The organism is Promicromonospora sp. NPDC090134 (genome assembly GCF_044746965.1).
Classification (GTDB): Bacteria; Actinomycetota; Actinomycetes; order Actinomycetales; family Cellulomonadaceae; genus Promicromonospora.
On record NZ_JBIVCZ010000008.1, the window covers coordinates 169888 to 226521 of the forward strand.

Sequence of the window (56634 nt, forward strand, 5' to 3'; positions counted from 1 at the left end):
CCGTCCGAACGGCCGGAGCCGAGCGGCCCGATGCCGTCGGTCACCGTGATGCGCAGCCGGCCGGCGTCCGGCGAGGCGGCGAGGACCGCGTCCACGCCGTCGCGCACCGTGCGCAGGTCCAGGGGTCCCATGCCCATGCCGGAGGCCGACCGTTCCAGGCGCGCCAGGTGGCGCGTCAGCGCGAACGCGTGCCCGTTCAGCACGGCGCAGGTCTCGAAGACGCCGTCGCCGACCGTGATGCCGTGGTCCACCGCGCTGAGCGCGGCCTCGCCGGGCGCGACCATGCGCCCCTGTGTCCAGATGACCGTCATGCCGCCCAGTGTGTCACCGGCGCAGGGTCACGTGGGTCACCTCCGGTGTGTGCCGCACGCTCGTGGACGAGAACTCGATGGGCGGCACGCCGTCGAACACGCGGGTGCCTGAGCCGAGCGTGAACGGGACCACGTGCAGGCGCAGCTCGTCGACGTGCCCGGCGGCGAGGTACTCGTTGAGCGTGGTGGCCCCGCCGGTGATGGAGATGTCGCCGTCGCCGGCCGCCTCCCGGGCCTGGGCGAGCGCGCTCTCGATGCCGTCGGTGACGAAGTGGAACGTGGTGCCGCCCTCCATCTCCACCGACTCGCGCGGGTGGTGGGTCAGCACGTAGACCGGCCCGTGGTACGGCGGGTTGTCGCCCCACCAGCCCGTCCAGTCGAGGTCCCACGCGCCACGGCCGGCCGTGAACATGTTGCGGCCCATGATGTACGCGCTCGCGCCGACGATGGCGTCCACCTCGGCCTGGTGCGCGTCGCCGTACTCGAACATCCAGGTGTGCAGGCGCTCGCCCGCCAGCGGGCCGAACGGGTGCTCCAGGCTCTGGTCGTGGCCCGCGGAGTAGCCGTCGAGCGAGACTGCCAGGTCTGCTTTCACGATTCCCATGCCTGTCCGACGGCGGGGGCCGCCGGAACTCATCGGTGACTCGCCCGGCCGCTCAGCCCTCGCCGCGGTAGCTCCCGAAGCTCCACAGGTTGCCCTCCGGGTCGCGCACCACGCAGGACCGGCCGCCGTAGTCCTGGTCGGCGGGCTCGCGGAGGCTGGAGCCCCCGGCGGCCAGCGCCGCCGCGTAGGTGCCGTCCACGTCGTCGGTCACCGCGTACGCCGAGCCGGTCCCGGCCTGGTCCGGCCAGTTGGGGCGCGGCTGGTGCGTGCCGAGCATGACGCCGCCGCCCTCCGGCCAGGCCAGCTCGGCGTGCTGGACGACGGCGGGGTCGGCGTCGTCCCGGTAGACGGCGCGCTCCGTGAAGCCGACGGCCTTCAGCCAGGCCAGGCCCGCGTCGGCGTCGCGGTAGGACAGGGTGACCCACAGTCCGGTGCTCATCGTGATCCTCCTCGTTCGGGTACGTCCCACGATGCCCGAGGCGGGTCGGCGACGTCTTGAACGAACGGGAACTCCTCGCGCAGCCAGGTGGTCGGCGTGCAGCCGCCCAGGGCCACCCACTCGCGGGTCAGGTGGGCGTGGTCCGCGTACCCGGCTGACGCGGCGACGTCGGCCAGGCTTACCCGTCCCGACCGGGCGGCGATGACGAGCGCGCGGCGCGAGCGGGCGAGGCGGGCCACGCGCCGCAGGTCACGGGGCGTGAGCCCGCACTCGGCGCGGACGAGGTCCTGCAGGCGACGGCGGCTCCACCCCTGCTCGGCCGCGACGTCGCGGACCTGGCCGCCACGCGCGATGCCGGCCAGCGCCCGCCCGACGTCGGCTCGCGGTCCCGGCTCCCCGGCCCGCGCGAGGTGTTCGACCAGGACGCGCACGACGGCCGCGCCGTCCGGGGACACACCGTCGGAGGACGCGGCGAGCAGCTCGGGCAGGTGCGCGAGGTGGGGCGCGACCTCGGGCAGGCTCGTCAGCTCGCCGGCGAGCTCGCCCGCGGGCACACCGAGCAGCATCCGGGCGCCACGGAGCGTGAGGGACACGCTGACGCCGCGCTGCCGGCCGCCGTGGTGGATGGCAGCGGGCCGGGTGTGCAGCCCGGACACGCAGGACCAGGCCTGCCGCCGCGAGCCGTCGGACCCGGCCCACGCGACGTCGATCGGATCGTCGAGCGGCAGCTCGAACGTCACGCCGACGCCGGGCATGCCCCGGTGCACGCCCGGGGCTCCCAGGTCCAGGTCGTACGGGACGACGGCGGAGACGTAGGGAGCGAGGACCTCCGGGACCCCGGAGCCGGGAACGTGCGCCACGCCTCCACGGTAGTCCGGGCCTCCGACACCCGGCTGGGCGACGGCGGCCCGGACGCCGCCCGCGCCCGGGCCGTCAGGACGACGCCAGCGCGACCAGCCGCTCCGCCTTGAGCTCTGTCTCGTGCCACTCCGCCGTCGGGTCGGATCCCCAGGTGATCCCCGCGCCCGTGCCGAACCGGAGCACGCCGTCGGCCCACCAGAAGGTCCGGATGCCGACGGCGAGCGAGGCCCGGCCGCCGTCGACCCAGCCCACGGCCCCGCAGTACGGGCCACGCGGAGCGGTCTCCAGCTCGCGGATGATCCGCAGCGCGCTGGACTTCGGGGCGCCCGAGACCGACCCGGGCGGGAAGGTGCCGGCCAGCAGCCTGGGCCACAGCTCGCCGGGGCGGACGACGTCGTCGGAGAGCGTGCCGCGCACGCGTGAGACCAGGTGCACCAGACCCGGGTGCTCCTCGACAGCGAGCAGCGACGTGACCTCGACCGTGCCCGGGCGGCAGACGGTCTGCAGGTCGTTGCGCACCAGGTCGGTGATCATCACGTTCTCGGCCCGGTCCTTGTCGGTCAGGCCGTCGGGCGTGCGGGCCGTGCCCTTGATCGGGCCCGACTCCACGACGGGCCCGTCCGGCCCGTCGGCCAGCGACAGGTACAGCTCGGGCGACGCGCTCACCACCCACACCGGGTCCAGCCCGCTCGCGGCGGGGACGTGCACGGCGGCCGCGTGCGGGGCCGGGTTGCCCGCGGCGAGGCGGGCCGCGAGCGCCCGGGCGTCGGGCTCGGCGCTCGCTGTGCCGCCGACGCTGCCGGGCAGGGGAGCGGACAGCACCCGGCAGATGTTGGCCTGGTAGACCTCGCCCTCGCGCACGTACTCGCGCACCCGCTCGACGGCGGCCTCGTAGGTCACCTGGTCCATCGAGGTCGTCCACGTGTCGGACGCCGGTCCGTGCCAGGTGCCGGCGGGCCCGGTGCCGTCGGGTCCCGCTCCGGCGGGCTCCCTGGAGGCGTCACGCACCTGGTTGAAACGCCACGCGCGTGCCCGGCCCTCGAAGTCGGCGACGACGAACCAGGTGCCGGTCTCCAGGCGTTCCGGCTGCTCCAGCACGTCGACGCACTCGACGGCGTCGGTCGCGACGCGTCCGGCGAAGCTCGCCCAGCCGGTGGCGCCCGTCACGTCAGGTGGGGTCGCTGGGGCGCCGGGGCGGGACGGAACCGGTGGGATCGTGCGGTTTGCGGGCGGATGGGCCGGGCGGGGTGACACGGGACAACCGTACGGGCGGCGCGCGCGATTGGACGGTTCGCCCTCCGTTCGATTAATGTTCAGAACGCCGGAACACCGGGGGAAACCCCAGGATGCCCGGCTTCGCGGATGTAGCTCAGTGGTAGAGCATCACCTTGCCAAGGTGAGGGTCGCGGGTTCAAGTCCCGTCATCCGCTCTGAAAGTCGCTCTCGTGATTCTTCGGCTGAAGAGAGCAGCCGTCGGCTGCTGTCTGGCCGAGCGGTGGGTTGGCCGAGAGGCGAGGCAGCGGCCTGCAAAGCCGTACACACGGGTTCGAATCCCGTACCCACCTCGCAGCACGACGGGCGATTGGCGCAGCGGTAGCGCGCTTCCCTGACACGGAAGAGGTCACTGGTTCGATCCCAGTATCGCCCACGCGTAAAAAGAGGCCCCCGGGCCGGCGGAGACGCCGACCGGGGGCCTTCTGCATGTCTGGTGCTGGTGGACTGGTGTGGGCAGCAGGAGCCAGTTTGGGACACCTGCGGTCCCACAGCGGTCCCACAGGCCGGTGTTCGCAGAACACCTGACTGTGGGAGGTAGTGCCATGACAGAGAAGCGATGGTCGAGCGTCGCAAGAACGCCCGCACGGGCAAGACGACGGGGTTCCGTGCCCGGTACGTCGGGCCGGACACGGCAAAGCACTCGCTGCCCTTCGCTGCGAAGGTCGACGCCGAGGCGTGGCTGTCCCGGGAAGAGGGCCTGATCGCTCGCGGTGAGTGGACGCCGCCGGCATGGCGAACCGTGGCGGTGACGATCACCGTGGACGAGTACGCGGAGCAGAACCTCGCCCTGCGGCGCCTGTCGCCGCGCAGCCGGGAGGAGTACGACCGGTACCGGGAGCGGTTCATCACGGACAAGCCGATCGGACGGGTCGGGCTCCGGTCGGTGACCTCGCTGGACGTCGCGGCGTGGCTGACCGAGGTCCGGGCCTCCACGGGCCCGACGATGGCAGCCCGCGTCTACGGGTTCCTGTCGTCGTTCAACGCCGCTGTGCGGGATGGTCTGCTGGACCGCAGCCTGTGCACCATGCGCGGCGCGTCGAACGCGCCACGCGCATCTGCCAAGGCTGTGGCGTCGCCGGCCGAGGTCGCCGTGCTGCTGGAGTACCTGCCCCAGCGGTACCGGGTCATGGTGCTGGTCGCGGCCTGGAGCGGGCTGCGGTCCGGAGAACTGCGCAACCTGCGTCGCCGGGACGTGGATGTGGCGGGCGGCACGGTGAACGTGCACAGCCAGGTCCAGAACCTTCGCGGGCGGGGCAAGGTCGTCCGGGACGTGACGACGGCCGCTGCGCGCCGTGTGTGGTGCTGCCGCCCGCTGTGACGTCCGCCCTGGAGGAACAGCTCGACGACGGCGCGCAGCCCGGCCCCGACGGGCTCGTGTTCCCCTCCACCATGGGGACGCCGATCTCGCAGTCGACCTTCTGGGAGGCGTGGAACAAGGCACGCAAGGCGATCGGCCGACCAGGCCTGCAGCTGCATGACCTGCGCACGACCGCAGCCACGCTCGCGGCCGGTACCGGGGCGACCATCGCCGAGCTCATGGCCCGACTGGGGCACACGACACCGAACGCAGCGATGTGTTACCAGACGGCGGTACATGGCGCTTGATGCCCGCATTGCCGGGGCGCTCGACGGGCTCGTGGTGCTGCCCGCCGCAGCGGGCAGCACTGCCTCCGACCCCACCGACGACAAGATCGCGGTCCCACCGCAATCACGCGAAGTTGCTGCGTGACCGGCGGTAACGGCTGACATGCTCGGGCGGGGGTCCCACAGTGGACCGTCGTCTGACGCCGTCGTCCTGACCGCCATCATCGCCCGGCTGCGCAACTGAGCCGCAGTCGTCAGTAGAGCGCGACTTTCCAAGTTTCGAGTTCTGGTTCGCCCGGCGGCAGGCTCCCGGTGCAGTACTTGTAGAGCCATGCCGCTGCTCGTCGCTCGGCGTGCTTCTCGTTCACGGGCTCGCCGTAGTCGTCGAGTTCCAGGACGTTGGCGAAGATCGCGAAGAGGGTCTCCATCTGGCTCGGCGAGTCGCGCGGGCCGTCCCAGTAGTCGATCCCGTCGAGGAGTGGATGCCCGACCGACCCGCGGGCAACCCAACCTGCGAAACGCCGCAAGGCGCCGGATGCCCCGTGGGCCAACTTCGTGCTCACAACTCCCAGCCGTGTTCGGCGTAGGTCTTCTTGTCCCAGTCGGGGTAACTCGTCGTGTAGACGCCCCAGCCCTGATGCACGTAGTACAGCGTCATTGCCTCGAAGTGGCTGCTGGCTTCAACTGTCCATGTGAGGCGAGCAGCGGTGGAGAGACCTGCGCGGGCCTGTTCCCCATGTTTGCCGGCGAGGCAGAACATGTATGGACTCCCCTCGGGGTCCTCCCAGAGTTCATGCAGCACACGGTGAGTGTAGAGCGACCGCCCCGTCATATCCGCGCCCTGGTGTGCCGTCATGCCAAGAGGGCCGGGCTACTACTCAATGGGGAACTACGCATCTGGACCTGATGCCGGAACGACGAATGGAGAAGCCCCAGGGGCGACTGTGGTGATCTCCAGGCCAGAGAAGATGAGCGACAAGTTGTGCCCGTTGGTTTCGATCAGTGCCTCGTGGAACGGCCGGCCCATGTCGCCTGACCACTCCTGTGTCTCGCGTGACGCAGGTAGGAGCTGCATGCCCGGGTACAACACCTGCCACTTCACCCCCCACACGTACGCTTCGCGCTCGCCCGACCGAGTCCAAGCGTCGTAGTCGATCAGGTCGTCATCCTGCGAATAGAGCCAGACATCACGCCGAACGGCCGTGGTCACTGTCGCGCGAACACAATGGGTGAACCGGTACCGGAGGTGCTCGGGCTCGATACCCGTTCGTGGATCCGCTGTCGCGTAGATGTAGAGGTCGTAGTCACGCATGTAGTCGGTGAAGCCGTGGAAGACCAAGGCCTGGTCGAGCACCTCGTCAAACGCCTGCCGGATCTGCTGTTCGTCCACGTGGACACCCTGCACCAAGTGGCTCGTCAATACCTACAACGACGGCCGCGCTGTGTCGCTGACTGGGAGATCGGCCTGGTACTACAGCCGCAGATCAGGCCGGTGGGTTGCGACGGCGCTGCCCCCGCGCGGCGGCGCGGCCTCGGGCGTGCGGGACCGGCACTGCCGGTGTGGACGGCAGGAGCCCTTGGCGTGGACTCGCTCCGCGCCCGACCCGTGGCGCAACGATTCGAGGAGCGAAGAACTGGCCCCGCTCTGGCGCACCGCGGTGCTCATGGGCCAGTTGCGGCCGTCTAGCTGGGGTCGGCGAGCTGACGATGGGCCTGCGCCACCGCCCGAAGCATGGTGGCGACCACGTCCGAGGCGGTCAGCCGCCCGTCGGTCGCGAGCTGGTAGACCTCCCGGTCGGGGTGGATCGCGAATCGGATCTGTGGTTGCTCCCTGAGGAGCACCGTGACGAGGTCGTCGCCGTCGGGGTCGTCCTCGCCGTCGTCCAGCGCGCCGAAGTGGTCGTCGCTGATACCGACGTCCCACGTCTTCCCGTCCTTGGTCGCGAACTCGATGGAGCCGAGAAACTGCTCGCGGGGGACAGGAGGGGCTGACGGGTCGTAGAGGTCCACAAAATGCTCGGGTGCCTCGCCGATCGCGGTCCTCACGGGTGCGACGGCAGCGAACGCGGCGCCCTCGTAGTGGTACCACCCGTCGGGATCGCGCTCACCGGGGACACCTGGGTCCTCCCAGCGTGGGCTTCGTCCGAACACCTGTGCCTCCTGTGTGACGTGTATACGGGTCGCACAGCGGGTGGGTGCGGCGCCTCGGTGCGCCGCACCCACCCGCTGCGTCCTACGACTGCGGCATGTAGATCGTGAACGGGATGCCGTTGCGGCGCAGGCAGTCAAGGACGTCCTGCTCGATCCCGAGCGCGACACCTCCGTTCTGCCAATCGTTCCATGGCGCGAAGTGCCACTCGATCCCCAAGACGGTGTTGTTCGGGTCCCGCATGATCTCGGCGTCCTTCTCGCACTGTCGAGCGGATCCCTTGTACTTGGGCGTACCGGTCTTGACCTCGTGGAAGACCTGCCCGGCGTTGTTCGGCCGCTCCTCGACGACGTCGGGATAGCGGTACCCGTCCGAGGTCATCAGCTTCAGACGCGGTGGTGTGCGGTTCACGGTGACGCTCCTGCCGAGCGCCGTGAGGTCGTTCCCGACGAAGGCCTCGCCGGCCTTGCCGGACCGCAACGGTCGAGTCGTCGTGCCCGATGCCTTGCGCAGCGGGTCCGCGAGCACCTCGGCGAGGCGCTTGAGGTCGCTCTTCTGGCTCTTGGCCAGGCGGATGATCATCCCGTCCGGCAGCCCGTTGCGCACGAGCGTGTCGTAGTCGGCGCCGAAGACCTCCTTCAGGATCGACGACTTGGCGGCATCGCCGAGCCAGTCCTGCCTGGTCAGCCATCGGACGATGTCGTTCGTCCGGTGCGCGAACTTGCCGATGAAGCGGACGGTCTTGCCGATGATCGCCGCGGCGTCGCCGACGTAGGGCACGATGCTCGCCAGGCTGATGCCGAGCCCGACCCAGTCGGAGTTGATCGCGCCGGCGATCGCGTCCCGCAGGTCGGTGATGCCGCCGACGATCCACCCGACGACCGGGATGAAGCTGAGCGCCGTCGAGCAGATGTTGCCCGCGAACCATGCCATCGAGTCGCGCGTGTCGAACTCGCCCGCAACCAGGCCGACCATGAAGTCGGTGACGTAGTCCCACTCGCTCACCCGCTCGTCGAAGACGAGCGGGTCGATCCCCTCGTCGACGGCGTGCTGGATCTCGTAGGAGTCGGAGAGCCCGTCGCTGTCCGTGTCCGACGTCGTGGGATCGGTGAGTTCGGCGTCGACCTCTTGGAAGTCCGAGAGCCCGTCGCCGTCCGTGTCCGCGTCATGCGGGTCGGTGCCGTACTCGTCGGTCTCCTCGATGTCATCGAGTCCGTCGCCGTCCGTGTCCTGGTCCGTGGGCGTCGTCTCGATAGGCGGCAGGTCTGTGCCAGGAACAGGCTCTGGTTCGGGCTGGTCCGGGACCAAGGGGTCGCTACCGGCGGCGACCTCGTCGCCGTCTGTGGCACCGTCGCCGTCGGTGTCGGGGTTCGTCGGTGAGGTCCCGAGGTCCTGCTCCTGCAGGTTGGTCAGGCCGTCGCCGTCGATGTCCTCGTCGCCGTCGCCGACCCCGTCGCTGTCGCTGTCGGGATTGCCCGGCCAGGTCCAGCCGGCGAGCTCGGTGATCTCGAACTGATCGGTCAGCCCGTCGAAGTCGGAGTCCTCGAGCAGCGGGCTGGAGCCGAAGCGGAGCTCGACGACGTCGATGACGCCGTCGCCGTCGTGATCCCCCTCGTACGTGATCCCGAATGTCTCCAGAACCGCGAAGCCGTTGCCCCAAGCCCGTTCGCTGTTGATCGTGGCCGGCTCGATGTTGGCCTTGAGGAAGAATTCGTCAGACTTGGCCAGATCTGCCTCAGCGGCGGTGAGAAGGGCGAACGCCTCGTCCAGGCCCGCCGGGCGCTCGATGTCCTTAGGAGCGTCGCGGAACGGCCCGATCGTGACCTCGGCGTCCTGGATCGCCGCGTCGGACAGCAGCCGCACTCCTGTCATGGACTTGACCAGCGCGGTGACGTACCCGACCTCGGCATCCCCGTTCGGCGGCGACGCACCGGTCATGCGGGACTTGAGGAAGGACTCGAAGTGCGTCAAGTTGTCGAACGCGACCTCGGCTTCCGCGCGGCCCTCGAATCTCGCGCCGTCGAAGTACGCGTCGCCGACGTCCTGCAGCACCGGTTCCAACCGGCTCTCCGCCAGGGACTCGGCGTCGACCCATGGCCGCAGGGCCTCGGTGCCCTCGGTCATGTACGTCAGCGCGTCGTGGTCGTACTCCGTGGACGGGATCTTCGCGATCTCCGTCTGCCAGAGCGGTGGCTCGTTGGCCTGTGCCGCACCAGCGACGAGCGGGCCGAGCAACGCTGCGACGGCCGCTGTGGCCACTGACCGCCGGAACCATCTTTGGCTTCCCAGCATGAAATCTCCCCGGATGTAGGGAATAAAGGGGACAAAGCGTTTCATGCTGGGAAGATGCCGGCAACGGAATGAACGTCTCCTGGCTCAATATCACCCGGAGGGCGGTCAGCTGGCTTCCCCCTGACGATTGAAGCAACGCTGAGCCGCACCGGGGGCGGGCCATGCTCTCGGGGGCACGGCGCTCATCACGGAGCAACAGGCGCGCGACGTCCACCTGTACCAGCTGAGCCCGTCGCCGGACCGCGCCCGTTCCTCCGGGCGACGCTCCGCGCCTGCCCCTCGTGGATGTCACTCACCCACTCCCAGCCGGGCTCGGCCGACCCGCCGATGCGCGGGTCGTCGGGCGTGCGACCGTCCCGCAGGGCGTGCAGGTACGCGCGGTCCAGGTCGATCCGCGCGCGCACCCGGCCGGTCCCGGCGACGGCGGACCCGTGGCCGGGGACGAGCACCTCGACGTCGCTCGCGACGTCCTCCAGCGTCCGCAGCCCGGCGAGGTACTCCTCGACCGGGTCGCTCGTGTCGGTGAAGTCGCCGAGCATCGGCACGAAGACGTCGGAGAGCAGGTCGCCGGCGGCGAGGACGCCGCGGGTCTCGACGAGCAGCGCCGCGTGGCCCGGGGAGTGCGCCGGGTGCTCGATGATCCGGACCGCGGGGCCGTCCCACGGGATCCGTTCGGTCCCGGCAGGCAGCCCCGTGACGAGGCCGAAGAGGTCCAGCGGGACGTCGTCGGCGATCTCCGGCGGGAGCCCCTCGGCGACGCGCGCCCGCCAGTCCGCGGCCGACCGGAGCGCCTGCATGTCGGCGGCGCAGCGGGCGGTGCCGTAGCGCGGGGCCTCGCCGAGCTCGGCGTGCCAGAGCACGTGGTCCCAGTCGGGGTGCGTCGAGAAGCCCGCCACGACGGGCAGGCCCAGCTCGTTCAGGTCGTTCGCGAGGCAGGCCATCTCGGAGCCCGTGATCCCGGCGTCGACGACCAGCACGCCGTCCTGCCCCCGCACGACGACGGTGTTGTTCCGGAGCAGCTCGCTCCGGTGAACCAGAACGCCCTCCGCGACCTGCGTCAGCATGGCGTCTCCATCCGTCCGTCCGCGTCCGGCCTCAGCTGCCGGCCCCGGGCGGGCCGTCGAGCACGGTGGGCGTGTACTCCAGCAGCTGCAGGCGCCCGTCGAACGTGCGGCTCTCCACCAGGTCCAGGGCGACGTCGGGATACGCGTCGAAGATGCGCTCCCGGCCGGTGGCGCCCGTGATGACCGGGAACACCACCACGCGGAAGCTGTCCACCAGGCCGGCCTCGAGCAGCGACCGGCTCAGGCTGAGGCTGCCGAGCGTGCGCAGCGGGCGGGCCGAGGTCTCCTTGAGCTCCCGCACGGCCTTCACGGCGTCGCCGGCGACCAGCTCGGTGTTGGCCCACGACAGCGGCGTCTCAAGAGTGGAGGAGAACACCACCTTGGGCATGTCGGCCATCGGGTCCTCGGGGGCCTGGGCCATCATCCCGTGCATCAGCCGGTACGTGGCGGCGCCCATGAGGGTCGTGTGCTGGTTCTCGCCGTCCTCCCCGAGGAAGGCGAGGTACTCCGGCCCCTCCAGGCCCCAGAACCCGGGCCAGCCCTCGGCGGCCGCGTAGCCGTCCAGCGAGATGATGAAGTCCACCATGAGCTTCTGCATCGGTCTCTCCTCGGTGTTCGGTGTGTGCTCGTGGTGACCGGCCGTGCGGGAGAAACTCATCGGTGGACGGCGGGCCGCGGCACGGCCCGCCGTCCGGGACACGACTACTGCGTCGTGTAGTGCTCGATGCTCATCACCAGGATCACGCGGTCCGCGCTGTCGGCGGGCGGCTGCTGCTCGGCGTTGCCGTACCGCTTGCCCAGGTGCACGTAGAAGTCGCCCGTCGGGTCCGGGACCACCTCGACGAGCTTGCCGCGCACCTCGATGTAGTTGAACGCGTTCTCGTCGTTCAGGATCGCGAGGCTCATCGACGGGTTGTGCTGCAGGTTGCGGTACTTGGCCCGGTAGGTGGTGTGCGTGAAGCGCAGCGTCTCGCCGTCGAAGTCGAACCACATCGGGTTCACCTGGACCGTGTCGTCGGGACGGATGGTGCCGAGGAACGCGTAGTTCGGCTTCTCGAGCAGGTGGATGAGCTGGGCGGGGATGACGTCGGAAGCACTCATGCCGCCGAACATAGCCCCTCTGGCCCCTCCCCGGGGTTATGGGATGAAAACGAGCTGTGAGGTCTTGTTTAACCCGGTCGATCCATGAAAACGCAGGGTGAAAGGCGTTCGAGAGCCCCGATTTCATTTCCGGCCGGTTACAACTGCTTTGGGCTCTTGTGGGGTGAATTGTGGACGGGTAATACTCGCCGCCAGCGAGACGGCAGGTGACGGCGTCCCGTTCCTGCCGAGCAGGGCACGCCGCCAGCGTGCCCACAACCCAGGAGGATGTGCCATGAGGTTCACTCGCACCACGATCCGCCCCGGTTCGGCCAGCACGGCCCGTCTCATCGCGCTCGCGGCAGGGCTCGGCCTCGCGACGTCCACGCTCGCGGGGCCGGCGGCCGTCGCCGCGCCCGACCGGCCCACCGTGGCCGAGCTCGCCACCGTGCACGCCGCGGTGGGCGAGGCCGACGTCGACGGCGTCGCCTGGTACACCGACACGGCCACCGGCAAGGTGGTCGTCACCGCCGACTCGACCGTCTCCGCCGCGGAGCTCGCCGAGGTCCGCGCAGCCGCCGGCGCCGACAAGGGCGCGCTGACCGTCAAGCGCGCCGCCGGCGTCTTCAAGCCCCTGCTGGCGTCGGGTGACGCCATCTACGGCTCGGGCTACCGCTGCTCGGTCGGGTTCAACGTCCGCAGCGGCAGCCAGTACTACCTCCTCACGGCCGGGCACTGCGGCGACGTCGCGCCCACCTGGTACACCAACTCGGCGCAGACCACGCTCGTCGGCGCGACGGTCGGCTCCAGCTTCCCGGGCAACGACTACGCCCTGGTCCGGTACGACAACACATCGCTGAGCCACCCCGGCGGCTACACCGCCGGCAACGCCTACGTGGGCCAGAGCGTCACCCGGGACGGCTCCACCACCGGCGTGCACACCGGCACCGTCACCGCCCTGAACGTGAGCGTCAACTACCAGGGCAGCGGCACCGTGCGGGGCATGATCCAGACGAACGTCTGTGCCGAGCCCGGTGACTCCGGCGGCGCGCTGTACAGCGGGTCGACCGCTCTGGGCATCACCTCCGGCGGCAGCGGCAACTGCTCCACCGGCGGGACCACGTTCTACCAGCCCGTGACCGAGGCGCTCAGCGTGTACGGCGTCTCGATCTACTGAGCGACCCTGTCCTGACCTGCACGGGCGGCGTCGCCGGGCATTCCTGGCGGCCCCGCCCGCGTCGTGCGGAGGCCCGGAGGCGCGGCTGCAGGTGGCGCGGCGATTTCGATTGGACCGGCACGCCGTTTGTGAACTACTCTTCCGGAGCGTCACCACGCCGGGACCGAAGGGTCCAGGATGGTCATAGCGCGGATGTAGCTCAGTGGTAGAGCATCACCTTGCCAAGGTGAGGGTCGCGGGTTCAAGTCCCGTCATCCGCTCGATACCCGCTTTGGTGGGGAGCACGGTGGGTTGGCCGAGAGGCGAGGCAGCGGCCTGCAAAGCCGTACACACGGGTTCGAATCCCGTACCCACCTCGGGCGATTGGCGCAGCGGTAGCGCGCTTCCCTGACACGGAAGAGGTCACTGGTTCGATCCCAGTATCGCCCACCAGCACGGCAAGACCCTCTGACCAGCGAATTCGCAGGTCAGAGGGTCTTTTGCATGTCTGGTGCCGGTGGATCAGTGTGAGGTGACCACTCCCATACATCGGATCTCTGGGTACGAGGCTTGGCTGAATCGTCCCGTCTGCTCCCTATCTCGGGCGAGCCGGGCAAGGAAACATCAGGTGTTTGGTTGACACTGCTCCGGGCGCGTTGCTTGAATGCTCGCGAGCACCGCCCGGCGTCCACGGTGGCGCGGGAGACGACGACGACGTCGATGTTCCGGAGGCCGAGGATGACCTGCCGCTCGATCCCACCACTGATGCGCCGACCCCCTCGACGAGCGATCGCGGCCGCGCTGGCGCTGCTGCTCGCCGCGCCGATATCCGCTGCGGCGGTGGTTCCCGCCGCGGCCGCACCGGACGCCGCCGCCCCGAGGGACACGACCGCCCCGAAGGACACGACAGCACCGGAGGACACGACCGTGCGGGACGACCGCCCGCGCCTCGAGGGGGCGCCCGACACGATCTGGTTCGACGAGCCGCTGTCGACCGCCGGCGACCACCAGCGCAACTGGGAGCAGCGCGCGCTCCCGATCGGCAACGGTGCCCTGGGCGCCGTCGTCTACGGGGGCGTCACCGACGAGAAGCTCCAGCTCAACGAGAAGAGCCTCTGGACCGGAGGACCCGGCGCGCAGGGCGGCTACGACTACGGCAACTGGACCGACGGCCGCAGGCCCCGGACGATCGAGGAGGCCCGGCAGCTCATCGCCCGGTCGCCGACCGGAGGCGTCGCACCCGAGACGATGGCGGACCTGTTGGGCAAGCCGAAGCTCAACTTCGGGTCGTACCAGACCTTCGGCGACCTCGACCTCACCATGACGGGCATCGGGGAGGCGAGCGACTACCGCAGGCAGCTCGACATCGGCGACTCGGTGGTGACCACATCGTTCACCGCCGACGGCGTCGGCTACATCCGCGAGTACTTCGCCTCCGCGGCCGACGACGTCGTCGTCGTACGTCTGACGGCCGACAAGCGCGGCCGTATCGGGTTCGACGCACGGATCGACCTCCCGGCCGGGCGCACGGAGGTGACCCGGACGGCCGAGGGCGGGCGGCTCACGACGGCGGGGCGGCTGGCGAACAACGGGCTGCGCTTCGAGTCGCAGCTGCAGGTGCTCAACAGCGGCGGGTCGGTGACCGATGGCGACGGCACCATCGGCGTCCGGGGCGCGAGCTCCGTCACGCTCGTGCTCAGCGCCGCCACCGACTTCGCGATGGACCACGCGGCGGGCTACCGCACCGGCGTCGACCCCCACGAGCAGGTCACCCAGGCGGTCGATGCGGCGTCCGACCGTGGGTTCACGTCCCTCCTGAAGCGCCACCAGAGCGACTACCGGGGCCTCTTCGACCGTGTGGAGCTCGACCTCGGCGCCCGGCTCCCTGACATCCCCACCGACGAGCTGCTGGCGGAGTACCGGTCGACGATCGACCCCGAGAGCGCCCGGGCGCTCGAGGAGCTGTACTTCCAGTACGGCCGCTACCTGCTGGTCTCGTCCTCGCGCGGCGGCTCGCTCCCGGCGAACCTGCAGGGCGTCTGGAACCGGGTGAACAACCCACCGTGGGACGCCGACTACCACGTGAACATCAACCTGCAGATGAACTACTGGCCGGCCGAGACCACCAACCTCGCCGAGACCACGCAGCCGTTCTTCGACTACGTGGACTCGATGGTCGCCCCCGGAAAGGTGACGGCGAGCCAGATGTACGGGGCGCGCGGCTGGGTCGTGGGGAACGAGACGAACCCCTACGGTTTCACCGGCTTCCACCAGTATCCGCAGTCGTTCTGGCAGCCGGACGCCGCGGCGTGGCTGGCCCAGCACTACTGGCAGCACTACCTCTTCACCGGGGACGAGCAGTTCCTGCGGGAGCGCGCCTACCCGATGCTCAAGGCGGTCTCGGAGTTCTGGATCGACTTCCTCGTGCGCGACACGGACGGCACCTACGTGGTCACGCCGAGCTACTCGCCCGAGCAGGGCGACTTCACGGTCGGGGCGTCGATCTCGCAGCAGATCGTCACCGAGCTGCTGACCTCGGCCGCGGCCGCCGCCGAGCTCACCGGCGAGGACGACGCCGTCTACCTCTCCGACCTCGACGAGAAACTGCGGGGCATCTACCCGGGCCTCGCCGTCGGGTCGTGGGGCCAGCTCAAGGAGTGGAAGGTCGAGCAGGCGCTCGACAACCCGTCGAACCAGCACCGGCACGTCTCCCACCTCTACGCGCTCTTCCCCGGGACGGCCGTCTCACCCGCCGCGACACCGGAGCTCGCCGAGGCCGCCCGCACCACGCTGGAGGGGCGCGGCGACGGCGGGACCGGGTGGTCGAAGGCGTGGAAGATCAACTTCTGGGCGCGCCTGCTCGACGGCGACCGCGCACACAAGCTGCTCTCCGAGCAGCTCAAGGGCTCGACGCTCGACAACCTGTGGGACGACCACCCGCCGTTCCAGATCGACGGCAACTTCGGCGCGACGTCCGGCGTCGCGGAGATGCTGCTGCAGAGCCAGGCCGGACGGATCGACGTGCTGCCCGCGCTGCCGACGGCCTGGCCGGACGGCTCGTACTCGGGCCTGAAGGCTCGAGGTGACGTCGAGGTCGACGCGACGTGGGCGGACGGATCGGTCCGGCGGATCGAGATCCGGCCCGCGAACGACGGCGAGCTGCGGATCGGGAACCAGATCTTCCAGCCGGGCCTGTTCACGCTGACCGACCACAGGGGCCGGCCCGTCGAGTCGACGGTCGAGGACGGCGTCGTGGTCTTCGAGGGGCAGGCCGGGAAGCGGTACGTGGCCAAGGCCACGGCGGCGCTGTCGATCACGGCGCCCGCGACGGCGACGTCGGGCGACGAGATCCCGGTCACCGTGCGCGCGTCCGCGATCGGATCGGAGCCGGTCGAGGACGCGGCAGTGCGGGTCTCGGTCCCGGACGACACTGCGCCGGGCTACCCGGACTGGACCGCCGAGCCTTCCGAGTTCACGTTCGGCACCATCCCGCCCGGCGAGAGCGTCGAGCGGACCGTGACCGTCACCGTCGGCGCGGGCAACGCCACGTGGCAGTCGCCGATCACGGCGACGCTGACCGCGGGCGACGTCACGCTCAGCCGCACGGCGGTGGTGGACGTGAGACCGCCGACGCCGTGCCCGGTACCCGACCCCGACGGCACGCTCGTCGCGTGGAACCTCGGGGGTGACGCCGACGGCGACCAGTCCGGAAACGGCCACGACTGGCGGGTCGAGGGCACGCTCGGCGTGCTCGCCGACGGGCCGACGGGTGCGGCCCAGCAGCTCGCGACGACGGGCTACGTCACGAGCGGCGAGCCCTTCGCGCTCGGGTACCTCGAGGAGTCGACGTTCGCCGGCGAGTTCCGGATCGATCCCGGTCAGTCGGACTACCGCCGCCTCTTCGACCACCGGTCCGCGAGCAGCGACTCCGACGGCATCATGATCGACACCACGCCGTCGAACAACATCCGCGTCATCACGGCGGGCACCGGGACGACGACGAGCGCCGTCGTCCCGACCGACCGCTGGTTCGAGCTGGTCGTGACCCTCTCGACCGCCGGCGTGATCACGGTGTACGTCGACGGAACGCAGGCCGCCACCGCCACGATCGGTGGCTACGAGGCGGCGAACGCGTGCACGTCGCGCACCCTGCACATCGGCGCGAACCGCGACGGCGGCGAGCGGCAGTCCGGCGGCGCCGACCGGCTGGCGATCTTCGGCCGTGCGCTGACGGCGGACGAGGCGGGCCGGTGGCAGGAGCTGGCCTTCCCCGGGAGCTAGGCCCGCTCAGCCGACCAGCCGGGCGCGCAGGGCCCGCACGTGCCCCGGCGTGAGCCCGCCGTGGGCCAGGTACGCCTCGACGCCGCCGTGCCGCGTGCGCAGGTGCTCCAGGGCCCCGAGGATGACGTGCCGGGCGGGCGGCACCCGGCGCTCGGCGGGCCGGTCGTAGCCGGGCTCGGCCTCCCGCTCGACGTACCGGGGCGCGAGCCGCTCGTTGGTGACCTCGTAGTCGTCGGCGAGGGCGTCGACGTCGGCCCCGGCGAGCGTGAGCGCGAGCGCGACGACCAGGCCCGTGCGGTCCTTGCCGGCGGCGCAGTGCACCAGCACGGGACCCTCGGGCGCGTCCGCGATGGCCCCCACGGCGCGCGCGAACAGCTCCGGGCGCCGGTCCAGCATCCCCTGGTAGAGGTGCACCCAGGGCCCCTCCTCGGGGTCGCCGGGACCCTGCACGGGCAGGTGCAGGGTGGTCCCGCCGGCCAGCCGGCTCGGCCACTCGTCGAGCTCCTCCGGCCGGCGCAGGTCGATGATCCGCGCCAGCCCGTAGGACGTGGCGGCGGCGACGCCGACGTCGGTCAGGTAGCTGGGGCACTCGGAGCGCACCAGCACGCGCTCACGGATCGTGCCCCCGCCAGTGAGCGGGAGTCCGCCCAGGTCACGGGCGTTCAGGCAGCCCGGCCAGTCGAGGTGGAGCGGTGTGTAGTCCGTCACGACCGGAGGCTAGCGCTCCGGGTCCTCCTCACGCAGCGAAAACTTGCCCTTGCGCATCTCGACGGCGATCTGCTCGGCGTCCAGCAGGTCCAGGGCGGTGCCGAGCTGGGCCGAGTCGAAGGTCCCGGCCGATCGCGCGGCGAGCAGCTCCTCGCGCTGGGCGGCGATCGTCGCGAGCCGCAGCTCCCGGTACTGGATGAAGCGCTCCTTGGTGAGCACCGCGTCCTCGTCCTGGGACTCGTGCTCCCGGAAGGTGTCCTTGCGCACGCGGGCGACCACGCCGGCGTCGTACGGCGTGCCGTCCGGGCGGTGCGGCTCGGCGAGGAAGGCGCGGGCCGCCCGCTCCTGCTCGCGCCGCAGGGCGGGCAGGTCGCCCGCCGTGTCCTGTCCGATCAGGCCGAGCCGACGCGTCAGCCAGGGCAGGGTGCTGCCCTGGACCAGGAGTGTGCCGAACGCGACGCCGAACGCGACCAGGATGAGGAACGACCGGTGCGGCGTCCCGTCGGGTCCGCCCGGCAGCGTCTGTGCCGCCGCGAGGGTGACCACGCCGCGCATGCCCGCCCACACCAGCAGCGTGCCCTCGCGCCAGCCGAGCGGCCGGGCGAGGTCGTAGTCGATGTCGGCGGTCCGGCGCCGCAGCGTGCCCTGGATGCGCTCCAGGCGTTCGGCGGTCGAGCGGCGGCCCTTGCGCCGTCCCGTGGCCTGGTCCGGCTCGGCGGTCGCGGGCGGGGTCGCGGCGGCGCGCTGATCGATCCGGTCCTGGAACGCGGTGAGGGTCTCGCGCACGGCCTCGCCCCGCCGCGCGCGGCGGGCCTGGATGCCGATGAGCGGCGTCACGAACGCGGCGCGCACCACGAGGATCGCCACGCCGGCGATCGCGGCGACCAGGAAGGCCTGCCAGACGGACCCGGTGCCGGACTCCACGTCCTCGATCAGCGCGAACAGCTCGATGCCCATGATGAGGAACACGGCGCCCTCGAGCAGCAGCTCGACGGTGTGCCAGTTGGAGCGTTCGGCGATCCGGTCCTGCGGGCGCAGGTAGCGCGGCGAGCCGTTGCCGGTCACGAGGCCCGCCGCCACGACGGCGACCAGGCCGGACGCGCCGAGCTCCTCGGCCGGGAGGTAGGCCACGAACGGGACCACGAACGACACGGCGGTGCTCAGCGCGGCGTGGCCCAGCCGGCGGCGCACCCGCAGGCCCAGCCAGCCGACGGGCACGCCGATCGCCACGGCCACCAGGGCGGCGTAGGCGAAGTCGCCCACGACCTCCCACAGGCTGACCGAGGCGGCGGTGGCCGCGATGGCGGACCGCAGCAGCACCAGGGCGGACGCGTCATTGAGCAGCGACTCGCCCTCCAGCATCGTGACGCTGCGCGGGGACGCCCCGAGCCGTTTCACGATCGAGGTCGCCACGGCGTCGGTGGGGCTCACGATGGCGCCCAGCGCGATGGCCGTGGCGAGGTCGATCCCGGGGATCAGCCACCGGAAGAGCAGCCCGAGCAGCACCGAGCTGATCACCACGAGCGTCACCGACAGGCCGCCGATGGCCGTGAAGTCCCGCCGGAAGTCCATCGACGGCAGCCCGACGGCGGCGGAGTAGAGCAGCGGGGGCAGCACGCCGCCGAGGATCACCTCGGGGGGTATCTCGACCGCCGGTACCCACGGCAGCAGGCTGACGCCCGCGCCGAGCACCACCAGGACCAGCGGGGCCGCGACGCCTGCCTTGGGCGCGAGCGAGGTGACGGCGATGATCAGGATGGCGGCGACGACTGCGACGATCAGGTACTCCACAGGCTGACGTTACGAGACGGTGGAGTCGCCCGCCGACTTTTTCAGCCCTGCGAGATACCTGGTCGGGCAGTGTTGCCGCGCGCGCGGTGGCGTGTGCACGTAGGTTCGGGGGGCCGGCGGGACCCCGTCGTGCGCAGGGGGCGCACCTGGTGTGCCTGTGTCGAAGAGGAGTCGAACCATGGGGCTTTTTGACAAGGCCAAGGAGTTCGTGACCGACCCGGACAACGTCGCGAAGGCGAAGGAGCAGCTCACCGACGAGAACGTCGACGCCGCTACCGACAAGCTCAAGGAGTTCGCGCCGGACAAGGCCGACGGCGCGATCGACTCGCTGGGTGAGAAGGCCAAGGACTTCCGCGACAGCTGATCCGCCGGTCCGCCCGCGGTGCGACCGCGAGCACGGGACCGGCACTGTATCGGTACGATCGAGGGGCACCGTCCGCGCGGACGGTGCCCCTCGATCCATTTCGTCTTCCGTTCCCCAAGGAGCACTCCTGTGTCCGACGTCGCATCGCCGCCCAGCCCCACCGACCTCGCCGGTGGCGAGACCCCGGCTGAGAACACCACGCAGGCGACGACGACCACGGCGACGACCACCGGCGTCGAGCTGTACGGCGACCGCCGTGACGTGGTCGTCGTGCGCGTGGACGGCGAGCTGTGGGACCTCGACCGCGAGATCCCGGCCGGCCACAAGGTCGAGCCGGTGACCATCGGCGAGCCCGACGGCCTCGCCGTGCTGCGGCACAGCGCCGCGCACGTGCTGGCGCAGGCCGTGCAGCAGGTCAACCCGGACGCGAAGCTGGGCATCGGCCCGCCCGTCACGGACGGCTTCTACTACGACTTCGACGTCGAGACCCCGTTCACGCCCGAGGACCTCAAGGCCCTCGACAAGACGATGGGCCGCATCATCAAGGAGGGCCAGACCTTCCGCCGCCGCGTCGTCACCGAGGACGAGGCGCGCGCCGAGCTGGCGAACGAGCCGTACAAGCTGGAGCTGATCGGGCTCAAGGGCGGCGCGGCGGACGGCGACAGCGGCGAGAACGTGGAGGTCGGCGGCGGCGAGCTGACCATCTATGACAACGTGCGCGGCGCCGGCCGCGAGAGCGAGACCGTGGTCTGGAAGGACCTGTGCCGCGGCCCGCACCTGCCGAACACCCGCCTGATCGGCAACGGCGTGCAGCTCATGCGCAACGCCGCCGCCTACTGGCGCGGCAGCGAGAAGAACCCGATGCTGCAGCGCGTCTACGGCACGGCGTGGCCGTCCAAGGACGAGCTGAAGGCGTACCTGGAGCGACTGGCCGAGGCCGAGCGCCGCGACCACCGCCGCATCGGCGCCGAGATGGACCTGTTCAGCTTCTCCGACGAGGTGGGCTCGGGCCTGCCGCTGTTCCACCCCAAGGGCGGTGTGATCAAGCGGGTCATGGAGGACTACGTCCGCCAGCGCCACATCGAGGAGGGCTTCTCCTACGTCGGCACCCCGCACATCACCAAGGACGGGCTGTTCCACACCTCGGGCCACCTGCCGTACTACGCGGACACGATGTTCCCGGAGATGGACCTCGAGGGGTCCAAGTACCGGCTCAAGGCCATGAACTGCCCCATGCACAACCTGATCTTCGCCTCGCGCGGGCGCTCCTACCGTGAGCTGCCGCTGCGCCTGTTCGAGTTCGGGTCGGTGTACCGGTACGAGAAGTCCGGCGTCGTGCAGGGCCTGACACGCGTGCGCGGCCTGACGCAGGACGACTCGCACTCCTACGTGACCCCGGAGCAGGCCCCGGCCGAGGTCAAGCACCTGCTCGACTTCATGCTCAGCGTGCTGCGCGACTTCGGCCTGGACGACTTCTACCTGGAGCTGTCCACGCGCGACGACTCCAAGCCGGACAAGTTCGTGGGCTCGAACGAGGACTGGGTCGCCGCCACGGAGATCCTGGAGCGGGTCGGGCGCGAGACCGGCCTGGAGCTCGTGGCCGACCCGGGCGGCGCCGCGTTCTACGGCCCCAAGATCTCTGTGCAGGCGAAGGACGCCATCGGCCGCACCTGGCAGATGGGCACCGTGCAGTACGACTTCAACCAGCCCAAGGGCTTCGGGCTGGAGTACACCGCCGCGGACGGCACCCGCCAGCAGCCGGTCATGATCCACTCGGCCAAGTTCGGCTCCATCGAGCGGTTCATGGGCGTGCTCATCGAGCACTACGCCGGCCAGTTCCCGGCCTGGCTCGCGCCCGTCCAGGTGCTCGCCGTGCCCGTGGCCGACGCCTTCGACGACTACCTCAAGGACGTCGTCGCCCAGCTCCGCGCCCAGGGCATCCGCGCCGAGCTCGACCTGTCCGACGACCGGTTCGGCAAGAAGATCCGCAACGCGTCCAAGGAGAAGGTCCCGTTCGTGCTCATCGCGGGCGGGGAGGATGTCGAGGCGGGCGCCGTGTCGTTCCGCTTCCGCGACGGCACCCAGGAGAACGGGGTGCCGGTCGCCGAGGCGATCGAGCGGATCGTGAAGGCGGTCAGCGACCGCGTGCAGGTCTGACCGGCCCGAAGGGCGTCCTCGGATGAACAGCGAGCCCACCCCCGAGTCGCCGACGGCGTTCGGTCCCTCCGACGACGGCCTGCAGCGGCTCTGGACGCCGCACCGCATGGTCTACATCGGCGGGCAGGACAAGCCGGCCGACGGGACCACCCAGCAGTGCCCGTTCTGCCGCATCCCGGCGGGCGACGACGAGCAGGGCCTCGTCGTCGCCCGCGGGGAGCGGTGCTACGTCGTGCTGAACCTGTACCCGTACAACTCAGGGCACATGATGGTGCTCCCGTACCGGCACGTCTCGGACTACACGGACCTCGACGCCGCCGAGACGGTCGAGCTGGCACGGATGACTCAGCAGGCCATGCGCGTGTCGCGCGCCGTCCACGCGCCCGCAGGCTTCAATCTTGGTATCAACCAGGGCGAGGTGGCGGGCGCGGGCATCGCGGCACACCTGCACCAGCACGTGGTGCCGCGCTGGCTGGGTGACGCGAACTTCCTGCCCGTGGTGGGCCAGACCAAGGCGTTGCCCGAGCTGCTGGCGGACACCCGTCGTCGGCTCGCGGAGGCCTGGGAGACCGCGGGGGGCGGAGAGGAGAACTGATGTTACGGGGCCTGCGCTCCTTCATGACCACGCTGTTCACCCCGTTGGCGCGCCTGCTGCTGGCCCTGCGGGTCTCGCCGGACGCGGTGACGATCGCCGGCACCGTCGTGGTCACCGCGGTGGCCCTGACGCTGCTCCCCATGGGGCACACGCTCGTGGGCGGCCTCCTCATCGGCTTCTTCGTCCTCTTCGACTCGCTCGACGGGGTCATGGCGCGCCTGGCCGGGCGCTCGGGTCCGTGGGGCGCGTTCCTCGACTCCACGCTCGACCGCGTGTCCGACGGCGCGGTGTTCGCCGGCATCACGCTCTGGTTCGTGCTCCACCCCGACGAGCACCACGGCCTGTGGGGCACGTGCGCCGCGCTCGCCTGCCTGGTGCTCGGGAGCGTCGTCCCCTATGCGCGGGCCCGCGCCGAGAGCGTCGGGGCCACCGCGCAGGTGGGCATCGCCGAACGCGCCGACCGGCTCCTCCTCGCGCTGGTCCCGTTCACCTTCATGCAGGTGGGCCTGCCGGTGGTGGTGGCCGAGGTCATGCTCACGCTGCTGGCGCTCGCGAGCCTGGTGACCGTGTTCCAGCGCATCGCCACGGTGCGGGCGCAGCTCGCCCGCCGTGGCCTGGAGCAGCACGACGGCCCGCTGGCCGGGCAGGGCGCCTGATGGACGTCGCGGCGGCCTACACGTTCGCGTGGCGCAACGCCACGAAGATCCCCGAGCCCGTGCTCCGGGCCGTGTTCACCGCGGTGGCCGACATCACCTGGCTGCGGCGCGGCAAGGGTGTGCGGCGCATGGAGAGCAACTACGCGCGGGTGCGGCCCGACCTGGACGAGAAGGCGGTCCGCCGGCTGTCCCGCGTGGGCATGCGCAGCTACATGCGCTACTTCCGCGAGGCGTTCACCCTCCAGGGCGTCACCTCCGAGAAGCTCCGGGCGCGCGTGCGCGTGGAGGGTTACGACGAGCACGTGCGTCCCGTGATCGCCGACGGCGGCGCCGCCTCGCTCGCGCTGGGCCACCTCGGCAACTGGGACCTGGCCGGCGCGTACGGCTCCCAGTACCTCGCGAGCGTGCTCACCGTCGCCGAACGGCTCAAGCCCGACGAGCTGTTCCAGGAGTTCGTGCGGTTCCGCGGCTCGCTCGGCATCGAGGTCCTGGCCCTGGGCAACGGCGACGTGCTGGGCTCCCTGGTCCGCGGCGCCAAGGAGGGCAGCAAGCTCATCCCGCTGCTCAGCGACCGCGACCTCACCTCGACCGGCATCGAGGTGGACCTCGCCGGGCACCGCGCCCGGGTGGCCGCCGGGCCGGCCCTGCTGGGCCTGGAGGCAGGCGTCCCCGTCAGCGCGGTCGGCATCACCTACGAACGGCTGCGCGGCGACCGGCGCCGGGCGGCCGGCACGCCGTGGGGCATCGTCATCCACTTCTACCCGCCCGTGCCCGTGCCCGACGCCGCGCTGCCGCGCGCCGAGCAGGCCCGGATCCTCACCCAGGGCTGGGTCGACCAGCTCGCGGGGACGATCGTGGAGCACACCCACGACTGGCACATGCTGCAGCGCGTGTTCGTCGCCGACCTCGGCCCGGCCCGGCAGCGGGCGGCGCAGCGGTCCGCGACCCCGCCCGACCTGGCCCCCGCGCGCGACGAGCCCGAGCCCGACCCGGCCCCCGCGCGGGAGAACGGATGAGAAGCGCGCGGCGGCGCGGCCACCGCGCGCTGCGTGTCGGCATCGTCTGCCCGTACTCGTTCGACGCCCCCGGCGGCGTCCAGTTCCACGTGCGCGACCTCGCCGAGGCGCTGCAGGCCGCGGGGCACCAGGTCTCGGTGCTGGCTCCGTCCAGCGACGACACCGAGCTGCCCGACGTCGTCACCGCCGCCGGCCGGGCCGTGCCCGTGCCCTACAACGGGTCGGTCGCGCGGCTCACCTTCGGGCCGCTGACCGCCACCCGGGTGCGCCGCTGGCTGGAGGGCGGCATCGGCGGCAGCCCGTTCGACATCGTCCACCTGCACGAGCCGATGGTCCCGTCCCTGTCGATGCTCGCCCTGTGGCAGGCCACCGAGCCCGTGGTCGCCACCTTCCACACCTCGCAGGTGCGCTCGCGGGCGCTGCAGGTCGCCTACCCGCTGGTGCGGCAGTCGCTGGAGAAGATCGCCGCCCGGATCGCCGTCTCCGAGGACGCGCGCCGCACCCTCGTGGACCACCTGGGCGGCGACGCCGTCGTGATCCCGAACGGGGTGTACACGCAGGTGTTCGCGAGCAGCGGCCGGCGGCCGGAGTGGACGGGCACGCCCGACGCGCCGACCGTCGCCTTCCTCGGCCGCCTGGACGAGCCGCGCAAGGGGCTGAGCGTGCTGGTGCAGGCGATCCCCGCGATCCTGGACCGGGTGCCCGGCACGCGGTTCCTCGTGGCCGGGCGGGGCAACGGCATCGTTGCCGAGACGCGGGAGGCGCTGGGGGAGCGGGCGTCGTCCGTCGAGTTCCTGGGCGCGGTGTCCGACGCCGACAAGGCGGCGCTGCTGGCGTCCGCCGACCTGTACGTGGCCCCGCAGACCGGCGGCGAGAGCTTCGGCATCGTGCTCGTGGAGGCGATGAGCGCCGGCTCGGTCGTGGTGGCCAGCGACCTGGGCGCCTTCCAGCGCGTCCTGGACGACGGCGCCGCGGGCGCGTTGTTCCGCACCGGTGACCCCGCCGACCTCGCCTCGACCGTGCTGGACCTGATCGCCGACCCCGCGCGACGGGACGCCTACCGCGCGCACGCGGGGCGGTGGGTCCAGCGGTTCGACTGGTCCGGCGTGACGGAGCAGGTCCTGGCCGTCTACGAGATGACGCTCGACGCCGACCACGCCATCGCCGGCGACGTCGTGGGCCGCTTCATGGGGCTGTTCCCGCGCCGGGTCGGGGGTGACGCATGACCTGGTCGGAGATGGCGCTCGTCGCGCTCGCCGTGGTCATGGTCGGGCTGGTGTTCGCCTGGCAGGGCGCCTCCCGGCTCGACCGGCTGCACCGCAAGGTCGCGGCGTCGCGCATCGCCCTGGACGCGCAGCTCGTGCGGCGGGCCTCGGTGGCGGTGGAGCTGGCGGCGTCGGGCGCGCTGGACCCCGCGAGCTCGGTGCTGGTGGCCGACGCCGCGTACACGGCGTCGGACGCCGGCGCGGTCACCTCGCCCGCCGCCGCGCTGAAGATGGACGGGCTGGGCGCGGCCCGGGAGCGGGCCGAGTCGGGGCTCACGGCGACGCTCCGGGAGGCGCTGGGCTCGCCCGAGGCGGTGCGGGACCTGCGGGTGGGCCCGGCCGGCGAGGTGGTGGAGGGTCTGGCGTCCGCCTGGTACCGGGTGACCCTGGCCCGTCGCTTCCACAACGAGGCCGTGGCGCAGGCCCGGCGGGTGCGCAGGCTCTGGTACGTGCGGTTGTTCCACCTGGCGGGCCGGGCCCCGATGCCGCGCACCGTCGAGCTCGACGACGCCCTGCCGCACGGGCTGGAGCCCGCCGCCGGGTGACCGCGGCGTCCAGCAGATGACCGTTCTGCGGGCGGCGGCGGGGACGCCGCAGGCCGGGCGATAAGATCGAGGCAGGGCGCCGACCGCGCCCGGAACGACCGGCGTCGATCCCACCGGCGAGAACTATGCGAGGTAACCGTGACTGAATCCGTGACCGGCGAGAACACCGTGGGCACGGTCGGCACCGCGCGCGTCAAGCGCGGCATGGCCGAGATGCTCAAGGGCGGCGTCATCATGGACGTCGTCACGCCCGACCAGGCGAAGATCGCCGAGGACGCGGGCGCGGTGGCCGTCATGGCGCTCGAGCGGGTGCCCGCGGACATCCGTGCGCAGGGCGGCGTGTCGCGCATGAGCGACCCCGACATGATCGACGGCATCATCGAGGCCGTCTCGATCCCCGTGATGGCGAAGGCGCGCATCGGGCACTTCGTCGAGGCCCAGGTGCTGCAGTCCCTCGGTGTCGACTACATCGACGAGTCCGAGGTGCTGACGCCGGCGGACTACACGAACCACATCGAGAAGTGGAACTTCACCGTGCCGTTCGTGTGCGGTGCGACCAACCTGGGCGAGGCGCTGCGCCGCATCACCGAGGGCGCCGCGATGATCCGCTCGAAGGGCGAGGCCGGCACCGGCGACGTCTCGAACGCGACCACGCACATGCGCCAGATCCGCCAGCAGATCCGCCGCCTCACGTCGCTGCCCGAGGACGAGCTGTACGTGGCCGCCAAGGAGCTGCAGGCGCCGTACGAGCTGGTCAAGGAGATCGCGGCCACCGGCAAGCTGCCGGTCGTGCTGTTCACCGCGGGCGGCATCGCCACCCCGGCGGACGCCGCGATGATGATGCAGCTCGGCGCCGAGGGCGTCTTCGTCGGCTCGGGCATCTTCAAGTCCGGCAACCCGGCGCAGCGCGCCGAGGCCATCGTCAAGGCGACCACGTTCTTCGACGACGCTGACGTGATCGCCAAGGTCTCCCGCGGCCTGGGCGAGGCCATGGTCGGCATCAACGTGGACGAGATCCCGGAGCCGCACCGGCTGGCCGAGCGCGGCTGGTGAGCTGAACCGTCGGAGGGGCCCCGCGGACCTGGTGTCCGTGGGGCCCTTCGTCTGACTGGCCGCGCTTGCAGCGCGAAATCAGCGACCTCGGTGCTGCAGAACAGCGACTTGCTTTGTGCAGAACAGCGGGTTTGCGCTTGCAGAACAGCGACTTGCAGGATGTCATGGTGCTGTGAACGCGAACGACATCCTCTCCCGCCATGCTCTCCCATGGGCGAAGGAGCTCGTCGGCTCCTTCCCCGCTGTTGTCATCGAGGGTGCGCGACAGGTGGGCAAGAGCACGCTCGCCACAATGCTGGTCGAGGGCTCGGAACGCCCCGCGCGCTACCTCACCCTGGACGACGACGTCATGCGCGCCGCCGCGCAGAACGACCCGCAGGCTTTCGTGAACCAGGTCCCTGACGGGATGCTTGTCATCGACGAGATCCAGCGTGCCCCGGAGCTGCTGCTGCCGATCAAGGCATCCATCGACCGACACCGCGCCCCGGGCAGGTTCCTTCTGACTGGATCGGCCGACCTGCTAAGGCTCGAACGGACGCCTGATTCCCTCGCGGGTCGAGCTGTCACCTTGCCGCTGCGGACCCTGAGCCAGGGCGAGATCAACGGCCGCCTCGACGACTTCGTGACCCGCTTCATTGCCGGGGTGGATCCGTTCGACGTCCGCTCGACGGTCTCGCGTGAGGACTACGCGAACCTGCTCGCGGCAGGTGGATATCCCGAGGTCTTCCGGCGGTCGCCGCGACTGCGTGCGGCCTGGTTCGACGGATACGTGGACCGCATCGTCCAGCGCGATGCTCGCGATGTCCGACGCCTGGTAGATGGCAACCGCCTGGCGACCGTCCTGCGTCTGGTCGCGGCGAACCAGGCCGGCGAGGTGGTTCGCGCACGCCTTTCCCGGGACGCGGATGTCCCCGAGACGACCATGTCGGCATACCTTGACCTCGTCGAGACGCTGTATCTCGTCGAGAGGATTCGACCGTGGACAGGCAACCTCACGACCCGCCAGACGGGCAAGGCCAAGGGGCTCGTTACCGACTCCGCGCTCGCGATGCACCTCTCGGGCGTCACCGCGGCACGTGCTGCCGCACTTCTCGGCGGTGGTGAGCTGCTGGGTCCGTTGCTGGAGGGCCTTGTAGTCTCCGAGCTGCGCAAGCAGCAGACCTGGAGCGACACCAGGTTCTCGGTCTTCCACTATCGCGAGACGTCGGGTGTCGAGGTGGACGTTTTACTAGAGCTCGACGACGGTCGGATCCTCGGTCTCGAGGTGAAGGCGAAGCAGACCTACAAGCCTGAGCATTTCCGTGGTTTGCAGCGGCTTGCCGAGCGACTGGGCGACAGGTTTCTAGGTGGGGTCGTGCTCGGCACGGCGGACCAGGGCGTGCGATTCAGCGAGAACTTAGTCGGGTTGCCTATTGCCTCCCTGTGGGAGCTCTGACGGGATTGCCTGGCGACCTCAGGTCTGCTCGGACACACGTCAATCTTGGACCACGGCATCAACGTCGACGAGATCCCGGAGCCGCACCGGCTGGCCGAGCGGGGCTGGTAGTCGCCCGCGGACCGATGCGGTCGGTCGAGACGCCGAGGACCTGCGGGGTCCTCGGCGCCTCCGTCATCTTGGGCGCGCCGCTACCCTGGCGTGCATGTCCGACGACTACGCGTTCGATGCGCAGGTCCTGAACGGCCTGGTGCGCTCGGCGTCGGTCATCCGCGTGTACGACCGCGGTGCGTCCGGGAGCCGACCGCGCGACGTCGAGCCCGTGCTGACGATCAGCGATCGTACTGAGCTCGACGAGCTGGCCCGGTTGCTGGAGGACTCCCGATCCACGGGCATGGAGTGCATGTGCCTCGGCGACTCCGCGTTCGAGCTGCTCGACCACGAGGGCACCGCGATCGATGTCCTCGGCTGGCACCACGGGTCGACGCTTCGCTGGCAAGGCTCGCCTGACGGCGATGTCGAGCTGGCGCACGGTCCGGAGCTCATCACCTGGATGGCTGCTCACGGTTATACGCACCCTGCTGAACGGGTCGACCGTCGTGAACAGCAGCGACGAGACCAGGCGCGGGCTGTCGAGTCCTGGTCGGTGGCCGCACCCGAGGCTGTTCGTGCAGAGATTCCCCGGATCCTCGCGGAGGCCGCTTGGGGGCTTCCCGAGCGGCTGGCCGACGACCTCGCCCGCAGCCTTGCTGAGGCGTACCCGGGCGAGCTCGACCAAGCGCTGGCGCTCCTGCGCTGGCGGTCAGGCGGCACCGGCCGCTACTCCGGCTACCCGGTGCATGAGGGGGCGGCGACAACCCTGCTCGAGCGGTTGCCCCTGCAGGCCGTCTTCACGGCCCTGGCCGGTGTACGCGCCACCGACCCTGCATGGTCCGGCGCCGTCCGCTACCTGTTGGCCTGGCGTCCCAAGGACATCGTCCTGCTGCGCCGCATCCCGGAGAGCGTCTGGAGTGTGCTTGCCCAGGTGGTACACGACGAGGCCGACAGCACGTGGGCCGACCGCTACGCGACCTGCTACCGCCAGGTCGAGCACGCCCGCGCCCGGAGGCAGCGGGCCCGCAGGCGCTTCCGTAGTGGCTGAGGTCGCCGGCATTGACCGGTGACTTGAGCCCTGCCTACGGTGTGGCGTCTGAACGGGGGGAACGGCGCACGGTGCTGCCCTGGACTCTTGCGTCGTGTGGGGAAGGCCGTGGATGTTTGCTCGCGAGGCTCACGCTTGGTCGGTTCAAGGGGTCGTGATGGTGGTGATCACGGCGATCACCGTGGTCATGACTGGTTGCACAAGAGCCACGGACGCCCCGCCACCGACGTCGACGGACGGCGCGAGCACGTCCGTGGTGGATGCCGGCGCTGAGCTGGGGAAGCTGCCGGATGTCGAACGGTTCCTCGAGCAGGCGATCGCTCAGGTACGGCAGAAGTATCCGGATCAGGTTCCCGACGACCTCACGACCGCCGCTGTCATGGGCGAGCTGCACGCGATCGACAGCCATGTGGGCGCCGACGGTGTGCTCGACTACGCGACCGCGAAGAGTGACCCCGCGATCACCACTGACACGCTTGACCCGTATGCGCGAACCTACCGGACGCTGGGCGGCGAGCTGACCGGTACCGGCACCACGGACGCCGACGCGACGGGTGTGGATGACGCCGACGCGGCATCGACGACGCTGCCGCACGCCTCGGTCGTCCGACTCGATGCTGCCGAAGGTCAGGACGGGAGCAAGGAGGACGACCCCCGCGTCGGATACTCGGGGCCTCGGCAGTTCGTCTCCGACAGGCCTGAATGGGTCGACGAATACAAGCCCGTCGGAAACGAGATCCTCCAGGGCAAGGTTCTCTACTTCGAGTCGGAATACAGCCTGGCGCGCCTCCGCTTCACGTCAGAGCTCGACGGCTACCTGCAGGAACGCATCGGCGATGACCAGACCGTCATCACCTGGGGCGGGATCATGGACGGCCCTTTCGGGGCATGCATCGTCGACACCGAGGTCTACCACGAGCTGGTGTTCGAACAGGGCGCCGAGGACTCGGAGGCGTGCCTCACGCGGACGGCCGGAGGGTCTACCGTGCCGGATCCGCTGCTCCCGCTCGATTCGCCCGTGCCGGAGTCCGCTGTTGCCGTCGAGGCAGATGTCGAGCAGCTCATCATTCAGGAGCTCTGGCCGATCGTGAAGGACTTCATCGGGCTGGCCGACCTGGAGAAGTGCTTCACCGAGGCGGACATCCTCGCGTGCGTGATGACCCTGCTCAATGTGCTGCCGGTCGGGAAGGCGATCAAGGCGCTCAAGGCGATACCGGCGGTCGTCAGGGCCGTCGAGAAGATCGTCACCTTCGTCGCGACGAAGGGAAAGAAGCTGCCGGTCGCGGTACCGGCGGGGTGTTTTGCATCCTTCGCCGGATCGACACCCGTGCTGATGGCCGACGGCACGCACAAGCCCATCCGGGACGTCCGACCCGGTGACGACGTTCATGCGACGGATCCGGTGTCCGGCGTGAGTGGCCCGCGTCGAGTGCTCGACACGTTCGTCCATCGAGACGCGCTCGTGGAGCTCAGGCTTGCCAGCGGTGACAAGATCACCACCACCGCTGACCATCCGTTCTGGTCGTCGAGTGACCACACCTTCGAGGACGCGAAAGACCTCGCTCCTGGCGAGAAGGTGCTGTCGGCCGACGGCACCGAGCTGGCCGTCGGGGGGATCGACGCTGGAGCGATACGTGAAGGAGCGGCCTACAACCTCGCGGTTCTCGATCTGCACACCTACCACGTGGGCGATGCCGAAGTCCTGGTTCACAATTCCGGCTGCCTCGCGGTGCTCAAGAACTGGAAGCCGAAGTCATTCAGGTACGGTGACACCACGCTGGTCCTGCAGCGTGGCGGGATGCAGCACATTCTCGAAAGGCATCACCCGACGTACTTCGACCCGGAGCAGGCGAGGCAGAAGAACGACTTCTTCAGAGAGTCCAGGACGGTTGATGACATTGTTGGCCTCATTGACCAGGTTGTTCGCCAGAGAACCGACGAACTGGCGGCCATTGCGCGAAGGTCAAACCCCGAGCAGCAGCGTGGCGAGGTGGAGGCTACGATTGACGGCGTGACATATCTGCTTGCCGTGAGACAAGGTGGGATCCGGTCGTTCTACCCAGTGGGTGGTGAATAGGCTGTGAGTGATATTGCTATTCAGTCATACCTGTACGACCGCCACGGGTCGCCGAACTTCGAGCCGGTTCAAGATATGGCGTCATTCACCCAGAAGAGGTCTGGGTATGTGGAAGGGTTTATCAGCTTGACCGTTGACGGGGCCGAAATGTTCGGCCCTGATCTCTGGGATGATATGGGAATGCTGTGGCCGGGGTTGACCGTAATGCTCGACGACTGCCGTGAAAATAGTGCGGGAAAGACGAGCCTCGCGGAGCGCGCGATTCCAATACGCCTGGAATGCGTTCGGGGCCGGCCAGGGTTTCTCCTGCTGACGGTCGGGCGGCCCGAAGGCGATCACTACGGGGTGAAGGCTCGTCGCGCATCGGTTGAAGCAGCTGATTTGTATCCTGCCGTCGCACGCGCCTACCTCGATACGTTCGAACACTTCAGACGCATCGATGCCCCTGAGGGCATCGGGACGGTGAGTGAAGCGATGGACAGGCACCTACGATCCTGGATCGAGACCCCCCGAGACTTCTGGCTCAAGATCTTCCCTGGATGATCTCGACAGAGAGCACGCCCGACCTTGATCGAGGGCGCCGGTACAGTCGCCGCGTGAGCATCCTCGGCTGGTGGGTGATCGGTCCGATCCCGCGGTCCGTGGCGGCGTCCGCCGATCCCGCCGACAGCGAAGGGCTGCACGATCTGCTCGATCACCTCGTCGAGGGCCCTGGCCTCTTTGTCACCGCCGCACGGAAATGTCTGCCGTACGAGATCTTCGTGGAGACCGTCGCACCGGTTGGCGTCGCCCGCGCCCTCACCGGCAACGTCCTGTGGTCTCCAGCCCAGGCGGCCGAGGCGCTTTCCGAGCTCGCCACGATCATAGAGTCGGGTCCGGTTACCCGAGCCGAACTGGTCCGCCGGGCCGCCGATGCTGTCGACACCCAGGGCGACGAGGCGGACTTTGACGCCGAGGAACTGATCGCAGGGCCTCTGCGTGCCCTCCGCCACGCCGTCGGGCACGACCTCGACGTCCTCGCCGTCGCAGCGATCAACTGAGGGTCCCTACCAGGGCGACGGCTCGTAGTCCTTGAGGAAGCAGCCGTACAGGTCGGTCCCGGCCTCGCCCTGGACGATCGGGTCGTAGACGCGGGCTGCGCCGTCGACCAGGTCGAGGGGCGCGTGCCAGCCCTCGGCGGCGATCCGCAGCTTCTCCTGGTGCGGGCGCTCGTCCGTGATCCACCCGGTGTCCACGGCGGTCATCAGGACCCGGTCCTTCTCGAACATCTCCCCCGCGGAGGTCCGGGTCAGCATGTTCAGGGCGGCCTTGGCCATGTTGGTGTGCGGGTGTCCCGCGCCCTTGTACCGGCGGGAGAACTGCCCCTCCATCGCCGAGACGTTGACGACGTACCCGCGCCGCGACGTGGACGTCGCCGCCCGCATCGCCGGGCGCAGCCGGGAGATGAGCAGGAACGGCGCGATCGCGTTGCAGAGCTGGACCTCCAGGAGCTCCAGCGGGTCGACCTCGTCCACGACCTGGGTCCAGGAGTTGTTCTTCTGCACGTCGGGGAGCAGCCCGCCGGCGTCGACCGCCGTGCCGGCCAGGTGGGCGTCCAGGGAGGCCGAGCCCGCCCTCAGGGCCAGCGCCGTCAGGGACGCCGCGGTGTGCGTCGCGACGGCGTCGTCCTGCGACTGCCCCTCGTGGTGGGCGACCGACAGGGCGGCCAGGGCGCCCGCGATCGCCGCGGGGTGCGCCTCCGAGACGTGGTCGAACGTGACCATCTCCGGCGGCTGGAGGCCGAGGGGGAGCGGGGCGACCGGCGCCGACTCGCCCGTGACGAGCTGCGAGTAGGCCCCGGGGGACCGGCGGACCGTCTGGCAGGCGTTGTTGATCAGGATGTCGAGCGGGCCCGCCGCGGCGACGTCGTCGGCCAGGGCGATCACCTGGGTGGGGTCGCGCAGGTCGATCCCGACGATCTTGAGCCGGTGCAGCCAGTCGGCGGCGTCGGGCATCGCCGAGAAGCGGCGCACCGCGTCCTTCGGGAAGCGGGTGGTGATCGTGAGGTGGGCGCCGTCGCGCAGCAGGCGCAGCGCGATGTACATGCCGATCTTCGCGCGGCCCCCGGTGAGCAGGGCGCGGCGGCCGGTCAGGTCCGTGCGCTGGTCGCGCCGTGCGTGGCTCTTCGCGGCGCAGTCCGGGCACAGCCAGTGGTAGAACGAGTCGACCAGCACGTAGTCCGTCTTGCAGATGTAGCAGCCGCGGGCGGTGCGCAGCTCACCGGCGAACGCCCCCGGCACGGAGGAGACCAGCGGGATGCCCGCGGTCTCGTCGTCGATCCGCGCCGCCGAACCGGTCGCCGTCCGCTCGATGATGCTCCGGTCGTGCGCCTGGAGCTCCTCGCGGACCGCGGCCTTGCGGGACTTCTTGAGCAGCTTCCACATGTAGCCGGTCGCCCGTTTGACCGTCTGGACGTCGGGATGGTCGGGCTCGAGGTCATGGAGCTGGCCCAGCACCCGGAGGGTGGTCGCGAGCTCGTCCGGGTCGATCCCCGCTTTCGTTGGCACCGCCGAAGGATATCTGGCGGCCTGCGCCGCACGACCACCCGTTGCTAGGGTGCACGGGACGTTTGCGACAAATCGGCACCCCCGATGTGACGAAGATCCACCAGCTCGACCCCCTGCCGCAGTCCTGCGCTGCCCTTCGAGAGGAACTCGCCGTGAACCTGAGCCGCAAAGAGATGCTGAGACTGATCGGGACGGGCGCCGGGGCGGTGGCGCTCGGGTCCGCGGCGGCGAGCCCCGCTGCCGGCGCGGAAGCGCGCGGCGGAGGCGACATCGTGCGCGACGTCGCCGTGATCGGTGGCGGTGCGGCCGGGACGTACGCGGCGATCCGCCTGAGGGAGCTGGGGCAGAGCGTCGTCGTGGTCGAGCGCAACGGGCGGCTCGGCGGGCACACGCAGACGTACACCGACCCCGCCACGGGCGGCACGCTCGACATCGGCGTCGTCGTCTGGCACGACCAGCCCCTGGTGCGGCAGTGGTTCGAGCGCTTCGACATCCCGCTGCAGAAGGCGTCGTTCAGCGCCGGGCAGACCCTCTACGCCGACTACCGCACGGGCCGCGAGGTCCCGGGCTACACGCCGCCTAACCCCGGTGCGGCGCTGGCCCTGTACGGCGAACAGCTCGCCAGGTTCCCGTACCTGGAGTACGGCTTCGAGCTGCCCGACCCGGTGCCGGCGGACCTGCTCCTGCCGTTCGGCGACTTCGTGCGCAAGCACGGCCTCGACGAGGTGGTGCCGACGGTCGTCCAGTTCGGCCAGGGCCTCGGCGACCTGCTGCGCCAGCCGACCCTGTACGTGATGAAGAACTTCGGCTCGGACATCCTGCGCAACCTCCAGACCGGGTTCCTCAGCACCTCGCGCCGGAACAACAGCGAGCTCTACGAGAAGGCGCTCACCGAGCTGGGCGACGACGTGCTGCTGAACAGCCGCGTCGTCTCCACCGACCGGGACGGCGGGAGGGACGCCGCCGTCCGCGTCGACACGCCCGCCGGACCGCGGACGATCCGCGCCCGGAAGGTCCTGGTGACGATCCCGCCCCTGCTCGGCAACCTGGACGGGTTCGACCTCGACGGCCTGGAGCGCAACCTCTTCGGCCAGTTTCGCAACAGCGCCTACTACACCGGTGTGCTGCGCAACTCCGGGCTTCCCGACAACCTGTCGGTGCGCAACGTCGGCCTGGACACCCCGTTCAACACGCCCCAGCTCCCGGGCGTCTACGTCATCTCCCCGACCGGCCTCCCCGGCCTGCACAACGTCAAGTTCGGCAGCCCCGTCGCGCTGTCGGACCGGGCGGTGCAGAACGAGATCCGGGCGAGCGTCCTCCGCCTGGGTGAGGCCGGCACCGTACCGACCATGAGCCCCGACTTCGCCACCTTCGCCAGCCACACCCCGTTCGAGCTGACGGTGCCGGCTGCCGCCGTCCGCGCAGGCTTCTACCGCCGGCTCGGCACGCTCCAGGGCCGCAACCGCACCTACTACTCGGGGGCGGCCTTCCACACGCACGACTCGTCCCTGATCTGGCAGTTCACGGAGACGCTGCTGCCGCGGGTCGCCGCCTCCTGACGGGAATCCTGGGAGGTCCGGGGCCTGATCAGCGCGGCGGGACGATCCCGGACCGCCCCTCCCACGTGCCGTGCTCCGCGAGCGGGCGGAACCGGAACGTCGCGAACTCGTGGTGGAAGTCGCGGCGCCGCCGCTCGACCATGGCGTCCGCGTGCCGCCGGTCCGCGGGTTCCGCGCGGCCGTGCACCATCTCCTCCATCTCGCGCACGGTGCGCCACACGGAGAACGTGGAGATGGTGCCCGGCGGCCGGAAGGCGGCCAGGGCGAGCGTGGTGCCGGGGTGGTCGCGCACCTGGCGTTCGACCGGCTTGCCCCACCGCAGGAACCGGGGCACCTCGGGCAGGCGCATCCGCGCGACCGTCACCGCGACCACGGGCTCGTCCTGGTCCCAGTCGCCGGTCCGGGCGGGCAGACCGGGCAGCGCCGCCAGCCGGGACCAGCGGCGCAGGTACTCCAGCCGCACGTGCCAGCCTGCCGCCAGGTGACGACCGAGCGCGTCGTCGTTCAGGAAGCGGTCCAGGGCGTCCTCGTCGCGCCACTGCGCGAAGACCGCGATCCGCCGCAGCTGCAGCCGGTCCGGGGAGACGGTGGGCGCCCCCAGGCGCATGAGGGCCAGGCACTCGGCGTGGTCCAGCCCGGGCGTCGTGGTGCCCGACGGCGGTCGCAGCAGCGCGCGTGCCGTCACGGCGGCCGGTAGCTCGGCGAGGTGGAAGGTGTGCATCATCGGGCGCGCCCCATCTTCTCGCGGTCCATCTTGTAGTGCAGGCGCATCATCCAGGTGCGCCACATCCGCAGCTCGTGGTCGGTGCGGAGCACACCGTACGGGTCGGTGTACAGGCGGAAGGTCTCGTGGAGCGGGACGCGCGCGGCGAAGTCCCGTCCGCCGTCGTGCACGACGACGTACGCGCCGTCCTGCCCGAACCGTCCCGGGGGCGACTCGAGGACGAGCCCGCCCTCGTCGCTGACGGCAGGGCGCAGGAACACCTGCACGTTGCCGGACTCGAGCGGGAACGCGACGTGGACGCTCGGCCGCGCGTTGCCGGGGAGGCAACGCGTCGAGTAGCACCCGCTGAAGACGTAGCGGCCCGAAGGACGGAGCGTCCGCAGCCACGCGGCGCCCACCTGCTCGCCGTCCCGGTCGCGGATCACGCGGACGCGGCTGTCCATCCCGTGCGCGACGTCGAGCGGGCGCATCGGGAGGGAGAGCTGTTCGACCCGCCGCGCGAACAGCCGCGCGATCACCTCGCCGGCCGGCCAGAACAGCGGCGACCACCCGCTCCACACCTCCATGTGCCAGGCGGCGGTGTGCTCGTAGAAGTCGCGGATCCGTGGATCCAGCCGGGAGGCGTCGAACCCGGGACCGTCGAGCACCGTCATCGCCGGGAGCAGGCCGGGTGCCGGGCCGGCCGGGGTATCGGTGGTCGCCGCGTCGTCGTCGACCGTGCCGCCGTGGTGCGCGGCCTCGGCGGCGAGCCAGCCGTCCCCGACCGTGGAGGAGCGGCTCACCGGGGCGCGCAACCAGGAGTGGTCGCCGGCGAGGTCGACGGGCCTGCCGACCAGTCGCCAGAACTTCCGGGACCCGAGGTCCAGCAGCTGGTTCACGAGAACGCATTGTTGCAGGGTGTCCGTCGGTTACGGTCGGTGCGTGCTGCTGCCTGATCTGTCGACGCCCGGGGCGGACCTGCCCGTCCGGGCCGTCCTGCCCGCCACGGTCGACGCCGTGCGGTCGAGCGGCACCGCGGTGCTGGTCGCGCCGCCCGGGTCGGGGAAGACCTCGCTGCTGCCGCTCGCGCTGGGCGACGCGCTCGGGGGCACGGTCATCGTTGCCGAGCCACGCAGGATGGCGACCCGTGCGGCAGCGGCCCGGCTGGCGACGCTCGTCGGCGAACCGCTCGGGCAGCGGATCGGCTACGCGATGCGGGGTGAGCGCAGCGGCGGCGCGGGGCTCCGCGTCGAGGTGGTGACGACGGGGCTCCTCGTGCGGCGTCTGCAGCGGGACCCGGAGCTGCCGGGTGTCTCCGCGATCGTGATCGACGAGTGCCACGAGCGGCACCTCGACGCCGACCTGCTGCTCGCGCTCGCCGTCGACGTCCGCGCGAACCTGCGCGAAGACCTGGCGATCGTCGCGACCTCGGCCACGGCGGACACGGTCCGGCTGAGCCGCGCGCTGGGCACGGACGTGCCGGCGCCCGTGGTCACCGCGTCCGCCGCGCTGTTCGACGTCGCGGTCGAGTGGGCACCGCCGCCGGTCGCCACGCCGCTGCTCCCCGGTGGGCGGGTCGACCCGCGCCTGCTGGACCACGTCGCGGCCGTCGTCCGGCGCGCGCTGGCCGAGAACGACGGCGACGTGCTCGTGTTCGTGCCCGGCGAGGCCGAGATCAACGGTGTGACCCGCCGGCTGGCCGGTGAGAACGTGCTGCCGTTGTTCGGCCGCCAGTCCCGGGCCGAGCAGGACCGCGCGCTGGCGCCGTCCGCCACACGCCGGATCGTGGTCACGACGTCGGTCGCGGAAAGCTCGCTGACCGTGCCCGGCGTCCGGGTGGTGGTCGACTCCGGCCTCGCCCGGGAGCCGCGGACCGACCAGTCCCGCGGGCTCGGCTCGCTGGTCACCTGCCGGGTCTCGCGGTCGTCGGCCGACCAGCGGGCGGGGCGTGCCGGGCGGGAGGCGCCCGGCCGGGTCTACCGGTGCTGGTCCGCCACCGACCACGGCCGGCTCGACGACCATCCGGCGCCGGAGATCGCGATCGCCGACCTGGCGTCCTTCGCCCTGGATCTCGCGGCGTGGGGCGCGCCGGGTGGTGCCGGCCTGACGCTGCTCGACGCGCCGCCGGCGCCGGCGATGACCGCGGCCGCCGAGCTGCTGGGCCGGGTCGGCGCCGTGGACGACGCCGGCCGGATCACCGACCGGGGCCGGCGGATGGCGGCGGTCGGGGCGCATCCCCGGCTGGCTCGTGCGTTGCTGGACGGGACGCCGCGGGTCGGCGCCGACCGGGCGCGCGAGGTCGTCGCGCTGCTCTCGGACGACTCCGGCCGCGGCCCCGGCGACGACCTGCCGGCCCGCTGGCGGGCCCTGCGCCGTGGCGACGACCGCGGGGCGACGGCTCGCTGGCGGGAGGAGGCGAAGCGCCTGGGCCGGGGCACGACGACGGGCGGCGCGTCGGACGGCCCAGCGGCGCGCGGGGTACCGGACGATCTCGCGATGGGGATCGTGGTGGGGCTGGCGTACCCCGAGCGGATCGCGCGGGTGCGAGGGGCCGGCTCGGCGACCTACCAGATGTCCGGTGGTACGGGCGCCGCGCTGGATCCGCAGTCGCCGCTGCGGTCCACGACCTGGCTGGCGGTCGCGGTCGCCGACCGGGCCCCAGGCCGTGCCGACGCGAGGATCCGGTCCGCGGTGCCGATCGACGAGGCCACCGCGCGGGACGTCGCGGGCGACCTCGTCTCGACCACCGACCAGATCCGCTGGGACGACGGCCGGGTCGTGACGCGACGCGTCGAGACGCTCGGCGCGATCGTGCTGGGCGACGTCCCGCTGGCGAAGCCCGACCCGCTTCTGGTCCAGGCGGCCGTCCGCGACGGCATCCGGCACGACGGCCTGTCCGTGCTGCGCTGGTCGGAGGCCGCGCTGGCCCTGCGGGAGCGGCTCGCGTTCTGCCATGCCCACCTCGGCGCCCCGTGGCCCGCGGTCGACGACGACGCGCTGCTGGCCGGGCTCGACGGGTGGCTCGGTACCGAGCTTGCCGCGGTGCGCGGCGCGCGCGACCTCGCCCGCATCGACGTCGCCTCTGCGCTCCGGCGGCTGCTGCCCTGGCCCGCGGCGGCCCGGTTCGACGAGCTCGCCCCGGAGCGGCTCAGGGTCCCGTCGGGCTCGCAGGTCCGGCTCGCGTATGACGGCGTCGAGCCGCCGGTCCTCGCGGTGAAGCTGCAGGAGGTGTTCGGCTGGACCACCACCCCGGCCGTCGCGGACGGTCGGGTCCCGGTTGTCCTGCACCTGCTGTCGCCCGCGGGCCGCCCGGCCGCGATCACGAGCGATCTCGCCTCGTTCTGGAAGCAGGGCTACCCCCAGGTCCGGGCCGACCTGCGGGCCCGGTACCCGCGGCATCCGTGGCCGGAGGACCCGCTGACCGCGGCGCCGACCGGGCGGGCGAAGCCTCGCCGGTGAGTCGGGCTGCTGCCTGCCGGGCCGGTCGCGGGCGGTACGTTGTGGGCACCGGATCGTCCGCCGCGGACGTCCGGCCCGGGACGCCCAGCCGGTTGAACCGCCAGCACTCAGAACGACCAGCACGAGGAGCACACCGCATGACGGGTCATCCGCAGGGGACCGCCGACCAGCACCGGCCCGTCGTGCCGTCGGAGGTCGGCCCCGGCACCACGTCCCTCGGGGACGACTGGGTGCCCGGGCCGGACGGCGTCCGCGAGCGCTCGGCGGCGCGCGTCCTGCTCATGGATGACGCCGGCCGGGTGCTCGTGATGCGCGGGCACGACGTCAACCAGCCGGAACGGTCCTGGTGGTTCACGGTGGGCGGGGGCATCGACGCGGGGGAGACGCCGGAACAGGCGGCGCTGCGCGAGACCCGCGAGGAGGTGGGCATCGACCTGCCCGCCGGGACCCTGGTGGGTCCCGTGCTCACGCGGACGGGCATCTTCGACTTCTACGCCGAGACGTGCCGGCAGTACGAGGTCTTCTACCTCGCGCGCATCCCGGACGCCGTCGAGGTGACCGCCGAGGGCTGGACCGACGCCGAGCGCGAGCTGCTCGACGAGATGGCCTGGCTGACGGCGGCGGAGCTGCGCGCGCAGCCCCTGGAGGTGTTCCCGCCGGAGCTGCCGGAGGTCATCGAGCACCTGGTGGCCGGCTGGGACGGCGAAGTGCGGCACCTGGGCGAGCAGTTCGACGACTGACGGCATCACCGCTGCGGTAGAGGCAGCCGGCGCAGCAGATGTAGACGTGCGTCTACACCGCGGCTAGGATCGGATCATGAAGACCGTCGGGGCGCGCGAGCTGAAACAGAATCCACACACGGTGATCCAGCACGTCCTGGAGACCGGGGACGAGTACGAGATCACCAGCTACGGCCGCCCGACCGGCGTCCGAATCGTCCCGGACAACCGGTCTCCCCGCCGCTGGGTGCCGGGTAGTGATCTCGCTGACGTCCCGCCGATGAGCCCGCGCAACGCCGCGGCATGGCGCGCGGACATCGAGAGCGTCATGGACGACGAGGTCAGCGACCCCTGGGAGCGGGCGTGATCCTGCTCGACACGAACATCCTCATCGATCTCGACCTGTACGAGTTCGACCCGCACGAGGAGTACGGGGCCAGCATTCTTTCCAGGGCTGAGCTCGAGTTCGGCATCCACGCGGCCAAGAACCCGCATGACGGTGCCGAGCGGACCCGTCGGATCAACGCTCTCGACCAGCGGTTCGCCTGGGTCGAGCTGGACATCGAGTCGACCCGTTCGTACGGCATCGTCGCCGCGGGCGCGCGAGCGACGGGCGCGAAGGTCCGCAGCAAGGACGCCCTGATCGCGGCCCAGGCCCACCGACATGGTGCCGCGGTGATGACGGCGAACACCGACGACTTCAAGCCCTTCGACCACCTCGTCGAGGTAGTGGCCCCGGTTCGCCGAAAGACCTGAGGTCCGACCGCCGTAAGATGGACGGTTGTGAGCAACCCGACCATCGGCGTCCTGGCCCTGCAGGGTGACGTCCGTGAGCACCTGGCCGCCCTCGAGACCGTCGGCGCGCACGGCGTGACCGTGCGCCGTCCGGGGGAGCTGGCCGCGGTCGACGGGCTGGTGCTGCCCGGCGGCGAGTCGACGACGATCGACAAGCTGCTGCGCATCTTCGAGCTCCGCGACCTCCTGCAGGCCCGCATCAAGGATGGGCTGCCGGTGTACGGCTCGTGCGCGGGGATGATCCTGCTCGCCGACCGGATCCTGGACGGGACCGCCGACCAGCAGACCGTCGGCGGCATGGACGTCGTCGTCCGGCGCAACGCGTTCGGGCGGCAGGTCGACTCGTTCGAGACCGACCTCGACTTCGCTGGCATCTCCGACGTCGGTGACGGCGGCGCGGTGCGCACCGCGTTCATCCGCGCCCCGTGGATCGAGGAGGCCGGGCCCGAGGTCGAGGTGCTGTCCCGCATCCCGGCTGTGGATACGCAGGGCCGTCCTGTGGCGGCCGCCGGTAGGATTGTCGCAGCACGGCAGGGGTCGCTGCTCGCCACCGCCTTCCACCCCGAGATCACGGGGGACGCGCGCGTGCACGGGCTGTTCGTCAGCATGGTCGCGGGCGGCTGAGCGGGTTCCCCTCGCCGTTCGTCAGCCATTGATAAGAGCCATCGAAATGCAAGGAGTCAGGTAGAGGCATGTCAGGTCACTCCAAGTGGGCCACGACCAAGCACAAGAAGGCCGCGATCGACGCCAAGCGCGGCAAGCTCTTCGCGAAGCTGATCAAGAACATCGAGGTCGCGGCGCGGACGGGCGGCGGCGACCTCGCCGGTAACCCGACGCTGTTCGACGCGGTCCAGAAGGCGAAGAAGTCGTCGGTCCCGAACGACAACATCGACCGCGCGCTGAAGCGCGGTTCGGGCGAGGGCGCCGACGCCGTCGACTACCAGACGATCATGTACGAGGGCTACGGCACCAACGGCATCGCCGTCCTGGTCGAGTGCCTCACCGACAACAAGAACCGGGCGGCCTCCGAGGTGCGGCTGGCGTTCTCCCGCAACGGCGGCAACCTCGCCGACCCGGGTTCGGTGTCGTACCTGTTCTCCCGCAAGGGCCTGATCGTGGTGCCGAAGGCCGACGGCGTGGGCGAGGACGAGGTCATGCTCGCCGCGCTCGACGCCGGCGCCGAGGACGTCACGGACCAGGGCGAGGTCATCGAGGTCCTCACCGAGGCGACCGACCTGGTGCCCGTGCGTACGGCCATCCAGGAGGCCGGCATCGAGTACGACTCGGCCGACGTGATCTTCCACCCGTCCATGCAGGTCGAGGTGGACGTCGAGGGTGCCCGCAAGATCATGCGCCTCATCGACGCGCTCGAGGACAGCGACGACGTGCAGAACGTCTACGCCAACTTCGACGCGAGTGACGAGGTCATGGCGGCGCTCGACGAGGAGGAGTAAGCAGGTCCCCGGCCACGTCCGCCCGGGTCACGGAACCGCACGTGAGAGGGTTTCTCCGTGCGCGTTCTCGGTGTTGATCCCGGTCTGACCAGGTGCGGCGTCGGCGTCGTCGACTCCCTGCCCGGGCGGCGGGCCCGGATGGTCGCCGTCGGCGTCATCCGGTCGGACGTGGACCTGTCCACGGACCTGCGCCTGCTGCGGATCGCGGAGGGCCTGGACCGCTGGCTCGACGAGCACGTGCCCGACGTGGTGGCGGTCGAGCGCGTGTTCGCGCAGCACAACGTCGGCACGGTGATGGGGACCGCCCAGGCGGCGGGCCTGGCCATGGTGGCCGCGGCCCGCCGCGGCGTGCCCGTCGCGCTGCACACCCCGTCGGAGGTCAAGGCGGCCGTGACCGGTTCGGGGCGCGCCGACAAGGCGCAGGTGACGACGATGATCACCCGCATCCTCGACCTCGACGAGGCGCCGCGGCCCGCCGACGCCGCCGACGCGCTCGCGCTCGCCGTCTGCCACCTGTGGCGCCCCGCCGGGGCCCTGCAGGGCGGCGACCGGCACGAGCTCACACCCGCGCAGCGCGCCTGGGCCGCGGCCGAGCAGGCCGCCAAGCAGCGCCCCCGCCGCTGACGGCGTGCCTCCCCGGAGGGCACCTCGCGCTTGTTAGGCTCCTCGCACGAACGTTCGATACCGGAGCATCCGGCAAGGGAACATCCAGCAAGGAGGGGGAGCCCGTGATCGCCTCGCTGACGGGGACCGTGGCCCATGTGAGCCTGGACCGCGCGGTGGTCGACGTCGGCGGCGTCGGGTACCTGGTGCACGCCACGCCCACCACTCTGGCCGGCCTGCGGGTCGGCGAGACCGCAGGCGTCGCCACGAGCATGGTGGTCCGCGAGGACTCGATGACCCTGTACGGGTTCGGCGACCCCGACGAGCGGGACGTGTTCGAGGTGGTGCAGACCGTCTCCGGCGTCGGGCCGCGCCTGGCGCTCGCGATGCTCGCGGTGCACACCCCGGACGCCCTGCGCCGCGCCGTCGCCGGCGAGGACCTCGCCGCGCTGACCCGCGTGCCGGGCATCGGCCGCAAGGGCGCCCAGCGCATCGTGCTGGAGCTCGGCGACCGGCTCGGGCCGCCGTCCGGCACCGGCGTGGCGCAGCCCGCGCCCAGCGCCGCGGCGGGCGCCACCGACCACTCGGAGCGGGTCGTGGAGGCCCTCGCGGGCCTGGGCTGGCCTGCCAAGCAGGCCGACGACGCCGTGGCGAAGGTGCTCGCCGAGGCGGGCGCCGACGCCGTGGCGGCCGACGAGGTCGCCTCGACACTGCGCGCGGCCCTGCGCGTGCTGGGAGGCCACCGTGGCTGAGGTCTCGACCGAGACGGAGGGCGGCGGCCGGATCGTCGCCCCGAGCGCAGACGAGATCGAGCGGGCGGCCGAGGCCGCGCTGCGCCCCAAGCGGCTCGACGACTTCGTGGGCCAGCGCGTGGTGCGCGACCAGCTCTCCCTGGTGCTGCAGGCCGCGATGGCACGCGGCAACCCGCCCGACCACGTGCTCCTGTCGGGCCCGCCCGGGCTCGGCAAGACGACGCTGGCCATGATCATCGCCGGCGAGCTCGAGTCGCACCTGCGCCTGACCAGCGGACCCGCCATCCAGCACGCGGGCGACCTCGCCGCCGTCCTGTCCTCCCTGGAGGAGGGCGACGTGCTGTTCATCGACGAGATCCACCGCCTGGCCCGCCCCGCCGAGGAGCTGCTCTACGTCGCCATGGAGGACTTCCGGGTCGACGTCGTGGTCGGGAAGGGCGCGGGCGCGTCCGCGATCCCGCTCGCGCTGCCGCGGTTCACCGTGGTCGGCGCCACCACGCGCTCCGGCCTGCTGCCCGCCCCGCTGCGCGACCGCTTCGGCTTCACCGGGCACATGGACTACTACTCGCCCCAGGAGCTGGAGCGGGTCATCCTCCGCTCCGCCGGCCTGCTCGGCGTGCACCTCGACCACGCCGCCGCGCACGAGATCGCCGGCCGCTCCCGCGGCACGCCCCGCATCGCGAACCGGCTGCTGCGCCGCGTGCGCGACTGGGCACAGGTGCGCGGCGACGGCCGGCTCGACCTGAACGCCGCCCGGGCGGCCCTGGAGGTCTACGAGGTCGACCTCATCGGCCTCGACCGCCTCGACCGCGCGGTGCTCACCGCCCTGTGCACCCGGTTCGGCGGCGGGCCCGTCGGCCTGTCCACGCTCGCCATGACCGTGGGGGAGGAGGCCGAGACCGTCGAGACCGTCGCCGAGCCCTACCTCGTCCGCGAGGGGCTCGTCGGGCGCACCCCGCGCGGCCGCGTCGCGACCCTCGCCGCCTGGGAGCACCTCGGCCTCACACCGCCCGCGCAGGCGGCCGGCGGCACGAACGGAACCACGACCGGCGCCACCGGCTCGGGAACTTTGCTCGACCCCTGACGTTGTCCTTGTGGCGCTCCTACCGCGGGCAGCCCGGGGATCCGCGCCCGAGCACTACACTGGTTGGGATCCTCGTCGTGCGCCACGAACGTGCGCAGCACATCCGACACAGCAATCGAACAGGGACCTCACCGTGGAAATGCTCATTCTCGTCGCGATCCTCCTCGTGGCGATGTTCTTCATGTCCTCCCGCACCCGCAAGCAGCAGCGTGCGGCAGCGGAGTTCCGGAACAACCTCACGGTCGGGGCCAAGGTCATGACCGCCTCCGGGATGATCGGGACCGTCGTCGAGGTGGACGACGCGAACGACCAGGTGACCATCGAGTCCGTCCCCGGCAGCCAGACCACCTGGCTCCGCGCCGCCATCTCCAAGCAGGTCGAGGAGCCCGTCGCCGACGACGCGGACACCGACAACACGGCAGATGAGGTCGACGTCACAGCAAAGAGCGAAACGGGAAGTACGATCAGCCCCGACGCGACCGACGTCCCCGACGATCTGTCTGGCCTCGACACCGCCCAGCGCGAGTACCGGGAGCAGCAGCGACGGGACGCCGACGCAGACGGCAAGTGACGGCCGCGCCGTCCGGTGACCCCGGACGGCGCCGAACCCGCGCCGGACGTACCCCGGCGCGCACACGAGAAGAGACAGACGTTGGCGACTGACACCCGGCGCTCGCGGCCGGTTCGCACGATCGTGCTCCTGACGATCTTGACGATCCTGCTGCCCTTCGGCGCCCTCTTGGCAGGTTGGCAGCTCGACGGAAAGTCGAGCGACAATCCGGACGGCGCGAGCCTGGCACCCGGTCTGGCCCTCGACCTCCAGGGCGGCACCCAGGTCATCCTGAAGGCCGTCACCTCGGACGGCTCCGAGATCACCCCGGAGGCGATGGAAGAGGCCATCGGCGTGATCCGGCAGCGGGTGGACGCCAACGGCGTGTCCGAGGCCGAGATCGCCAGCCAGGGCGACAACCAGATCGTGGTCGAGATCCCAGGCGAGGTGGACGACGAGACCGTCGCGCTGATCTCCAAGGCCGCGCAGATGAAGTTCCGCCCGGTCCTGGCCATCGGCAACCCGGTCCCGACGACGCAGCCGTCGGCGAGCCCGTCGGCGTCCGCGGACGGCACGGGCGAGGACGCCCAGACCGACGGCGACGCGGCCGCGTCGGACGAGCCGACCAAGGAGGAGCTCGCCGAGCAGGACGAGGCGATCAAGGCGGCCACCGACCCGTCCGACCTGGCGCAGATCACGCCGTCGGTCCAGGCCGAGTACGACGCGCTGGACTGCACCGACCCCAAGAACCTCGAGGGCGGCGGTGGTGACGACCCGGACCGGCTGCTCGTCACGTGCGACCAGACCGGCACGGCCAAGTACATCCTGGGCCCCGTCGAGGTGGACGGCACCAACCTGACCAGCGCGTCGTCGGGCCTCATGCCGGGCGCGAACGGGACGGTCACCAACGAGTGGGGCGTCAACCTCAACTTCAACTCCCAGGGCACCACGGAGTTCCGTGAGACCACGGAGCGCCTGGTGAACCTGGAGCAGCCGCGCAACCAGTTCGCCATCGTGCTGGACGGCCTGGTCGTCTCGGCGCCGAGCACGAACGTCGCGATCACCAACGGCCAGGCGCAGATCTCCGGCTCCTTCACGCAGGAGTCGGCCGCCACGCTGGCCAACCAGCTCAGCTTCGGCTCGCTGCCGCTGACCTTCCAGGTCGACGGGCAGAACACGATCTCCGCCACGCTCGGCTCCGAGCAGCTCCAGCGCGGCCTGTTCGCGGGTCTGATCGGCCTCGCGCTCGTCGTCGTGTACTCGCTGTTCCAGTACCGCGCGCTCGGCCTGCTGACTGTCGCCTCGCTGGTCGTCGCGGCCGCCATGACCTACGTGGTGATCGCGCTCCTGAGCTGGGGCATCGGCTACCGCCTGTCCCTGCCGGGTGTCGCCGGTCTGATCGTCGCCATCGGCTTCACCGCGGACTCGTTCATCGTGTACTTCGAACGCATCCGGGACGAGCTACGTGACGGCAGGTCGCTGCGGCTCGCGGTCCAGCGCGGCTGGGTCCGTGCGCGCCGCACGATCTACGCCGCGAAGGCCGTGAACCTGCTGTCCGCCGTCATCCTGTACTTCATGACCGTGGGCGGCGTGCGCGGCTTCGCGTTCACCCTGGGCCTGACCACGATCATCGACGTCATGGTGGTCATCTGGTTCACGCACCCGATGATGGAGCTGCTCGCCAAGGTGCCGTTCTTCCGCGACGGCCACAAGTGGTCGGGTCTGTCGGCCGACCGGATCGAGGTCACGCCGCGGTACCGGGGCGCCGGCCAGCTCTCCGGCGGGAAGCCGGACACGACGACGGACGCACCCGACTTCGGCACAGCCGAGCCTGACCGGGAGCTGGTCACGGCGCAGTCCGTGACCCCGGCGCCGCGCACCGCCGAGGACGGCCGCAGGATGACGATCGCGGAGCGGCGTGCCGCCGAGCGCAAGGCTGCCGCAGGGTCCGCAGAGACGACCCAGCCGGCTCAGAACGAGGAGAACAGCTGATGGCGCGGGGTGGCTTTGCTCAGTGGGGTAACGACCTCTACACCGGTCGTAGGTCGTACCCGATCGTCCAGCGGCGGCGGCTCTGGTACTCGATCGTCGCGCTCTTCTCGGCGGCGTCGGTCCTCGTGCTGGTCTTCCAGGGCCTGAACCTCGGTATCGACTTCCGTGGCGGCTCGGAGTTCACCGTCTCCGGTGTCTCCACCACGGACGAGGACGTCGCGATCGACGCGGTCGCCACCGTCGCCCCCGGCGAGGAGCCGCACGTCAGCCAGGTCGGCGCGAACGCCGTCCGCGTGCAGGTCTCGGAGCTCGACAGCGAGCAGACCGACCAGGTCGGCGAGGCGCTGGCCAGCGCCTTCGGCGTGAGCGTCGACGAGGTCACGTCGAGCTTCATCGGCCCCACGTGGGGCCAGTCCGTGAGCCTGCGGGCCCTGTGGGGCACCGTGGCGTTCGTGCTCGCGGCGGCGGTCTTCATGGCGGTGTACTTCCGCGCCTGGCGCATGTCGGTCGCGGCCATCGTCGCGATGCTTGCCGACGTGCTGGTCTCGGCCGGCGTGTACGCGGTGATCGGCTGGGAGGTCACGCCGTCCACGATCATCGGCTTCCTGACCATCCTGGGCTTCTCGCTGTACGACAAGATGGTCGTCTTCGACAAGGTGCGTGAGAACACGCTCAACGTGACCGAGCAGACGCGCAGCACCTACGCCGAGCGGGCCAACCTCGCGGTGAACCAGACCCTGGTCCGGTCCATCAACACCTCCGTGGTGGCGCTGCTGCCGGTCGCGGGCATCCTCTTCGTGGGTGGCTTCCTGCTGGGCGCCGGCACGCTGAAGGACATCTCGCTGTCGCTGTTCGTCGGTATCGCCGCGGGCGCGCTGTCGTCGCTCTTCTTCGCGACGCCGCTCGACGTGACGCTGCGGGAGCGGGAGCCCAAGATCGCGGCCCACACCAAGAAGGTCATGGACCTGCGTGCGGGCCTCGTGGCGGAGGGCGCGGACGAGGGCATGCTGGCCGCCGCCGCGTCCGGTTCGGCCCAGCTCGTCCCGGGTCACCACCAGGGACAGGCCGCTCAGCCGAGGCGTCGCCGGTAGGCTCCGCCTCGTGGCAGACGACATGACCGACGTCGCCCTCTCCGGCCTGCTGCCGGAGAGGGCGACGCGCGTTCGCGACCTGATCGCGGACGTCCCGAACTTTCCCTCTCCCGGCGTGCTGTTCAAGGACATCACGCCCCTGCTGGCCGACGCCGAGGGCCTGGCCGACGTCGTGGAGGCGTTCACGCGCCTCGCGCTGGCCGACGGCGTGGACGTGGTCGCCGGCATGGAGGCCCGCGGCTTCCTGCTCGGCGCGCCCGTGGCCCACGCGCTCGGCCTGGGCTTCCTGCCCCTGCGCAAGGCGGGCAAGCTCCCGCCGCCCACGCACAGCGTGTCGTACGACCTGGAGTACGGTTCCGCGGCCATCGAGCTGCGCTCGGGAACACTCACCCCCGGTGCGCGCGTTCTCATCATCGACGACGTTCTCGCCACGGGCGGTACCGCGGCGGCCGCAGCAGAGCTGGTGGAGCAGTGCGGTGGAGTCGTCTCCGGGCTCGCCTTCCTGATCGAGCTGGAGGCGCTTCACGGGCGCGACAGGCTCCAGGGCCACAACGTCGATACTCTCCTGCGGGTGGACACCCCGTCCGGTCAATGATCGGGTCGGACGGCGAATAGAGGTCCAGGGCTAGACTGGCGACTCCGGGTCTCATCCCGGGGAAGGAGGCGCGTACATGGCGGAGAACACGGTGTCACGCGCTCCGGTGCCCGAGAAGAACCCGCCCACCCCTCCGGGCGGTAACCGGATGCGCAACCGGCTGGTGCGTCTGGGCGTGCGCAGCATCGGTGGCGGCACCCCGGCGGCGATCGAGCCGCTGCTGCAGGCGATCCGCAGCAACCACCCCAAGGCCGACGTCGCCCTGATCGAGCGCGCCTACGTGGTGGCCGAGAAGGCCCACCGCGGGCAGATGCGCAAGAGCGGCGACCCGTACATCACGCACCCCGTCGCGGTCTCCACGATCCTCGCGGAGCTCGGTTTCGAGGGCACCACGATCGCGGCCGCGCTGCTGCACGACACGGTGGAGGACACCGACTACTCCCTGGACACGCTGCGCGGCGAGTTCGGTGACGACGTCGCGCTGCTCGTGGACGGCGTGACCAAGCTCGACAAGGTGAAGTACGGCGACGCGGCGCAGGCCGAGACCGTGCGCAAGATGGTCGTGGCCATGGCCAAGGACATCCGCGTGCTGGTCATCAAGCTGGCCGACCGCCTGCACAACGCCCGCACCTGGAAGTACGTGCCGTCCAAGTCGGCGGAGCGCAAGGCACGCGAGACCGTCGAGATCTACGCGCCGCTGGCCCACCGGCTGGGCATGAACACGATCAAGTGGGAGCTGGAGGACCTGTCCTTCCAGACCCTGTACCCCAAGGTGTACGACGAGATCGTGCACCTGGTGGCCGAGCGCGCGCCCGCCCGCGAGGAGTACCTCGGCGTGGTGCGCGGGCAGATCGAGTCGGACCTGCGCAGCGCGAAGATCAAGGCCACCGTGACCGGCCGGCCGAAGCACTACTACTCGATCTACCAGAAGATGATCGTGCGCGGTCACGACTTCGCGGAGATCTACGACCTGGTCGGCACGCGCGTCCTCGTGGACACCGTGCGCGACTGCTATGCGGCGCTCGGCGCCATGCACGCGCGGTGGAACCCGGTCCCCGGCCGGTTCAAGGACTACATCGCGATGCCGAAGTTCAACATGTACCAGTCGCTGCACACGACGGTGATCGGCCCGGGCGGCAAGCCCGTGGAGATCCAGATCCGCACGCACGACATGCACCGGCGCGCCGAGTACGGCGTCGCGGCGCACTGGAAGTACAAGGAGAAGACGCCGGCGGCGGGCGGCAACGACCCGAAGAACCAGGACATGGCCTGGCTGCGCCAGCTCGTGGACTGGCAGCGGGAGACCGCCGACCCGGCGGAGTTCCTCGACTCGCTGCGGTTCGAGATCGGCGGCGACGAGGTCTACGTCTTCACGCCGAAGGGTTCGGCGATGGCGCTGCCCGGCGGCGCCACACCCGTCGACTTCGCCTACGCCGTGCACACCGAGGTGGGCCACCGCACCATGGGCGCCCGCGTGAACGGCCGTCTGGTGCCGCTGGACTCCCCGCTGGAGAACGGCGACGTCGTCGACATCCTCACCTCGAAGTCGGAGACGGCCGGACCGAGCCGGGACTGGCTCGGGTTCGTGAAGTCGCCGCGTGCGCGCAACAAGATCCGCCAGTGGTTCACCAAGGAGCGCCGCGAGGAGGCCGTCGAGACCGGCAAGGACTCGATCGCCAAGGCGATGCGCAAGCAGGGCCTGCCGATCCAGCGCCTCATGTCGCACGAGACCCTCGTCGGGGTCGCGGACGAGATGAACTACCAGGACGTGTCCGCCCTGTACGCGGCCGTGGGCGAGGGACAGATCTCCTCGGCCCACGTGGTCGAGAAGCTGGTCAAGGCGCTCGGCGGGGCGGACGGCGCGGAGGAGGACGTCGCCGAGGCGGCCCGGCCGGGTGGCCTCACCGCCCGGCGCGTGCGGTCGGGCGACCCGGGCGTCATGCTCAAGGGCTCCGAGTCCGCCGACGTCTGGGTCAAGCTCGCCAAGTGCTGCACCCCGGTGCCGGGCGACGACATCGTGGGCTTCGTGACCCGCGGTCAGGGCGTGAGCGTGCACCGCACGGACTGCGTGAACCTGGACGGGCTGCGCAAGCAGCCGGAGCGCCTGGTCGAGGTGGAGTGGACGCAGGGCGCGAACACGATGTTCCTCGTGCAGATCCAGGTCGAGGCGCTCGACCGCTCCCGGCTCCTGTCCGACGTCACCCGCGTGCTGTCCGAGAACCACGTGAACATCCTGTCGGCGTTCGTCTCGACGTCGGACGACCGGCTGGCGGTCTCCCGGTTCATCTTCGAGATGGCCGAGCCCGCGCACCTCGCGACCGTCCTGTCGGCCGTGCGCAAGGTCGAGGGTGTGTTCGACGTGCACCGCATCACCGGCACCAAGCCGGTCGAGCGGCCGCAGCTGCCGGTCTGAACCGTCCTGTCAGACGTACAGGTCCCTCCGGTGACCTGTGCGTCTGACTCGGGTCAGGCCGTCCCCGGAGCCCCCGGCAGCAGCTCGCCGAGGTCGAAGCTGACCGGTTCCTCGAGCTGCTCGTACGTGCAGGACGCCGGCTCGCGGTCCGGGCGCCAGCGCTTGAACTGGGACGTGTGCCGGAACCGGGAGCCCTCCATGTGGTCGTAGCCCACCTCGAGCACGCGCTCGGGCCGCAGGGGAGTGAACGACAGGTCCTTGCCCGCGCTCCAGCGCGACTGTGCGCCCGGGAGCCGGTCGCCCGCCTCGGCCTTCGTGGGGTCGGTCCACCCCTGCCACGGGTGCTCCTCGGCCGCGGGCGTCCCGGGCTCCACGACGAGCGGCGCGAGCTCCGCGATCAGCTCGGCGCGCCGGGTGGCCGGGAACGACGCCGCGACGCCTACGAACTGCAGGCGCGGACCGTCGTCGGTCTCGTCCCACAGGCCCAGCAGCAGCGAGCCGAGCAGCGGCTGCTCGGGTGTCGAGGTCTTGTGCAGCCGGTATCCCGCCAGCACGACGTCGGCGGTCCGGGTGTGCTTGATCTTGAGCATGGTGCGCTTGTTGGGCGCGTACGGCCCGTCCGCGAGCTTGGCGACGACGCCGTCCAGGCCCGCGCCCTCGAACGAGCCGAACCACTCCGCGGCCTCCGCGGCGTCCTGGGTGCGGGGCGTCGCGAACACGAGCGGACCGGTCAGGCCGAGGCCGTCCAGGGCCGCGATCCGCTCGGTCAGCGGCCGGTCCATGAGGTCGTCGTCGCCGAGCGCCAGCACGTCGAACACCACGAGCGCGGCCGGAGTCGTCTCGGCGAGCATGTTCACGCGGGACTCCGCGGGATGGATGCGCTGGGACAGCAGCTCGAAGTTCAGGTGCGCGGCGCCGTGGCCGGGCCGCTGGGCGATGACGATCTCGCCGTCGACCACGCACCGCTCGGGCAGGGCGTCGCGGACGGCGGCGACGACGTCCGGGAAGTAGCGCTCCATCGGCTTGGCGTTGCGGGAGTCGATGCGTACCTCGTCGCCGTCGCGGTAGACGATGGCGCGGAACCCGTCCCACTTGGGCTCGTAGACGTACGCGGGGCCGGCGTCGTCGCCGGCGGGCTGGGCAGGCACCGAGGGCACGCTCTTGGCGAGCATCGGCCGGACCGGGGGCTGCACGGGCAGGTTGAGTGTGGTCACGGGTACGAGCCTGCCTCAGCGCGGCGCGTAGCGCAGGTAGACGCACCCGCTGTCGAAGGTCCGGGAGTCCACGAGGCGCAGCCGCAGCCGGGCGTCCGGGGGCAGGGCCGGCAGCCCGCCGCCCACGACCTCGGGGTAGACCACGAAGCGGAAGTCGTCCACGAGACCCTGCCGGATGAACGGCGCGGCCACGGTGGGCCCGCCGATCGAGACGACGCCGGGCGCGCAGTTCACGATGCGCCGCAGCTCGCCGGGCTGGAGGTCACGCACGAGCCGGGTCCGGGCCGACGTCACGGCGTCCTGCGGCAGGGACGACGACGCGACGATCTTGTCGACGCCCTGCCAGATCTGCGCGTACCGGTCCGTGTACGGGTTGGGGTCGGGCCCCGGGTCGTGGGTCTCCCAGTAGACCATCGTCTCGTACATGCGCCGGCCGTGGACGTAGACGGCGACGTCCGACTCGTTCTCGTTGATGAACCCGTGCAGCTCGTCGGTCGGCTGCGCCCAGTCGAAGCTTCCCTCGGCGTCGACGGTGTACCCGTCGGCGGACATGTTCGCGGTGTAGCGCAGCGTTCCCATGCCTGTCGGACGCCGGGCGGGTGCCGGACTCATCGGTCCGCGAGCGTGCGAGCGGGGTGAGATCGCGTGATGGTGGAGAGGCACGTCCAGCACCGTCGGGAGGAGCAACCATGCCGAAGCGTGACCCCGGACCGAGCGTCAAGGACAAGGAGCTGTATGAGAAGCTCCGCGACGAGGGCAGCTCCAAGGAGAAGTCCGCCCGCATCGCGAACGCGGCGGCGAACACGTCGCGCAAGAGCGTCGGCCGCAAGGGCGGCACGTCCGGCGACTACGACGACTGGACGGTCGAGAAGCTGCGCAAGCGGGCCGCGGAGATCGGCATCGAGGGCCGGTCCACGATGCGCAAGGACGACCTGATCAAGGCGCTGCGGTCGCACTGACGGCCGCACCGGTCGCGGCCCGGCCGCGGGCGGGTCACTCCGCCGCGGCGTCCTTGCTGCGGTCGCGGTCCTTGTCGCGGCTCGGCTGGACCCGCTTGGGCTCGCCCGGCATCTTGGGGTACTCCGGCGGGTAGGGCAGGTCCTCCAGGCCGTCGGCCTCGTCCCTGACCGCCAGGTCGAGGGCGGCGTCCAGCGAGCAGTCCAGCGCCGGGTCCCGGTCGGCGCGCAGCGCGGCGAACAGGTCGCCGCGCTCGGCGAACCGGCCGGGCGCGGTGAGCACGTCGAAGTCGTCGGGGTGCACGTCGGCCACCTCGTCCCAGTCCAGGGGCATCGAGACCGTCGCCCGGCCGTTCGCCCGGATCGACCACGCGGAGGCGATGGTGCGGTCGCGGGCCATCTGGTTGTAGTCCACGAAGATCGCCTCGCCGCGCTCCTCCTTCCACCAGCGCGTGGTGACCTGGCCGGGCAGCCGACGCTCCAGCTCGCGCCCGATCGCGATGGTCGCCCGCCGCGCCTCGATGAACGTCCACCGCGGCTCCAGCGGCACGAACACGTGCAGCCCCCGGCCGCCGGACGTCTTGGGGTACCCCCGCAGGTCCAGCTCGCCGAGCAGCTCCCGCAGGTGCGGCGCCACGGCGGCGGCGTCGGAGAAGTCCGTGCCGGGCTGCGGGTCCAGGTCGATGCGGAGCTGGTCCACCGCCTCCACGTCGTCCCGCCGCACCGGCCAGGGGTGGAACGTGAGCGTGCCCATGTTGGCCGCCCACGCCACCACGGCGGGCTCCGTGGGGCAGACCTCGTCCGCAGTCCGGCCCGACGGGAACGCGATGGTCGCGGTCTCCACGTAGCCCGGGGCGCCCCTCGGGATGCGCTTCTGGTAGAAGCCGTCCCCCTTCGGGTCGTCCGGCTTGGGCATGCGCGTGGCGAGGTGCGCGCCCTCGTGCCAGCCCTTGGGCCAGCGCTCCAGCGTGGTGGGGCGGTGCAGCAGGGCGCCCGTGATGCCGTCGGCGACGGCGACGAAGTACTCGACGACCTGGAGCTTGGTGATGCCGCGTGGGAAGACGACGCGGTCCGGGCTCGTCACGCGCACGGTGCGGCCCGCGACGTCGAGCTCCACTGCGGGTGTCTTGGATCCGGCCATGGACCGAACCTAGCCCGCCAGCAGCTCCCGCGCCGCAGAAAGGGCCCGGTGCGCCGCCGGCCGGCCGACCACGCGGGCCCGCCGGTCCAGGAGCGCGGTGGCCTGGCCCAGGTCCGTCCCTGCCCTCGCCAGGGCCACCAGGACGGGCACGGCGGCCTCCGGCGAGGCGGTGCAGGCGACGTCGACGGCGGTCCGCACCCGCCGGGTCACCGGCACCCCCGCGAGGTGCTCGGTGTCCCGCCCGAGACCCGGCGCACGCCGCGCGACCTGGCCGGGGCGCGGCACGGGCCGGTGGGTGTCGGGGGAGTAGGCCAGCTCGACCTGGGCGCCTTCCGGCCAGGCCGGCGCCGTCACGCCGTCGTACAGGCCCGTGTGGACCCACGCCGCCGTGGCGGCGCCCAGCACGCAGCGCGCGGGTACCTCGCGGGCGAGCGCCAGGGCGCGGTGCGCCGGGCCCACCACGGAACCCGCGGCGACCGCCGCGCCGTCGTGCAGCTCGACCAGCGCCCCCGCACGCCGCAGCTCGGCCCACGCCACCGGCCCGCCGACGTGCGCCGGGGTGACGAGGAGCGGCGGCGCCGTCGGCTCGGGGTCGAGCAGCGCGGCGAGGGACGGGAACAGCATGCGCAGAACCTACGCGCAGCGGGCCCGGTCGCGCAGAGCGCGACCGGGCCCGCTGTGGACAACCTCAGCCCCGGGAGTCCTCCGCGGCCTTGACGACCTGCTCCAGCCACGAGCGGCGAGCCGCCACGGCGGCCTCCAGCTCGGAGACCTTGCGCTTGTCGCCCTTGGCCTGAGCATCCGCGAGATCCGCCTCGAGACCCGCGATAGCGGACTCGAGCTGCGCCGCCGCACCCTCGGCGCGCGCACGCGTCTCCGGGTTGGTGCGCTTCCACTGCGCCTGGTCGGCGTCACGGACCGCGGTCTCGACCGCGCGCAGGCGGGCCTCGATGCGCTGGATGTCGCCGCGAGGGACCTTGCCGGCCTCCTCCCAGCGCTCCTGCAGGTTGCGCAGGGCGGCCTTGGCCTTGTTCAGGTCCTTGACCGGAAGCAGTGCCTCCGCCTCCTCCAGCAGGACCTCCTTGACCTTCAGGTTCTCGCCGTACTCC

The 56634-nt window shown here is 71.2% G+C and carries 57 protein-coding genes and 6 tRNA genes (2 of these 63 cut by a window edge); 40 read left to right on the top strand and 23 right to left on the bottom strand.

The annotated features are described in order from the left end of the window. The 5 genes from ACIPN7_RS21250 to ACIPN7_RS21270 all read right to left on the bottom strand — a co-directional run. Positions 1–311, bottom strand: the 5' end (the start) of a protein-coding gene (locus ACIPN7_RS21250; RefSeq protein ID WP_400546863.1) for an aminotransferase class IV. The gene continues 538 nt to the left of window position 1, outside the view; 311 of the gene's 849 nt are visible here — the first part of the coding sequence; its start codon is at positions 309–311; its stop codon lies off the left edge, out of view. A gap of 13 nt (positions 312–324) precedes the next feature. Then, positions 325–915, bottom strand: a complete 591-nt coding sequence (locus tag ACIPN7_RS21255) for a dihydrofolate reductase family protein (protein WP_400546866.1) — start codon at positions 913–915, stop codon at positions 325–327. A gap of 52 nt (positions 916–967) precedes the next feature. Further along, complete coding sequence (locus tag ACIPN7_RS21260) at positions 968–1354, bottom strand: VOC family protein (RefSeq protein ID WP_400546869.1); 387 nt, start codon at positions 1352–1354, stop codon at positions 968–970. Beyond that, positions 1351–2214, bottom strand: coding sequence for a helix-turn-helix domain-containing protein (locus ACIPN7_RS21265; protein ID WP_400546872.1), 864 nt, complete (start codon positions 2212–2214; stop codon positions 1351–1353). Before ACIPN7_RS21265 ends, ACIPN7_RS21260 begins: the two co-directional genes overlap by 4 nt. Before the next feature lie 73 nt (positions 2215–2287). Next, positions 2288–3382: a chorismate-binding protein gene (locus tag ACIPN7_RS21270; protein ID WP_400546875.1), complete on the bottom strand. Its 1095-nt coding sequence runs from the start codon at positions 3380–3382 to the stop codon at positions 2288–2290. Positions 3383–3573: 191 nt separating this feature from the next. On the opposite strand from ACIPN7_RS21270, the gene ACIPN7_RS21275 reads away from it, so the two are divergent. The 6 genes from ACIPN7_RS21275 to ACIPN7_RS21300 all read left to right on the top strand — a co-directional run bounded on the left by ACIPN7_RS21275 (position 3574) and on the right by ACIPN7_RS21300 (position 5219). Then, positions 3574–3645, top strand: a tRNA-Gly gene (locus ACIPN7_RS21275). Positions 3646–3709: 64 nt separating this feature from the next. Further along, positions 3710–3780: transfer RNA gene (locus ACIPN7_RS21280), tRNA-Cys, on the top strand. A gap of 11 nt (positions 3781–3791) precedes the next feature. After that, positions 3792–3863, top strand: a tRNA-Val gene (locus ACIPN7_RS21285). 183 nt (positions 3864–4046) lie between these two features. Continuing rightward, positions 4047–4808, top strand: a complete 762-nt coding sequence (locus ACIPN7_RS21290; RefSeq protein WP_400546878.1) for a tyrosine-type recombinase/integrase — start codon at positions 4047–4049, stop codon at positions 4806–4808. Beyond that, positions 4805–5095 carry a tyrosine-type recombinase/integrase gene (locus ACIPN7_RS21295; RefSeq protein ID WP_400546881.1) on the top strand — a complete coding sequence of 97 codons (291 nt, stop codon included), beginning with the start codon at positions 4805–4807 and terminating at the stop codon, positions 5093–5095. The genes ACIPN7_RS21290 and ACIPN7_RS21295 overlap by 4 nt, the downstream gene beginning before the upstream one ends. Further along, positions 5085–5219, top strand: a complete 135-nt coding sequence (locus tag ACIPN7_RS21300) for a hypothetical protein (protein ID WP_400546884.1) — start codon at positions 5085–5087, stop codon at positions 5217–5219. The genes ACIPN7_RS21295 and ACIPN7_RS21300 overlap by 11 nt, the downstream gene beginning before the upstream one ends. Before the next feature lie 109 nt (positions 5220–5328). On the opposite strand, the gene ACIPN7_RS21305 is transcribed toward ACIPN7_RS21300, so the two are convergent. The 8 genes from ACIPN7_RS21305 to ACIPN7_RS21340 all read right to left on the bottom strand — a co-directional run bounded on the left by ACIPN7_RS21305 (position 5329) and on the right by ACIPN7_RS21340 (position 11680). Continuing rightward, a complete protein-coding gene (locus ACIPN7_RS21305) occupies positions 5329–5637 on the bottom strand; it encodes a hypothetical protein (protein WP_400546887.1) in 309 nt (102 codons plus the stop codon). Further along, positions 5634–5876 (bottom strand): hypothetical protein, encoded by a 243-nt coding sequence (locus ACIPN7_RS21310; RefSeq protein ID WP_400546890.1) that lies wholly within the window; start codon positions 5874–5876, stop codon positions 5634–5636. The genes ACIPN7_RS21305 and ACIPN7_RS21310 overlap by 4 nt, the downstream gene beginning before the upstream one ends. An 87-nt stretch (positions 5877–5963) precedes the next feature. Beyond that, positions 5964–6464, bottom strand: coding sequence for a hypothetical protein (locus tag ACIPN7_RS21315; RefSeq protein ID WP_400546893.1), 501 nt, complete (start codon positions 6462–6464; stop codon positions 5964–5966). Positions 6465–6757: 293 nt separating this feature from the next. Then, complete coding sequence (locus ACIPN7_RS21320; RefSeq protein ID WP_400546896.1) at positions 6758–7225, bottom strand: hypothetical protein; 468 nt, start codon at positions 7223–7225, stop codon at positions 6758–6760. A gap of 82 nt (positions 7226–7307) precedes the next feature. Continuing rightward, entirely contained in the window at positions 7308–9482 is a 2175-nt protein-coding gene (locus ACIPN7_RS21325; protein WP_400546899.1) for a hypothetical protein, read from the bottom strand. Positions 9483–9700: 218 nt separating this feature from the next. Next, positions 9701–10579, bottom strand: a complete 879-nt coding sequence (locus ACIPN7_RS21330; RefSeq protein ID WP_400546902.1) for an MBL fold metallo-hydrolase — start codon at positions 10577–10579, stop codon at positions 9701–9703. A gap of 31 nt (positions 10580–10610) precedes the next feature. Further along, positions 10611–11177: a dihydrofolate reductase family protein gene (locus tag ACIPN7_RS21335; protein WP_400546905.1), complete on the bottom strand. Its 567-nt coding sequence runs from the start codon at positions 11175–11177 to the stop codon at positions 10611–10613. 104 nt (positions 11178–11281) lie between these two features. After that, complete coding sequence (locus ACIPN7_RS21340) at positions 11282–11680, bottom strand: PPOX class F420-dependent oxidoreductase (protein ID WP_400546908.1); 399 nt, start codon at positions 11678–11680, stop codon at positions 11282–11284. A 274-nt stretch (positions 11681–11954) separates the two neighbouring features. Here ACIPN7_RS21340 and ACIPN7_RS21345 point away from each other — a divergent pair, with 274 nt between their 5' ends. The 5 genes from ACIPN7_RS21345 to ACIPN7_RS21365 all read left to right on the top strand — a co-directional run bounded on the left by ACIPN7_RS21345 (position 11955) and on the right by ACIPN7_RS21365 (position 17096). Next, entirely contained in the window at positions 11955–12836 is an 882-nt protein-coding gene (locus ACIPN7_RS21345; RefSeq protein WP_400546911.1) for a S1 family peptidase, read from the top strand. A 188-nt stretch (positions 12837–13024) separates the two neighbouring features. Next, positions 13025–13096: transfer RNA gene (locus ACIPN7_RS21350), tRNA-Gly, on the top strand. A gap of 25 nt (positions 13097–13121) precedes the next feature. Next, a tRNA-Cys gene (locus ACIPN7_RS21355) sits at positions 13122–13192 on the top strand. Position 13193: 1 nt separating this feature from the next. Next, positions 13194–13268: transfer RNA gene (locus tag ACIPN7_RS21360), tRNA-Val, on the top strand. A 312-nt stretch (positions 13269–13580) separates the two neighbouring features. Then, the gene (locus ACIPN7_RS21365; RefSeq protein WP_400546914.1) at positions 13581–17096 is read left to right on the top strand and encodes a glycosyl hydrolase family 95 catalytic domain-containing protein; all 3516 of its coding nucleotides are present in this window, start codon (positions 13581–13583) and stop codon (positions 17094–17096) included. A gap of 6 nt (positions 17097–17102) precedes the next feature. Here the strand turns inward: ACIPN7_RS21365 and ACIPN7_RS21370 are convergent, their stop codons facing one another. Next, on the bottom strand, positions 17103–17804 hold the full coding sequence (locus ACIPN7_RS21370; protein ID WP_400546917.1) for a tyrosine-protein phosphatase: 702 nt from the start codon (positions 17802–17804) through the stop codon (positions 17103–17105). Between the two features lie 9 nt (positions 17805–17813). Next, entirely contained in the window at positions 17814–19595 is a 1782-nt protein-coding gene (locus tag ACIPN7_RS21375; RefSeq protein ID WP_400546920.1) for a cation:proton antiporter, read from the bottom strand. Positions 19596–19773: 178 nt separating this feature from the next. Between ACIPN7_RS21375 and ACIPN7_RS21380 the strand changes: the two genes are divergently transcribed. The 13 genes from ACIPN7_RS21380 to ACIPN7_RS21440 all read left to right on the top strand — a co-directional run bounded on the left by ACIPN7_RS21380 (position 19774) and on the right by ACIPN7_RS21440 (position 32939). Next, complete coding sequence (locus ACIPN7_RS21380; protein ID WP_377229514.1) at positions 19774–19959, top strand: hypothetical protein; 186 nt, start codon at positions 19774–19776, stop codon at positions 19957–19959. Positions 19960–20088: 129 nt separating this feature from the next. Then, positions 20089–22116, top strand: a complete 2028-nt coding sequence (gene thrS / locus ACIPN7_RS21385) for a threonine--tRNA ligase (protein ID WP_400546923.1) — start codon at positions 20089–20091, stop codon at positions 22114–22116. A 22-nt stretch (positions 22117–22138) separates the two neighbouring features. Continuing rightward, positions 22139–22711: an HIT domain-containing protein gene (locus ACIPN7_RS21390; RefSeq protein ID WP_285102455.1), complete on the top strand. Its 573-nt coding sequence runs from the start codon at positions 22139–22141 to the stop codon at positions 22709–22711. Beyond that, entirely contained in the window at positions 22711–23367 is a 657-nt protein-coding gene (pgsA, locus tag ACIPN7_RS21395; protein WP_400546926.1) for a phosphatidylinositol phosphate synthase, read from the top strand. The genes ACIPN7_RS21390 and pgsA overlap by 1 nt, the downstream gene beginning before the upstream one ends. Continuing rightward, the gene (locus tag ACIPN7_RS21400; RefSeq protein WP_400546929.1) at positions 23367–24383 is read left to right on the top strand and encodes a phosphatidylinositol mannoside acyltransferase; all 1017 of its coding nucleotides are present in this window, start codon (positions 23367–23369) and stop codon (positions 24381–24383) included. The genes pgsA and ACIPN7_RS21400 overlap by 1 nt, the downstream gene beginning before the upstream one ends. 29 nt (positions 24384–24412) lie before the next feature. Continuing rightward, positions 24413–25609 (top strand): glycosyltransferase family 4 protein, encoded by a 1197-nt coding sequence (locus ACIPN7_RS21405; RefSeq protein ID WP_400547227.1) that lies wholly within the window; start codon positions 24413–24415, stop codon positions 25607–25609. Beyond that, on the top strand, positions 25606–26193 hold the full coding sequence (locus ACIPN7_RS21410) for a hypothetical protein (RefSeq protein WP_400546932.1): 588 nt from the start codon (positions 25606–25608) through the stop codon (positions 26191–26193). Before ACIPN7_RS21405 ends, ACIPN7_RS21410 begins: the two co-directional genes overlap by 4 nt. Positions 26194–26343: 150 nt before the next feature. Continuing rightward, on the top strand, positions 26344–27246 hold the full coding sequence (pdxS, locus tag ACIPN7_RS21415; protein WP_400547230.1) for a pyridoxal 5'-phosphate synthase lyase subunit PdxS: 903 nt from the start codon (positions 26344–26346) through the stop codon (positions 27244–27246). A 172-nt stretch (positions 27247–27418) separates the two neighbouring features. Then, the gene (locus ACIPN7_RS21420) at positions 27419–28681 is read left to right on the top strand and encodes an ATP-binding protein (protein WP_400546935.1); all 1263 of its coding nucleotides are present in this window, start codon (positions 27419–27421) and stop codon (positions 28679–28681) included. Between the two features lie 205 nt (positions 28682–28886). Then, positions 28887–29822: a hypothetical protein gene (locus tag ACIPN7_RS21425; protein WP_400546938.1), complete on the top strand. Its 936-nt coding sequence runs from the start codon at positions 28887–28889 to the stop codon at positions 29820–29822. Positions 29823–29979: 157 nt separating this feature from the next. After that, positions 29980–31899, top strand: coding sequence for a polymorphic toxin-type HINT domain-containing protein (locus tag ACIPN7_RS21430; RefSeq protein ID WP_400546941.1), 1920 nt, complete (start codon positions 29980–29982; stop codon positions 31897–31899). A 3-nt stretch (positions 31900–31902) separates the two neighbouring features. Next, entirely contained in the window at positions 31903–32442 is a 540-nt protein-coding gene (locus tag ACIPN7_RS21435; RefSeq protein WP_400546944.1) for a hypothetical protein, read from the top strand. A gap of 53 nt (positions 32443–32495) precedes the next feature. Then, positions 32496–32939 (top strand): hypothetical protein, encoded by a 444-nt coding sequence (locus tag ACIPN7_RS21440; RefSeq protein WP_400546947.1) that lies wholly within the window; start codon positions 32496–32498, stop codon positions 32937–32939. Between the two features lie 6 nt (positions 32940–32945). Here the strand turns inward: ACIPN7_RS21440 and ACIPN7_RS21445 are convergent, their stop codons facing one another. Continuing rightward, complete coding sequence (locus ACIPN7_RS21445) at positions 32946–34445, bottom strand: SDR family NAD(P)-dependent oxidoreductase (protein WP_400546950.1); 1500 nt, start codon at positions 34443–34445, stop codon at positions 32946–32948. 152 nt (positions 34446–34597) lie between these two features. Between ACIPN7_RS21445 and ACIPN7_RS21450 the strand changes: the two genes are divergently transcribed. Next, the gene (locus ACIPN7_RS21450; RefSeq protein WP_400546953.1) at positions 34598–36004 is read left to right on the top strand and encodes an FAD-dependent oxidoreductase; all 1407 of its coding nucleotides are present in this window, start codon (positions 34598–34600) and stop codon (positions 36002–36004) included. Positions 36005–36032: 28 nt separating this feature from the next. Here the strand turns inward: ACIPN7_RS21450 and ACIPN7_RS21455 are convergent, their stop codons facing one another. Together ACIPN7_RS21455 and ACIPN7_RS21460 are read right to left on the bottom strand one after the other, a co-directional pair. After that, complete coding sequence (locus ACIPN7_RS21455) at positions 36033–36728, bottom strand: hypothetical protein (RefSeq protein WP_400546956.1); 696 nt, start codon at positions 36726–36728, stop codon at positions 36033–36035. Next, complete coding sequence (locus ACIPN7_RS21460) at positions 36725–37606, bottom strand: hypothetical protein (protein WP_400546959.1); 882 nt, start codon at positions 37604–37606, stop codon at positions 36725–36727. The genes ACIPN7_RS21455 and ACIPN7_RS21460 overlap by 4 nt, the downstream gene beginning before the upstream one ends. Positions 37607–37649: 43 nt before the next feature. Between ACIPN7_RS21460 and hrpB the strand changes: the two genes are divergently transcribed. The 14 genes from hrpB to ACIPN7_RS21530 all read left to right on the top strand — a co-directional run bounded on the left by hrpB (position 37650) and on the right by ACIPN7_RS21530 (position 52214). Next, complete coding sequence (gene hrpB / locus ACIPN7_RS21465) at positions 37650–40166, top strand: ATP-dependent helicase HrpB (protein WP_400546962.1); 2517 nt, start codon at positions 37650–37652, stop codon at positions 40164–40166. A gap of 137 nt (positions 40167–40303) precedes the next feature. Then, positions 40304–40906 (top strand): NUDIX hydrolase, encoded by a 603-nt coding sequence (locus tag ACIPN7_RS21470; RefSeq protein WP_400546964.1) that lies wholly within the window; start codon positions 40304–40306, stop codon positions 40904–40906. Positions 40907–40982: 76 nt separating this feature from the next. Further along, positions 40983–41252 carry a type II toxin-antitoxin system Phd/YefM family antitoxin gene (locus ACIPN7_RS21475; protein ID WP_400546967.1) on the top strand — a complete coding sequence of 90 codons (270 nt, stop codon included), beginning with the start codon at positions 40983–40985 and terminating at the stop codon, positions 41250–41252. Then, the gene (locus ACIPN7_RS21480; protein ID WP_400546970.1) at positions 41249–41641 is read left to right on the top strand and encodes a PIN domain-containing protein; all 393 of its coding nucleotides are present in this window, start codon (positions 41249–41251) and stop codon (positions 41639–41641) included. The genes ACIPN7_RS21475 and ACIPN7_RS21480 overlap by 4 nt, the downstream gene beginning before the upstream one ends. Positions 41642–41668: 27 nt before the next feature. Further along, positions 41669–42304 carry a pyridoxal 5'-phosphate synthase glutaminase subunit PdxT gene (gene pdxT, locus ACIPN7_RS21485; RefSeq protein ID WP_400546972.1) on the top strand — a complete coding sequence of 212 codons (636 nt, stop codon included), beginning with the start codon at positions 41669–41671 and terminating at the stop codon, positions 42302–42304. Positions 42305–42372: 68 nt separating this feature from the next. Beyond that, entirely contained in the window at positions 42373–43134 is a 762-nt protein-coding gene (locus ACIPN7_RS21490; protein ID WP_285102438.1) for a YebC/PmpR family DNA-binding transcriptional regulator, read from the top strand. A 57-nt stretch (positions 43135–43191) separates the two neighbouring features. Then, positions 43192–43758: a crossover junction endodeoxyribonuclease RuvC gene (gene ruvC / locus ACIPN7_RS21495; protein ID WP_397405706.1), complete on the top strand. Its 567-nt coding sequence runs from the start codon at positions 43192–43194 to the stop codon at positions 43756–43758. A gap of 104 nt (positions 43759–43862) precedes the next feature. Then, on the top strand, positions 43863–44489 hold the full coding sequence (ruvA, locus tag ACIPN7_RS21500) for a Holliday junction branch migration protein RuvA (protein WP_400546977.1): 627 nt from the start codon (positions 43863–43865) through the stop codon (positions 44487–44489). Further along, positions 44482–45573 (top strand): Holliday junction branch migration DNA helicase RuvB, encoded by a 1092-nt coding sequence (gene ruvB, locus ACIPN7_RS21505; protein ID WP_400546980.1) that lies wholly within the window; start codon positions 44482–44484, stop codon positions 45571–45573. Before ruvA ends, ruvB begins: the two co-directional genes overlap by 8 nt. Before the next feature lie 139 nt (positions 45574–45712). After that, complete coding sequence (gene yajC, locus ACIPN7_RS21510; protein WP_285102489.1) at positions 45713–46144, top strand: preprotein translocase subunit YajC; 432 nt, start codon at positions 45713–45715, stop codon at positions 46142–46144. Between the two features lie 81 nt (positions 46145–46225). Next, a complete protein-coding gene (gene secD, locus ACIPN7_RS21515) occupies positions 46226–48115 on the top strand; it encodes a protein translocase subunit SecD (protein WP_400546982.1) in 1890 nt (629 codons plus the stop codon). After that, positions 48115–49206: a protein translocase subunit SecF gene (gene secF / locus ACIPN7_RS21520; protein WP_400546985.1), complete on the top strand. Its 1092-nt coding sequence runs from the start codon at positions 48115–48117 to the stop codon at positions 49204–49206. Before secD ends, secF begins: the two co-directional genes overlap by 1 nt. Positions 49207–49228: 22 nt before the next feature. After that, on the top strand, positions 49229–49801 hold the full coding sequence (locus ACIPN7_RS21525; protein ID WP_400547233.1) for an adenine phosphoribosyltransferase: 573 nt from the start codon (positions 49229–49231) through the stop codon (positions 49799–49801). Positions 49802–49877: 76 nt separating this feature from the next. After that, positions 49878–52214, top strand: a complete 2337-nt coding sequence (locus ACIPN7_RS21530) for a bifunctional (p)ppGpp synthetase/guanosine-3',5'-bis(diphosphate) 3'-pyrophosphohydrolase (RefSeq protein ID WP_285102433.1) — start codon at positions 49878–49880, stop codon at positions 52212–52214. 53 nt (positions 52215–52267) lie between these two features. Here ACIPN7_RS21530 and ACIPN7_RS21535 read toward each other — a convergent pair whose 3' ends face one another. Continuing rightward, positions 52268–53428, bottom strand: coding sequence for an ATP-dependent DNA ligase (locus tag ACIPN7_RS21535; protein WP_400546988.1), 1161 nt, complete (start codon positions 53426–53428; stop codon positions 52268–52270). 15 nt (positions 53429–53443) lie between these two features. Next, complete coding sequence (locus ACIPN7_RS21540) at positions 53444–54040, bottom strand: dihydrofolate reductase family protein (RefSeq protein WP_400546991.1); 597 nt, start codon at positions 54038–54040, stop codon at positions 53444–53446. 77 nt (positions 54041–54117) lie between these two features. On the opposite strand from ACIPN7_RS21540, the gene ACIPN7_RS21545 reads away from it, so the two are divergent. Then, the gene (locus ACIPN7_RS21545; RefSeq protein WP_400546994.1) at positions 54118–54387 is read left to right on the top strand and encodes a Rho termination factor N-terminal domain-containing protein; all 270 of its coding nucleotides are present in this window, start codon (positions 54118–54120) and stop codon (positions 54385–54387) included. A 34-nt stretch (positions 54388–54421) separates the two neighbouring features. On the opposite strand, the gene ACIPN7_RS21550 is transcribed toward ACIPN7_RS21545, so the two are convergent. From ACIPN7_RS21550 to ACIPN7_RS21560, 3 genes are all read right to left on the bottom strand, one after another. Next, positions 54422–55525, bottom strand: a complete 1104-nt coding sequence (locus ACIPN7_RS21550) for a DNA polymerase domain-containing protein (protein ID WP_400546997.1) — start codon at positions 55523–55525, stop codon at positions 54422–54424. 9 nt (positions 55526–55534) lie between these two features. After that, positions 55535–56149 carry a hypothetical protein gene (locus tag ACIPN7_RS21555; RefSeq protein ID WP_400546999.1) on the bottom strand — a complete coding sequence of 205 codons (615 nt, stop codon included), beginning with the start codon at positions 56147–56149 and terminating at the stop codon, positions 55535–55537. Between the two features lie 64 nt (positions 56150–56213). Beyond that, positions 56214–56634 carry the final stretch of a DUF349 domain-containing protein gene (locus ACIPN7_RS21560; protein ID WP_400547002.1) on the bottom strand. It continues 1688 nt past the right edge of the window, so only the last 421 of its 2109 coding nucleotides appear in the window; its start codon lies off the right edge, out of view; it ends in the stop codon at positions 56214–56216.

Coding starts and splice junctions, on each gene's coding strand:
- ACIPN7_RS21255 (WP_400546866.1), bottom strand. CDS start 915: ATGGGAATCGTGAAAGCAGACCTGGCAGTCTCGCTCGACGGCTACTCC.
- ACIPN7_RS21260 (WP_400546869.1), bottom strand. CDS start 1,354: ATGAGCACCGGACTGTGGGTCACCCTGTCCTACCGCGACGCCGACGCG.
- ACIPN7_RS21290 (WP_400546878.1), top strand. CDS start 4,047: ATGGTCGAGCGTCGCAAGAACGCCCGCACGGGCAAGACGACGGGGTTC.
- ACIPN7_RS21300 (WP_400546884.1), top strand. CDS start 5,085: ATGGCGCTTGATGCCCGCATTGCCGGGGCGCTCGACGGGCTCGTGGTG.
- ACIPN7_RS21330 (WP_400546902.1), bottom strand. CDS start 10,579: ATGCTGACGCAGGTCGCGGAGGGCGTTCTGGTTCACCGGAGCGAGCTG.
- ACIPN7_RS21335 (WP_400546905.1), bottom strand. CDS start 11,177: ATGCAGAAGCTCATGGTGGACTTCATCATCTCGCTGGACGGCTACGCG.
- ACIPN7_RS21340 (WP_400546908.1), bottom strand. CDS start 11,680: ATGAGTGCTTCCGACGTCATCCCCGCCCAGCTCATCCACCTGCTCGAG.
- ACIPN7_RS21345 (WP_400546911.1), top strand. CDS start 11,955: ATGAGGTTCACTCGCACCACGATCCGCCCCGGTTCGGCCAGCACGGCC.
- ACIPN7_RS21365 (WP_400546914.1), top strand. CDS start 13,581: ATGCGCCGACCCCCTCGACGAGCGATCGCGGCCGCGCTGGCGCTGCTG.
- ACIPN7_RS21380 (WP_377229514.1), top strand. CDS start 19,774: ATGGGGCTTTTTGACAAGGCCAAGGAGTTCGTGACCGACCCGGACAAC.
- ACIPN7_RS21390 (WP_285102455.1), top strand. CDS start 22,139: ATGAACAGCGAGCCCACCCCCGAGTCGCCGACGGCGTTCGGTCCCTCC.
- pgsA (WP_400546926.1), top strand. CDS start 22,711: ATGTTACGGGGCCTGCGCTCCTTCATGACCACGCTGTTCACCCCGTTG.
- ACIPN7_RS21400 (WP_400546929.1), top strand. CDS start 23,367: ATGGACGTCGCGGCGGCCTACACGTTCGCGTGGCGCAACGCCACGAAG.
- ACIPN7_RS21410 (WP_400546932.1), top strand. CDS start 25,606: ATGACCTGGTCGGAGATGGCGCTCGTCGCGCTCGCCGTGGTCATGGTC.
- ACIPN7_RS21425 (WP_400546938.1), top strand. CDS start 28,887: ATGTCCGACGACTACGCGTTCGATGCGCAGGTCCTGAACGGCCTGGTG.
- ACIPN7_RS21430 (WP_400546941.1), top strand. CDS start 29,980: ATGGTGGTGATCACGGCGATCACCGTGGTCATGACTGGTTGCACAAGA.
- ACIPN7_RS21455 (WP_400546956.1), bottom strand. CDS start 36,728: ATGATGCACACCTTCCACCTCGCCGAGCTACCGGCCGCCGTGACGGCA.
- ACIPN7_RS21470 (WP_400546964.1), top strand. CDS start 40,304: ATGACGGGTCATCCGCAGGGGACCGCCGACCAGCACCGGCCCGTCGTG.
- ACIPN7_RS21475 (WP_400546967.1), top strand. CDS start 40,983: ATGAAGACCGTCGGGGCGCGCGAGCTGAAACAGAATCCACACACGGTG.
- ACIPN7_RS21490 (WP_285102438.1), top strand. CDS start 42,373: ATGTCAGGTCACTCCAAGTGGGCCACGACCAAGCACAAGAAGGCCGCG.
- yajC (WP_285102489.1), top strand. CDS start 45,713: ATGCTCATTCTCGTCGCGATCCTCCTCGTGGCGATGTTCTTCATGTCC.
- secF (WP_400546985.1), top strand. CDS start 48,115: ATGGCGCGGGGTGGCTTTGCTCAGTGGGGTAACGACCTCTACACCGGT.
- ACIPN7_RS21525 (WP_400547233.1), top strand. CDS start 49,229: ATGACCGACGTCGCCCTCTCCGGCCTGCTGCCGGAGAGGGCGACGCGC.
- ACIPN7_RS21530 (WP_285102433.1), top strand. CDS start 49,878: ATGGCGGAGAACACGGTGTCACGCGCTCCGGTGCCCGAGAAGAACCCG.
- ACIPN7_RS21540 (WP_400546991.1), bottom strand. CDS start 54,040: ATGAGTCCGGCACCCGCCCGGCGTCCGACAGGCATGGGAACGCTGCGC.
- ACIPN7_RS21545 (WP_400546994.1), top strand. CDS start 54,118: ATGCCGAAGCGTGACCCCGGACCGAGCGTCAAGGACAAGGAGCTGTAT.
- ACIPN7_RS21550 (WP_400546997.1), bottom strand. CDS start 55,525: ATGGCCGGATCCAAGACACCCGCAGTGGAGCTCGACGTCGCGGGCCGC.
- ACIPN7_RS21555 (WP_400546999.1), bottom strand. CDS start 56,149: ATGCTGTTCCCGTCCCTCGCCGCGCTGCTCGACCCCGAGCCGACGGCG.